Annotated in this window: 52 protein-coding genes (2 of these 52 running past the window's edge); 27 read left to right on the forward strand and 25 right to left on the reverse strand. The window is 67.8% G+C overall.

The annotated features are described in order from the left end of the window. Both ACWPKK_RS04475 and typA read right to left on the reverse strand, forming a co-directional pair. Nucleotides 1-113, reverse strand: partial view of an ABC transporter permease gene (locus tag ACWPKK_RS04475; RefSeq protein ID WP_452001330.1) — the 5' end (the start) only. The gene continues 1,561 nt to the left of window position 1, outside the view; only the first 113 of its 1,674 coding nucleotides appear in the window; the start codon lies at nt 111-113; the stop codon falls past the left edge of the window. A 189-nt stretch (nt 114-302) separates the two neighbouring features. After that, a complete protein-coding gene (typA, locus tag ACWPKK_RS04480) occupies nt 303-2,129 on the reverse strand; it encodes a translational GTPase TypA (RefSeq protein ID WP_452001332.1) in 1,827 nt (608 codons plus the stop codon). A gap of 248 nt (nt 2,130-2,377) precedes the next feature. On the opposite strand from typA, the gene ACWPKK_RS04485 reads away from it, so the two are divergent. Next, nucleotides 2,378-4,384, forward strand: a complete 2,007-nt coding sequence (locus tag ACWPKK_RS04485; protein WP_452001333.1) for an autotransporter assembly complex protein TamA — start codon at nt 2,378-2,380, stop codon at nt 4,382-4,384. Nucleotides 4,385-4,569: 185 nt separating this feature from the next. Further along, complete coding sequence (locus ACWPKK_RS04490) at nt 4,570-8,925, forward strand: translocation/assembly module TamB domain-containing protein (protein ID WP_452001335.1); 4,356 nt, start codon at nt 4,570-4,572, stop codon at nt 8,923-8,925. 15 nt (nt 8,926-8,940) lie between these two features. On the opposite strand, the gene ACWPKK_RS04495 is transcribed toward ACWPKK_RS04490, so the two are convergent. The 3 genes from ACWPKK_RS04495 to ACWPKK_RS04505 all read right to left on the reverse strand — a co-directional run bounded on the left by ACWPKK_RS04495 (nt 8,941) and on the right by ACWPKK_RS04505 (nt 12,293). Further along, nucleotides 8,941-9,357 carry a winged helix-turn-helix domain-containing protein gene (locus ACWPKK_RS04495; protein WP_452001337.1) on the reverse strand — a complete coding sequence of 139 codons (417 nt, stop codon included), beginning with the start codon at nt 9,355-9,357 and terminating at the stop codon, nt 8,941-8,943. A gap of 16 nt (nt 9,358-9,373) precedes the next feature. Then, a complete protein-coding gene (locus tag ACWPKK_RS04500) occupies nt 9,374-10,501 on the reverse strand; it encodes a PLP-dependent cysteine synthase family protein (RefSeq protein ID WP_452001339.1) in 1,128 nt (375 codons plus the stop codon). Between the two features lie 103 nt (nt 10,502-10,604). Then, nucleotides 10,605-12,293, reverse strand: coding sequence for a methyl-accepting chemotaxis protein (locus ACWPKK_RS04505; protein WP_452001341.1), 1,689 nt, complete (start codon nt 12,291-12,293; stop codon nt 10,605-10,607). Between the two features lie 228 nt (nt 12,294-12,521). On the opposite strand from ACWPKK_RS04505, the gene ACWPKK_RS04510 reads away from it, so the two are divergent. Further along, nucleotides 12,522-13,253, forward strand: coding sequence for a DUF6065 family protein (locus ACWPKK_RS04510; RefSeq protein WP_452001342.1), 732 nt, complete (start codon nt 12,522-12,524; stop codon nt 13,251-13,253). On the opposite strand, the gene gmk is transcribed toward ACWPKK_RS04510, so the two are convergent. Beyond that, nucleotides 13,254-13,901 carry a guanylate kinase gene (gmk, locus tag ACWPKK_RS04515; protein WP_452001344.1) on the reverse strand — a complete coding sequence of 216 codons (648 nt, stop codon included), beginning with the start codon at nt 13,899-13,901 and terminating at the stop codon, nt 13,254-13,256. Nucleotides 13,902-13,923: 22 nt separating this feature from the next. After that, entirely contained in the window at nt 13,924-14,790 is an 867-nt protein-coding gene (locus ACWPKK_RS04520) for a YicC/YloC family endoribonuclease (protein WP_324871842.1), read from the reverse strand. Between the two features lie 142 nt (nt 14,791-14,932). Here ACWPKK_RS04520 and ACWPKK_RS04525 point away from each other — a divergent pair, with 142 nt between their 5' ends. Continuing rightward, on the forward strand, nt 14,933-15,742 hold the full coding sequence (locus tag ACWPKK_RS04525) for an SDR family NAD(P)-dependent oxidoreductase (RefSeq protein ID WP_452001345.1): 810 nt from the start codon (nt 14,933-14,935) through the stop codon (nt 15,740-15,742). Between the two features lie 9 nt (nt 15,743-15,751). Here ACWPKK_RS04525 and ACWPKK_RS04530 read toward each other — a convergent pair whose 3' ends face one another. Both ACWPKK_RS04530 and rnd read right to left on the reverse strand, forming a co-directional pair. Beyond that, a complete protein-coding gene (locus ACWPKK_RS04530; RefSeq protein ID WP_452001347.1) occupies nt 15,752-17,038 on the reverse strand; it encodes a hypothetical protein in 1,287 nt (428 codons plus the stop codon). 304 nt (nt 17,039-17,342) lie between these two features. Next, a complete protein-coding gene (rnd, locus tag ACWPKK_RS04535) occupies nt 17,343-18,533 on the reverse strand; it encodes a ribonuclease D (protein ID WP_452001348.1) in 1,191 nt (396 codons plus the stop codon). Between the two features lie 365 nt (nt 18,534-18,898). On the opposite strand from rnd, the gene aspS reads away from it, so the two are divergent. From aspS to gloA, 16 genes are all read left to right on the forward strand, one after another. Then, nucleotides 18,899-20,725: an aspartate--tRNA ligase gene (gene aspS, locus ACWPKK_RS04540; protein WP_310114095.1), complete on the forward strand. Its 1,827-nt coding sequence runs from the start codon at nt 18,899-18,901 to the stop codon at nt 20,723-20,725. Between the two features lie 241 nt (nt 20,726-20,966). After that, nucleotides 20,967-21,749 carry a 30S ribosomal protein S2 gene (gene rpsB, locus ACWPKK_RS04545; RefSeq protein WP_045580009.1) on the forward strand — a complete coding sequence of 261 codons (783 nt, stop codon included), beginning with the start codon at nt 20,967-20,969 and terminating at the stop codon, nt 21,747-21,749. A gap of 133 nt (nt 21,750-21,882) precedes the next feature. After that, a complete protein-coding gene (gene tsf, locus ACWPKK_RS04550) occupies nt 21,883-22,815 on the forward strand; it encodes a translation elongation factor Ts (protein ID WP_324870196.1) in 933 nt (310 codons plus the stop codon). 66 nt (nt 22,816-22,881) lie between these two features. Further along, nucleotides 22,882-23,637 carry a UMP kinase gene (pyrH, locus tag ACWPKK_RS04555; RefSeq protein WP_149223387.1) on the forward strand — a complete coding sequence of 252 codons (756 nt, stop codon included), beginning with the start codon at nt 22,882-22,884 and terminating at the stop codon, nt 23,635-23,637. Between the two features lie 4 nt (nt 23,638-23,641). Beyond that, the gene (gene frr / locus ACWPKK_RS04560; protein WP_414637212.1) at nt 23,642-24,199 is read left to right on the forward strand and encodes a ribosome recycling factor; all 558 of its coding nucleotides are present in this window, start codon (nt 23,642-23,644) and stop codon (nt 24,197-24,199) included. A 6-nt stretch (nt 24,200-24,205) separates the two neighbouring features. Beyond that, nucleotides 24,206-24,946: an isoprenyl transferase gene (locus tag ACWPKK_RS04565; protein ID WP_452001351.1), complete on the forward strand. Its 741-nt coding sequence runs from the start codon at nt 24,206-24,208 to the stop codon at nt 24,944-24,946. Between the two features lie 25 nt (nt 24,947-24,971). Then, nucleotides 24,972-25,778 (forward strand): phosphatidate cytidylyltransferase, encoded by an 807-nt coding sequence (locus ACWPKK_RS04570; RefSeq protein WP_452001353.1) that lies wholly within the window; start codon nt 24,972-24,974, stop codon nt 25,776-25,778. Then, nucleotides 25,769-26,977 (forward strand): 1-deoxy-D-xylulose-5-phosphate reductoisomerase, encoded by a 1,209-nt coding sequence (locus ACWPKK_RS04575; RefSeq protein WP_452001355.1) that lies wholly within the window; start codon nt 25,769-25,771, stop codon nt 26,975-26,977. The genes ACWPKK_RS04570 and ACWPKK_RS04575 overlap by 10 nt, the downstream gene beginning before the upstream one ends. Before the next feature lie 36 nt (nt 26,978-27,013). Further along, nucleotides 27,014-28,147, forward strand: coding sequence for an RIP metalloprotease RseP (rseP, locus tag ACWPKK_RS04580; RefSeq protein WP_452001356.1), 1,134 nt, complete (start codon nt 27,014-27,016; stop codon nt 28,145-28,147). Nucleotides 28,148-28,225: 78 nt separating this feature from the next. Continuing rightward, nucleotides 28,226-30,514 carry an outer membrane protein assembly factor BamA gene (gene bamA, locus ACWPKK_RS04585; RefSeq protein ID WP_414637214.1) on the forward strand — a complete coding sequence of 763 codons (2,289 nt, stop codon included), beginning with the start codon at nt 28,226-28,228 and terminating at the stop codon, nt 30,512-30,514. 1 nt (nt 30,515) lies between these two features. Next, nucleotides 30,516-31,166, forward strand: a complete 651-nt coding sequence (locus ACWPKK_RS04590) for an OmpH family outer membrane protein (RefSeq protein WP_324870190.1) — start codon at nt 30,516-30,518, stop codon at nt 31,164-31,166. A gap of 213 nt (nt 31,167-31,379) precedes the next feature. Continuing rightward, nucleotides 31,380-31,862 (forward strand): 3-hydroxyacyl-ACP dehydratase FabZ, encoded by a 483-nt coding sequence (fabZ, locus tag ACWPKK_RS04595; RefSeq protein ID WP_310114073.1) that lies wholly within the window; start codon nt 31,380-31,382, stop codon nt 31,860-31,862. After that, complete coding sequence (gene lpxA, locus ACWPKK_RS04600) at nt 31,859-32,653, forward strand: acyl-ACP--UDP-N-acetylglucosamine O-acyltransferase (protein ID WP_452001359.1); 795 nt, start codon at nt 31,859-31,861, stop codon at nt 32,651-32,653. Before fabZ ends, lpxA begins: the two co-directional genes overlap by 4 nt. Nucleotides 32,654-32,665: 12 nt before the next feature. Further along, on the forward strand, nt 32,666-33,508 hold the full coding sequence (locus ACWPKK_RS04605; protein WP_452001360.1) for an LpxI family protein: 843 nt from the start codon (nt 32,666-32,668) through the stop codon (nt 33,506-33,508). Then, a complete protein-coding gene (gene lpxB / locus ACWPKK_RS04610; RefSeq protein ID WP_452001362.1) occupies nt 33,505-34,716 on the forward strand; it encodes a lipid-A-disaccharide synthase in 1,212 nt (403 codons plus the stop codon). The genes ACWPKK_RS04605 and lpxB overlap by 4 nt, the downstream gene beginning before the upstream one ends. Nucleotides 34,717-34,740: 24 nt before the next feature. Beyond that, entirely contained in the window at nt 34,741-35,136 is a 396-nt protein-coding gene (gloA, locus tag ACWPKK_RS04615; RefSeq protein WP_111066033.1) for a lactoylglutathione lyase, read from the forward strand. A 12-nt stretch (nt 35,137-35,148) separates the two neighbouring features. Here gloA and ftrA read toward each other — a convergent pair whose 3' ends face one another. After that, nucleotides 35,149-36,171 carry a transcriptional regulator FtrA gene (gene ftrA / locus ACWPKK_RS04620; RefSeq protein ID WP_452001364.1) on the reverse strand — a complete coding sequence of 341 codons (1,023 nt, stop codon included), beginning with the start codon at nt 36,169-36,171 and terminating at the stop codon, nt 35,149-35,151. 109 nt (nt 36,172-36,280) lie between these two features. Here ftrA and ACWPKK_RS04625 point away from each other — a divergent pair, with 109 nt between their 5' ends. Beyond that, nucleotides 36,281-36,679, forward strand: coding sequence for a rhodanese-like domain-containing protein (locus ACWPKK_RS04625; RefSeq protein WP_452001365.1), 399 nt, complete (start codon nt 36,281-36,283; stop codon nt 36,677-36,679). Nucleotides 36,680-36,688: 9 nt separating this feature from the next. Here the strand turns inward: ACWPKK_RS04625 and ACWPKK_RS04630 are convergent, their stop codons facing one another. The 3 genes from ACWPKK_RS04630 to gltX form a co-directional block, all read right to left on the reverse strand. Next, complete coding sequence (locus ACWPKK_RS04630) at nt 36,689-36,862, reverse strand: hypothetical protein (protein ID WP_324870184.1); 174 nt, start codon at nt 36,860-36,862, stop codon at nt 36,689-36,691. 22 nt (nt 36,863-36,884) lie between these two features. Further along, nucleotides 36,885-38,198 (reverse strand): citrate synthase, encoded by a 1,314-nt coding sequence (gene gltA / locus ACWPKK_RS04635; protein WP_324870183.1) that lies wholly within the window; start codon nt 38,196-38,198, stop codon nt 36,885-36,887. 100 nt (nt 38,199-38,298) lie between these two features. Continuing rightward, the gene (gltX, locus tag ACWPKK_RS04640; RefSeq protein ID WP_452001368.1) at nt 38,299-39,705 is read right to left on the reverse strand and encodes a glutamate--tRNA ligase; all 1,407 of its coding nucleotides are present in this window, start codon (nt 39,703-39,705) and stop codon (nt 38,299-38,301) included. Between the two features lie 156 nt (nt 39,706-39,861). On the opposite strand from gltX, the gene ACWPKK_RS04645 reads away from it, so the two are divergent. Beyond that, nucleotides 39,862-42,015, forward strand: coding sequence for a ComEC/Rec2 family competence protein (locus ACWPKK_RS04645; RefSeq protein ID WP_452001369.1), 2,154 nt, complete (start codon nt 39,862-39,864; stop codon nt 42,013-42,015). Nucleotides 42,016-42,170: 155 nt separating this feature from the next. Here the strand turns inward: ACWPKK_RS04645 and lexA are convergent, their stop codons facing one another. The 8 genes from lexA to ACWPKK_RS04685 form a co-directional block, all read right to left on the reverse strand. After that, nucleotides 42,171-42,893, reverse strand: a complete 723-nt coding sequence (gene lexA, locus ACWPKK_RS04650; RefSeq protein WP_452001371.1) for a transcriptional repressor LexA — start codon at nt 42,891-42,893, stop codon at nt 42,171-42,173. Nucleotides 42,894-43,091: 198 nt separating this feature from the next. Continuing rightward, on the reverse strand, nt 43,092-44,321 hold the full coding sequence (locus tag ACWPKK_RS04655) for a molybdopterin molybdotransferase MoeA (protein ID WP_452001373.1): 1,230 nt from the start codon (nt 44,319-44,321) through the stop codon (nt 43,092-43,094). A 4-nt stretch (nt 44,322-44,325) separates the two neighbouring features. Next, nucleotides 44,326-44,826 (reverse strand): cyclic pyranopterin monophosphate synthase MoaC, encoded by a 501-nt coding sequence (moaC, locus tag ACWPKK_RS04660; protein ID WP_452001374.1) that lies wholly within the window; start codon nt 44,824-44,826, stop codon nt 44,326-44,328. Beyond that, the gene (locus tag ACWPKK_RS04665) at nt 44,823-45,296 is read right to left on the reverse strand and encodes a GNAT family N-acetyltransferase (protein ID WP_452001376.1); all 474 of its coding nucleotides are present in this window, start codon (nt 45,294-45,296) and stop codon (nt 44,823-44,825) included. Before ACWPKK_RS04665 ends, moaC begins: the two co-directional genes overlap by 4 nt. Nucleotides 45,297-45,300: 4 nt before the next feature. After that, nucleotides 45,301-46,104 (reverse strand): indole-3-glycerol phosphate synthase TrpC, encoded by an 804-nt coding sequence (gene trpC / locus ACWPKK_RS04670; RefSeq protein ID WP_452001378.1) that lies wholly within the window; start codon nt 46,102-46,104, stop codon nt 45,301-45,303. Further along, entirely contained in the window at nt 46,104-47,138 is a 1,035-nt protein-coding gene (gene trpD / locus ACWPKK_RS04675; RefSeq protein ID WP_452001380.1) for an anthranilate phosphoribosyltransferase, read from the reverse strand. Before trpD ends, trpC begins: the two co-directional genes overlap by 1 nt. Next, complete coding sequence (locus tag ACWPKK_RS04680) at nt 47,135-47,743, reverse strand: anthranilate synthase component II (RefSeq protein ID WP_452001382.1); 609 nt, start codon at nt 47,741-47,743, stop codon at nt 47,135-47,137. Before ACWPKK_RS04680 ends, trpD begins: the two co-directional genes overlap by 4 nt. Nucleotides 47,744-47,862: 119 nt before the next feature. Continuing rightward, nucleotides 47,863-48,318 carry an STY0301 family protein gene (locus ACWPKK_RS04685; protein WP_452001384.1) on the reverse strand — a complete coding sequence of 152 codons (456 nt, stop codon included), beginning with the start codon at nt 48,316-48,318 and terminating at the stop codon, nt 47,863-47,865. 136 nt (nt 48,319-48,454) lie between these two features. On the opposite strand from ACWPKK_RS04685, the gene ACWPKK_RS04690 reads away from it, so the two are divergent. The 3 genes from ACWPKK_RS04690 (at nt 48,455) to ACWPKK_RS04700 (ending at nt 50,201) form a co-directional block, all read left to right on the forward strand. Beyond that, a complete protein-coding gene (locus ACWPKK_RS04690; protein ID WP_452001385.1) occupies nt 48,455-49,618 on the forward strand; it encodes a divergent polysaccharide deacetylase family protein in 1,164 nt (387 codons plus the stop codon). Between the two features lie 27 nt (nt 49,619-49,645). Then, a complete protein-coding gene (locus ACWPKK_RS04695) occupies nt 49,646-49,852 on the forward strand; it encodes a heavy-metal-associated domain-containing protein (protein ID WP_452001386.1) in 207 nt (68 codons plus the stop codon). Nucleotides 49,853-49,970: 118 nt separating this feature from the next. Beyond that, nucleotides 49,971-50,201: an FmdB family zinc ribbon protein gene (locus tag ACWPKK_RS04700; RefSeq protein WP_452001388.1), complete on the forward strand. Its 231-nt coding sequence runs from the start codon at nt 49,971-49,973 to the stop codon at nt 50,199-50,201. A 150-nt stretch (nt 50,202-50,351) separates the two neighbouring features. Here the strand turns inward: ACWPKK_RS04700 and ACWPKK_RS04705 are convergent, their stop codons facing one another. Both ACWPKK_RS04705 and ACWPKK_RS04710 read right to left on the reverse strand, forming a co-directional pair. After that, on the reverse strand, nt 50,352-50,927 hold the full coding sequence (locus ACWPKK_RS04705) for a hypothetical protein (protein WP_452001389.1): 576 nt from the start codon (nt 50,925-50,927) through the stop codon (nt 50,352-50,354). 88 nt (nt 50,928-51,015) lie between these two features. After that, the gene (locus ACWPKK_RS04710; protein WP_452001390.1) at nt 51,016-53,628 is read right to left on the reverse strand and encodes a glycosyltransferase family 2 protein; all 2,613 of its coding nucleotides are present in this window, start codon (nt 53,626-53,628) and stop codon (nt 51,016-51,018) included. Nucleotides 53,629-53,882: 254 nt separating this feature from the next. Here ACWPKK_RS04710 and ACWPKK_RS04715 point away from each other — a divergent pair, with 254 nt between their 5' ends. Together ACWPKK_RS04715 and ACWPKK_RS04720 are read left to right on the forward strand one after the other, a co-directional pair. After that, complete coding sequence (locus ACWPKK_RS04715; protein ID WP_452001391.1) at nt 53,883-54,293, forward strand: HIT domain-containing protein; 411 nt, start codon at nt 53,883-53,885, stop codon at nt 54,291-54,293. A gap of 57 nt (nt 54,294-54,350) precedes the next feature. Continuing rightward, nucleotides 54,351-54,548: a hypothetical protein gene (locus ACWPKK_RS04720; RefSeq protein WP_452001392.1), complete on the forward strand. Its 198-nt coding sequence runs from the start codon at nt 54,351-54,353 to the stop codon at nt 54,546-54,548. A 177-nt stretch (nt 54,549-54,725) separates the two neighbouring features. Here ACWPKK_RS04720 and ACWPKK_RS04725 read toward each other — a convergent pair whose 3' ends face one another. Beyond that, nucleotides 54,726-55,679 (reverse strand): ACT domain-containing protein, encoded by a 954-nt coding sequence (locus ACWPKK_RS04725; protein ID WP_452001393.1) that lies wholly within the window; start codon nt 55,677-55,679, stop codon nt 54,726-54,728. A 1-nt stretch (nt 55,680) separates the two neighbouring features. Next, nucleotides 55,681-56,648 carry the final stretch of a transcription-repair coupling factor gene (gene mfd, locus ACWPKK_RS04730; RefSeq protein ID WP_452001394.1) on the reverse strand. It continues 2,674 nt past the right edge of the window, so only the last 968 of its 3,642 coding nucleotides appear in the window; its start codon lies beyond the right edge, outside the window; the stop codon is at nt 55,681-55,683.

Consider the following 56,648-nt stretch of genomic DNA (forward strand, 5'->3'; position numbering starts at 1 on the left):
ATCAGCAAGGCGAGGATCAGGGCGAACAGCCCGGTCGGACCGACCCGCGACCACAGTCGGCGAGGAGAGAAGGACGGAGAGCCGGAAGACTTCGCGTCGGTCGCCATCGCCATGCGGGGGTGTCCTCGCTGTCGGAAAAGATAGTCGGGGCGATTAAGATATTGCCCCCACCCTAACCCTCCCCCGCTTCGCAGGGGAGGGAACTCCGCCGCTATGCGACAGACTCCCTCCCCCGCCCAGCGGGGGAGGGCCGGGGTGGGGGCAACCGATAAAGAACTCTACCCTAAAAACACCAGCCCCTATCAGCTCGCCTCGGCGGCGCGCTGGTGACGCTTGCGCTCGTTCGGGTCGAGGTAGCGCTTGCGCAGGCGGATGGACTTGGGCGTGACTTCCACCAGCTCGTCGTCGGAGATGTAGGACAGCGCCTTTTCCAGGGTCATCTGGATCGGCGGGGTCAGGCGAACGGCCTCGTCCTTGCTGGTGGTGCGGATGTTCGTCAGCTGCTTGCCCTTGATGACATTGACCTCGAGGTCGTTGCCGCGGGTGTGCTCGCCGATGATCATGCCCTGATAGACCGGAACGCCCGGATCGATCAGCATCGGGCCGCGATCCTCCAGGTTCCACAGCGCGTACGCCACCGCGGTGCCATCGCTGTTGGAGATCAGGACGCCGGTGCGGCGGGCCGCGATGGCGCCCTTGAACGGAGCGTAGCCGTGGAACAGGCGGTTCATGATGCCGGTGCCACGGGTGTCGGTCAGGAACTCGCCCTGGTAGCCGATCAGGCCGCGCGACGGGGCGTGGAAGACGATGCGGGTCTTGTTGCCGCCGCTGGGACGCATCTCGATGAGGTCGGCCTTGCGCTCCGACATCTTCTGGACGACGGTGCCCGAGAACTCCTCGTCGACGTCGACGACGACTTCCTCGATCGGCTCCAGGCGCTGGCCGTTCAGCGGGTCGGTCTTGAACAGCACGCGCGGACGGCTGATCGCCAGCTCATACCCCTCGCGGCGCATGGTCTCGATCAGGATGCCCAGCTGCAGTTCGCCGCGGCCGGCCACCTCGAAGGCGTCGCCGCCCTCGGTATCGGAGATGCGCAGCGCCACGTTGCCTTCCGCCTCGCGGAACAGGCGGTCGCGGATCATGCGGCTGGTGACCTTGTCGCCCTCGCGGCCGGCCAGCGGGCTGTCGTTGACCGAGAAGGTCATCGCCAGGGTCGGCGGGTCGATCGGCTGGGCGTGGATCGCCTCGGCCACTTCCGGGGCGCAGATGGTGTCGGCCACGGTGGTGTTGGTCAGGCCGGCCAGCGCGACGATGTCGCCGGCATGCGCCTCGTCCACCGGAACGCGCTCCAGGCCGCGGAAGGCCAGCACCTTGCTGATGCGGGCGTTCTCGACCAGCTTGCCGTCGCGGCTCAGCGACTTGACGGCCATGTTGACCTTGACCGAACCGGTCAGGATGCGGCCGGTCAGGATGCGGCCCAGATAGGGGTTCGCTTCCAGCGTGGTCGCCAGCATGCTGAAGGGCAGGTCTTCCTCGACCTTCGGGGCAGGGACGTGGTCGCGGATCAGCTCGAACAGCGGGGTCAGCGTCTCGCGGGCGCCGTTCTCCAGGTCCGTGGTCGCCCAGCCGTTGCGGCCCGAGGCGAACAGGGTCGGGAAGTCCAGCTGATCGTTCGAGGCGTCGAGCGAGGCGAACAGGTCGAACACCTCGTCATGCACCTCGTGCGGACGGCCGTCGGGACGGTCCACCTTGTTGATGACGACGATCGGGCGCAGGCCCAGCTTCAGCGCCTTGCCCAGCACGAACTTGGTCTGCGGCAGCGGGCCTTCGGCCGCGTCGCAGAGCAGGACGACGCCGTCGACCATGGAGAGGATGCGCTCCACCTCGCCGCCGAAATCGGCGTGGCCCGGGGTGTCGACGATGTTGATGCGCAGGTCGTTCCACAGGACCGACGTGCACTTGGCCAGGATGGTGATGCCGCGCTCGCGCTCCAGGTCGTTGGAGTCCATGGCGCGTTCGGCCACCTGCTGGTTCTCGCGGAACGAGCCGGCCTGCTTGAGAAGTTGGTCGACCAGCGTGGTCTTGCCGTGGTCGACGTGGGCGATGATGGCGACGTTACGGAGATTCATGGAGCCTTCGGTCTCGCAATGGCACCCCCGACACGCAGCAGCGTCATGCCACAAACAACAAAAAGGCCCGACGAAGATTAATCCGTGGGCGCTGTCGGGGAAACTGTTGCGGCGCAATATATGGATCTGCGGCTAAAACGCAAGTCCCGTGCCCTTTGGTCTAACGCGAATTTCCGGGATGGAGCCATGCGTGCTCGCAGCCTACATTGTGGGCGATGATCCGCTTCGCTTCTGCTTCCCGCCGCAGGATGGCCGCCGCAACCAGGTTTGCAGCCACGCCCTTCAAGGCCCCCATCGCCGTTCCGCTGGTTGCCGCCCTGCTGCTGCTGGGGCCGTCCGGCGCCGGCCGCGCCCAGGATTCGCCGGCCGACGGCATTCCCGGTGCCGTCCCCGCCAATCCTCCCGCCAATCCTCCAGACGGCGCCCAGCCCGATGCTCCGGCGGAGGAAGAGGTGCGGCCGGCCGGCATCCGCTATGACGTCGAGATCACCGGTGTCGAGGATGACGGCCTGCGCGGCACGCTGAACGACGCCTCGACGCTGGTGGAGTTGAAGGGGGATACGCCGCCTTCGCTGATCGGGCTGGAGCGGCGGGCGGACAGCGACCGCGACCGGCTGCAGACGGCGCTGCGCTCCGCCGGCTACTACGACGCTCGGCTGGACATCCGCATCGAGGATCCGGCGGCCACCGGCAACTTGCCTGCGGGTGGGGAAGCTCCGCCGGTCAAGGTGACGGTCGCAGTGACGCCGGGTCCGCTCTACCACTTCAAGACGGTGACGGTGCGCGGCGCCGCCAACTCAACAGGCGGCTCCACCTTGCCCGGGGAAGTCGCGACCGACGACCTCGGCCTCGCCGCCGGGGCGCCGGCGGTGGCGCAGCGGGTGCTGGATGCCGAATCGGAACTGATCGGCCGGCTGGCAAAGCGCGGCTATGCCTTCGCCAAGGCGTCCGACCGCGAGGTGGTGGTCGATCATTCCGACCGCACGATGGACGTCACCTATACCGTCGATGCCGGCCCGCTGACCCGGTACGGCGCCACCCGCATCGAAGGGCTGGAGAAGGTCGACGAGGATCTGGTGCGCGGGCGGCTGGCCTGGAAGGAGGGGCAGGTCTACGACCCCGGCGCCACCGACCGGGCACGCCAGGACATCGCAGCATTGCAGGTCTTCGACACCGTCCGCGTGCGGATGGCGGACGAGCCGGGGCCGGACGGCGTGACGCCGGTGATCGTCTCGGTGGGCGAGCGCAAGCGCCGCTTCATCGGCGGCGGCGTCACCTTCTCGACCGAGGACGGGCTGGGCACCAACGCCTATTGGGGCCACCGCAACCTGTTCGGCGGGGCGGAGCAGCTGCGCCTCGGCGTCGATGTCGGGCGAGTCGCCGGATCCTCCGGCGGCACCTCCAGCAAGGGCAACGACCTGCCTGACCTGCGCTTCAGCGTCAATTTCCGCAAGCCCGACTTCCTGGCGGTGAAGCAGTCGCTGGTGGTCAATTTCGCCGTGGTCAACGACCAGCCGCCGGCCTACAGCCGTGTCGCGTCGGAACTGACGGTCAAGCTCGAACGGCCGCTGACCGACCAGCTGACCATCAGCTACGGCGTGACCGGCGAACGCGGCCGGGTGAAGACGGAGGACACCACCTACCAGACCGCCTTCATCGGCGTGCCGCTGGGCGCTGCCTGGAACGGCACCGACAACCTGCTGAACCCGACCTCCGGCCAGCGGGCCTCGCTGCAGGTGACGCCGTGGTTCCCGGTGGGCGGCGACACCAAGTCGCCCTTCACCTCGATCCTGCTGAACGGCTCCACCTATTACGATCTCGGCAATGACGGGCGCTATGTCGCCGCGGCGCGGATCGGGCTGGGCAGCATCCTGGGCACCTCGCTGACCGACATCCCGCCGGACCACCGCTTCTATGCCGGCGGCGGCGGGTCGGTGCGCGGCTACGGCTTCCAGAAGGCGGGGCCGCGCGACCGTTATGACGATCCCGTCGGCGGACGGTCGCTGTTCGAGATCGGGGCGGAGTTGCGCATCAAGGTGACGGAGAGCATCGGCGTCGTGCCCTTCGTCGATGCCGGCACGGTCTATGATTCGGCCTATCCCGACTTCAGCGAACCGCTGCGCGTCGGCGCCGGCCTCGGCCTGCGCTACTACACCGACTTCGGTCCGTTGCGCGTCGATGTCGGCGTTCCCTTCAATCCCGCGAGCGGCGACTCGCGCTGGCAGCTGTATCTCAGCCTGGGGCAGGCGTTCTAAATCTCCCTCTCCCGGGGCTCTCAGCGGATCTTCGATCCGCCTGACGCCGTCAGCACAAACAAAGTTTGTGCGAGAGGCGGGAGAGGGCATGAAGCGGATGGCGCAATTTCGTCCCAATCCTTGGGGACGATGAGCGCTTATTGCGGTTGAGACAAAGGTGGTCCTCCGCAGGAGGTCTGCCGGGGGTGGTCGTGCTGGTGAAAGGGCGTGGTGTGACGGCGGTTCGCATTTTTCTGGTCGGTCTGACGATCCTGGCCGGCCTGCTGGCCGGTCCGCAGCCCGCAAGGGCCTTCTCACTGTTCGGCGATTCGGCGAGGGAATGGCTGACGGAGAAGATCGAAGGCGCGGTCGAATCGCCGGACATGCATCTGAAGCTCGGCACCATCGAGGGCAGCATCCCCACCGACTTCACCATCACGACCGTCACGCTGGCCGACAGCCAGGGCGTCTGGCTGACCATCGACCGGCTCCGTGTGGTGATGTCGCCGTCCGCCCTGTTCCTGCGCAGCGCCAAGATCGATTCGCTGGAAGCGGCCTCCGTCGTCGTCACCCGCGCGCCCATCAGCACCCAGCCCGCCGCACCGTCCGATCCCAACGCCCCGCTGCTGCCCAGCCTGCCGGTCGACATCGACCTCGACAAGCTGGTGGTGGAGCGGCTGGAGTTGGGACCGGCCCTGCTCGGCGAGCCGGCGGTGCTGCGCATCACCGGGGCGGCGGAACTGGCGCACAGCGGCGGGGCGCTGGACACCACCCTGTCGGTGGCGCGCATCGACGACAAGCCCGGCAAAGCCGATATCGCCGCCGCCTACAAGCCGGACGAGAACACGCTGGCCCTCTCGGTCGATGCGTCGGAACCGGCCGGCGGCGTCATGGCCCGCGCCCTGTCCACCCCCGGCGTGCCACCGGTGCAGGTGACGCTGAAGGGCGACGGCACGCTGGACGACTGGGCCGGCAAGCTGGCCGCCGTGTCCGGCGAGGCCGCAGCCCCCGTCGGCACATTGAACGCCGACGCCACCATCAAGAAGGTGCCGGAGGGCCATGCCCTGACGCTGGCGGCCGGCGGCAACTTCGCCCCCCTGATCGCCGGGCTGGCGGGGGAAACGGTGACCCCGCTGATCGGTCCCACCCCGACGCTGAACGCCAGCGTGCTGCGGGCGCCGAGCGGTGCCATCACCGTCCGTCCGCTGGCGCTGACCGTCGCCGCCGCGACCGCCACGGTGAACGGCGACATCGCGTCCGACTACAACAGCCTGAACCTGCGCTGGACCCTGCAGGCCGGCCCGGAGTCCACCCTGCATCCGCTGGTCCCGCTGTCCTGGAGCGAGGGCGTGGTGGAGGGCTCGGCCGAGGGCGCACTGAACGCGCTGAACGTCGCGGTGAACGCCACGCTACGCGACCTCGCCGCCGATGATCCGGCTCTGTCCCGCCTGACCGGGCCGGAGACGTCGCTCGCCGCCCGCGCGCGGATCGACGTCGGCAGCGGACAGGTCGGCCTGGAAACGCTGGCGCTGAATGCCGCCGCCGCGCGGGCGGAGGCGAAGGGGACCATCGGCGGCTGGGGCCAGACCGCCGACCTGACGCTGTCCGCCGGCGCCGACGACCTCGCCCCGCTGTCGGACCTCGCCGGCCGTCCACTGGCGGGGGCGGTCGCTCTCTCCGGTCCGGTGCGGCGCGGTGCCGACGGCGTGCTCACCACCGAATTGACCGGCAGCCTCGACCGTCTCGCCACCGGCACGCCGGCCGACGCGGTGCTGGGCGACAAGGCGACGCTGGCGCTGGCGGCGCGGATGGAGCCGGACGGCGCCATGCGCCTGACCGACCTGACGATCGACGGCCGCAACGGCAAGCTGACCGGCAATGCCGCGCTGGCGAACAACCAGGTCGATGCCCGCACCACCCTGACGGTGGCGAAGCTGGAGCCGCTGGGCGGCGCGCTCGGCACCCCAATGGAGGGATCGGCGACGCTGGAGGCCACCGCCCGCGGTCCGCTCGACGCCATCGAGGCGCAGGCGAAGCTGAACGCCCGCGACCTCGTGGTCCAGGGCCGCCGTCTGGGCGCCACCGACGTGCAGGCCACGGCATCCGGCCTGCCGGCGACGCCGAACGGCACGGTGTCGGCCCGCACCAACCTGGACAAGACGCCGCTGGCGCTCGACGGGCGCTATGCGCTGCGCGAGCAGACGCTGCGGCTGGATGCGCTGACCATCGCCAACGGGGCGAACCGCATCACCGGTCAGGCCCAGGTGGCGCTCGACACCCTGCTCGTCACCGGACGGCTGGAAGGTGCGCTGCCCAACCTGAACGGCCTGTCGGAACTGGCCGGCATGCCGCTCGGCGGCGGGGCGACCTTCGCGCTGGCGCTTGACGGCAAGGGCGGCAAGCAGGCGGCCAACCTGACTGCCGACGCCACCAACCTGCGGGTGGAGGGCCAAGGGGAGAATTCTGGCGGACCGCTGCTGACCGCCCGCCGCCTGACCGCACGGGCCGATGTCGCCGACGCGCTCGGCACTCCCAGCGGCAAGGCGCGGGTGGAGATGACCGACGGAAACGCCGCCGGAAACGACCTGCGCAGCGTCATCGCCTCGGTCGACGGCTCGCTGGCCAAGGCCTCCTTCCAGGCCAACGCCGCGGGTGCGGGGGCCCAGCCGGTCGCCCTTGATCTCGCCGGCAATCTGACGCGGGAGGGGGAGGCGACCCGCATCCGGCTCGACCGCCTGCAGGCGCGCTATGCCGGGGAGGAGCTGCGGATGACCGCCCCCGCCACCATCCTGCTGGCCGAACGGCGGTACGAGGTTAAGGAACTGCGGCTGTCGTCGGGCAATGCCCGTCTGGCCGCCGACCTTGGCCTGAACGGCGACCGGCTGAGCGGCGAGTTGACGATCGACCGGCTGCCGCTCGCCCTGGCGAAGCTCGCCAGCCCGACGCTGCGGCTGGACGGCGTCGCCAACGCGCGCGCCTCGCTGGGCGGAACGCTGCGCAGCCCGCGGGCCGACGCCACCCTGCGCGTCAGCGGGCTGAAGGCGCAGCAGACGACGCAGGCCGGCCTGCCGGGCATCGACGCCAATGTGGACGCGCAGTGGCGCGACCGCCGGCTGTCGATGACCGGCCGCATCGCCATGCCGAAGAATGCCGGCACCCTGACCGCCAACGCCGCCGTGCCGCTGGTGATGGACCCCGACAGCTATGCCGTCAGCCTGCCTCCGAACGGCGCGCTGGAGGCGGCGGTCAACGGCACGCTGGACCTGTCGTTGGCGAACGACCTTCTGGCGTCGTCGGGCGACCGGGCGCGCGGGTCGCTGCAGCTCGACGTGCGGGCCGGCGGCACGGTGGAGAAGCCGTCGCTCGGCGGCTCCGTCGTGCTGGCGAACGGGCGCTACGAGAACCGGGCGTCGGGTGCCGTCATCACCAACATCCAGGCGCGTCTGGTCGGCGACGGCGACGTCTTCACCATCCAGGGCTTCCAGGGCCGGACCCGCAACGGCGGCGCCATCAGCGCCAGCGGCGTCATCCGCCCGGCGGCTCCGGCCGACCGGCAGCTCGACATCGCGCTGAAGGCCGACAACGCCCGCTTGGTCGAGATCGACATCGCGACGGCGGAGATCGGGGCGAACCTGACGCTGACAGGCGGCTTCGCCAATGCGCGGCTGGCCGGACCGGTCGATATCCGCCGTGCCGAGATTCAAATCCCCGACCGCATGCCGGCCAGCGTCGTCGATCTGAAGGTGTCGGAGGTCGGCAAGGGCCGCGCCCGCGGCACCACCCAGGTCTCGACATCCGGCGGCACCCGGCGCATCCCGCAGCCGGAGGAGGCGCCGCCCGCGGCAACGCCCTTCGTGCTGGCGCTGGACATGACGGTGAACGCGCCCAACCAGATCTTTGTGCGCGGTCGCGGGCTAGATGCGGAACTCGGCGGCAACCTGCGGGTCGGCGGAACCGCGGCGGCGCCCGAGCTGACCGGCCGCTTCACCATCCTGAAGGGCAGCCTGAACCTGCTCGCCCGCAATTTCGAGTTCAAGCGCGGCATCTTCGACTTCGACGGCGGTCTCGATCCCCGGCTCGACCTGCTGGCCGAAGCGACGGCCAACGGCATCACCGCGCAGGTGGTGGTCAGCGGCACCCCCCGCCAGCCCAAGATCGAACTGACCTCGCCCCAGGGGCTGCCCCAGGACGAGGTGCTGGCCGGCGTGCTGTTCGGCAAGTCGGTCGGCGACCTGAGCGCGGCGGAGGCGGTGCAGCTTGCCCAGTCGGCGGCGGCGCTGGCCGGCGTCGGCGGCGGGGGCGGCGGCATCCTGGACCGCGTGCGCCGCAGCATCGGCGTCGACCGGCTGGACTTCACCCAGGGCGAGAATGGCAAGGGCGGTGCGGTGCAGGCGGGACGCTATGTCAGCGACCGCGTCTATGTCGGCGTCGAGCAGGGCATCGGCGCCAACCAGAGCCGGGCGAAGGTCGAAGTCGACATCACCAAGAACCTGAAGGGAACCGCCTCGGTCGGCGCCAATTCCGACACGCAGTTCGGGCTGGTCTATGAGAAGGACTACTGAGGGAGGGGGCGGCCGTCACTCCGCCCCGCATCCCGGCTTCAGTCCCGGATCGTTGGCGAAGCTGCCATCATCGGCCTGCTTGTCCGCTCCGTAATCCGGGTTGATCCCGGCCGCCAGTGCCGCCAGCCGGTGGGCGGTCGCCACGCGGGCTTCGCGTTCGACGGCGCGGTAATGGTCGATGACCTCTGCGCCAAACGCAGTCAGCACGGTCCCGCCGCCATGCTTCCCGCCCACCGCCGCGCTGACCACCGGTTCGCGGAAGATGCGGTTGAGGTCGTCCACCAGCAGCCAGGCCCGGCGGTAGGACATGCCCAGCGCCCGCCCGGCGGCGGAGATCGAGCCGGTCTCACGGATCCGTTCCAGCAGCGCGATCTTGCCGGGGCCGATCGAACCGCCGCTGTCGAAATCGATGCGGATCCGCATGCGCGTCATCGCCGCGATCCTCCCGTCACCGCTCGGCGGCCTCTAGCCCGTCGCCGCTCCAGGCGCCGGTGCGGAAGAAGCCGTCGATCCGCTCGCACCACGGGGCGATGTCCAGCCCGGCCGAGGCCAGCCAGTCGCGGTTGAAGTAGGTGCCCATATAGCGGTCGCCGGGGTCGCAGATCAGGGTGGCGACGCTGCCCTGCCGGCCGTCCCGCATCATTCCCGCGATCAGGTCGATGGACCCCACCAGATTGGTGCCGGTGGAACCGCCGCAGGCGCGGCCGAGCCGGTCGCGCAGCACCCACACCGCGGCGATGCTGGCGGCGTCGGGCACGCGGATCATGCGGTCGATCACCGTCGGCTGGAAGGACGGCTCGACCGTCGGCCGTCCGATGCCTTCGATGCCCGACCCACGGCCGACATCGGCCTGCGGGTTGTCGTCACGGAAGCCCTCGAAGAAGGCCGAATGTTCGGGGTCGGCGACGCAGATGCGGGTCGGCAGCCGGCGGTAGCGGACATAGCGCCCGAAGGTGGCGGAGGTGCCGCCGGTGCCGGCGCCGCAGACGATCCAGTCCGGCACCGGATGGGGCTCCTGCGCCAGCTGTTCGAAGATCGACTGGGCGATGTTGTTGTTGCCGCGCCAGTCGGTGGCGCGCTCGGCATAGGTGAACTGGTCCATGAAATGGCCGTTGCAGGCCTGGGCCAGCCGCTGCGCCTCGGAACAGACCTCCGACGCGCGCTCCACCATGTGGCAGCGGCCGCCGTAGAACTCGATCTGCGCGATCTTGGCCGGGGAGGTGTTGCGCGGCACCACGGCGACGAAGGGCAGGTCGAGCAGCTGGGCGAAATAGGCTTCCGACACGGCGGTGGAGCCCGACGAAGCCTCGATCACCGTTGTGCCCTCGCGCACCCAGCCGTTGCAGATCGCATAGAGGAACAGCGACCGCGCCAGCCGGTGCTTCAGGCTGCCCGTCGGGTGGGTCGATTCATCCTTCAGGTACAGCGTGATCCCCGGCGCCGACGGGATCGGCAGCCGCAGCAGATGGGTGTCGGCGGACCGGTTCACGTCCGCCTCGATGCGCCGCAGCGCCTCGTCGAGCCAGCCGCGCCGGGCGGCGGTGGAATGGGAGGCGGCGGGGGTGGGGGAGGTCATGAGGTCCCGTGTGCAAGCGCTTCGCAGGACTCAATCCATAGCGCGGATTGTTGCGGATTGCATCCGGCGCGCGCCTCCCCCCGGACGCGCGCCTTCCGGCCGATCAGCCCTGACGGATGCGGGCGACGAAGGCCGAGACCTCGTTCAGCATGCGGTCGGCCCGCTCACCCACCGCACGGGCGGCGGCGGCCACCTCGGTGGAGGCCTGACCGGTGGCGGTGGCGTGGCTGCAGACGAGGTTCAGGCTGTCGGACACCGAGCTGACGCCCTGCGCCGCCTCGTTGACGTTCTGGCTGATGTCGCGGGTGGCGGCACCCTGCTCCTCGATGGCGGCGGAGATGCTGGACGCGACGTTGTTCACCGTCTCGATGGCGCCGCCGACCCCGCGCATGGCCTCCACCACCGACGAGGTGGCGTCGGTCATGGCGGCGATCTGCGCCTGCACGTCGTCGGTTGCCTTGGCCGTCTGGTTGGCGAGATTCTTCACTTCGCTGGCGACGACGGCGAAACCCTTGCCGGCCTCGCCGGCGCGCGCCGCCTCGATGGTCGCGTTCAGCGCCAGCAGGTTGGTCTGCTCGGCGATGGAGCGGATCAGGTCCACCACCTCCACCGTGCGCCGGGCGACGCCGTCCAGCTGTTCGATCAGTGCGTAGGTGCGGCGGACGTCCTCCACCGCGCGGGCGGAGCCGGTGGTGGATTCGGCGATCTGCTGGGCGATCTCGCGGATCGACGCGGCAAGTTCCTCGGTCGCGCCGGCCACCGCCTGGACGTTGCCCGAGGTGGTTTCCGCCGCGCGGGCAGCGCCGTCCATCAGGCGGGTGGTCTGCTCCGCCCCGCTGCTCATCGCACCGGAGGTGTGGGTCAGCTGGCCGGCCGATTCGGCGACCGAACGGACCAAACCGCCGACCGTGCTTTCGAACTCGTCGGCGAGGCGGGACATGGTGGCGCGACGGGCCTGTTCGGCCTCCTGCTCCAGGGCCGTGTGGCGGCGGCGCAGTTCCTCCGCCTCGACGGCGCTGAGCCGCAGCGTCTCGACCGAGCGGGCGAGCGCGCCCACCTCGTCGCGGCGTTCCGTTCCGCCGACCTGCGTGGCGAGATCGCCCTTGGCGATGCGGCCGGTCGCGGTGCTGATGCCGTCCAGCCCCTTGGAGATGCGCGACACCAGACGGAAGCCGAACAGCCCGAGCAGGACCGACGCGACCAGCGTGACCACCAGCGTTTCCAGCAGCGTGCGGCGGAAGGCGGCATCCACGTCGTCGATGTAGACGCCGGTGCCGATCATCCAGCCCCAGGGCTCGTAGATCGCGGCGAAGGCGAGCTTCGGCACCGGTTCGCCGCCGCTGGCCTTGGGGAAGTTGTAGATCAGGAAGCCGTCATTGGACTTCGCCGAATCAATCAGCCCGCGGATCACCAGGACACCGTTGCTGTCCTTGAAATCGGCCAGCTTGCGGGTGCCTTCCAGATCGGCGCGCACGCCGTGGAAGACGTTGGTCCCGTCGAACTCGTAACCGAACATGTACTCGCTGCCGAAGAAGCGCAGCGCGCGCAGGGCGGCCTTGGCCTGTGTCTGCGCCTCTTCGCGGCTGAACTCGCCCTTGGCGGCGCGGGCATCGTAGGACTTGATGATCGACAACGAGGTCTGCACCACCGCCTGAATCGAGTTGCGGTATCCCTCCACCATGGTCTCGCGCTTGGACGTCGCGGACCAGATGCCGGCCACCAGGATGGTGACGAGGAACAGCCCCAGAAGGATCAGGAGCTTCGCCTTGATGCTGTGAAGTTTGTCGATCATCGCCTTGTTCCACCCCAAACGCGCGACTCCGCCGCCGGAACGCTCCGGCGCATCGCGACCCGCTTACATGATCAGTCCCTAATGGAATGCGCCACTCATACTGGAGTATCGGGCGTTGACGCAATCCCTAACGGAGGCATAGGGATAATCCCGATGGACACGTAACCGGTTGTGATCTTCGCGATCCGCCGGGTACCTTGGGCCGGAAATCTGGCAGGATGCGGCACTATGACACTGATCGCCTATCCGCTGTCGGGGGCCATGCCCGACATCCGCCCGGCGCGCCCGACGCGCGACTGGATCGACGCACTGCCGGAGCAATACGGCTACCGCTGCCTGCCGCTGAACATCGCCAGCATGCACGGGTGGGAGGTCTGTTGCCCGGTGCGGGTGACGGCGGTCTGGGATGGCGGCACCGGGCTGGATGCCATCGCCGTCACGGCCGAGGAACCGCACCCGCTGCTGCCGGCCAGCCATTTCGGCAGCGGCGTGCTGACCTTCCATGTCGCGGCCCTGTTCCGGACGCCGCCGGGCGTGAACCTGATGGTGACCGGGCCGCTGAACCACCCGAAGCACGGGATCCTCGGCCTGTCGGGCATCATCGAGACCGACTGGTCGCCCTATCCCTTCACCATGAACTGGAAATTCACCGCGCCCGGCGTGCCGGTGACCTGGGAGAAGGGTGAACCCTTCGCCCATCTGATGCCGATCCAGCGCGGGCTGGTGGAAAGCCTGGAACCGGAGGTCCGCGATCTCGACAGCGATCCGGAAACCGCGGCGCAATACCGCGCGTGGGCAGCCTCGCGCAGCCAATTCAACACCGACCTGCAAACCCCCGGCAGCACGGCGGCGCAGGAACGCTGGCAGAAGGGCTATTACCGCGGCAAGCGGCCGGACGGCAGCGACGGCGCGCCCGACCATGAAATCAAGGTGCGGGCGAAGCCGTTTCCTATCAAATAATTACAGAGTGTCCTGGATGCTGCGCACGAATTCCGGCAGGCCGACCTGACGGCGGCGGCGCAGCCGTTCGGCGCGCAGGATCGACAAGACCGCGGCGATGCTTTCGTCCACATCGTGGTTGACGATGACGTAGTCGTATTCCGGCCAGTGGCTGATCTCGTTGGACGCCTTGGCCATGCGGTTGGCGATGACCTCTTCCGAGTCCTGACCGCGGCCGCGCAGGCGGCGCTCCAGTTCACTGACCGTCGGCGGCAGGACGAAGACGCTGACCAGATCGTCGCGGGCGTTCTGCGCCAGCTGCTGCGCGCCCTGCCAGTCGATGGCGAACAGCACGTCGCGGCCGGCGGCCAGCGCATCCTCCACCGCCACGCGCGGCGTGCCATAGCAATTGCCGAAGACGCGGGCATGCTCCAGCAGGTCGCCGGTCTCGGCCATGCGGTCGAAACGCTGCTGGTCGATGAAGTAATAATCCAGCCCCTCGGCCTCGCCGGGACGCATCGCCCGCGTGGTCACCGAGACCGACATGGTGATGCCGGCATCGCGCTCCAGCAGGCCGCGGGCGATGGTCGTCTTGCCGGCGCCCGAGGGGGAGGACAGCACCAGCATCAGGCCGCGCCGGTGGATCAGGGGGGTGTTGGTCGCAGCCATGGCGTTCACTCGGTGGTGGTGATCATTCGATGTTCTGGACCTGCTCGCGAAGCTGCTCGATCGAGGCTTTCAGCGACAGGCCGATGCGGGTCAGTTCGACGTCCGCCGACTTGGAACACAGCGTGTTGGCCTCGCGGTTGAACTCCTGGCACAGGAAGTCGTACCGGCGGCCGATGGCCCCGCCCTCCGCCATCAGGTCGCGCGCCGCCTGGATGTGGGCGCGCAGGCGGTCCAGCTCTTCCCGCACGTCGGCCTTGCCGATCAGGATGGCGGCCTCCTGGGCCAGGCGGTCCTCCGACAGGGCCGGGAAGGAGCCGAGAATGGCGGCGACCTGTGCGCGCAGCTTCTCGCGCAGCGCTTCCGGCTGGGTGGAGGCGCAGGCCGAGGCCGCATCGACCAGACGGGCGATCTCATCCAGATGGCCGTTCAGCACCTCGGCGATGCGGGCACCCTCGGCGAGCCGGTTGTCCACCAGCTGGCCGATCAGCTTGGCGAGGTCGGCCTTCAGCGCCGATTCGACGCGCTCGCGTGATTCGGTCTCGTCCTCTTCCACCGGCTCGATGATGCCGCGGACGGCCAGCAGCGAATCCAGCCGCGGCGGAGCGGCGCCGGCTCCCTCGATCTCGCGGGCGAGTTCCAGCACCTGGGCCAGAAGCTCCCGGTTGATGCGGAGCTGCGACACCGCCTGGGCGCGGTTGACGGTCAGCGTCAGGTTGACGTTGCCGCGGGCAAGCCGCTTCGGCAGCTCGGCGCGGGCCACGGCCTCGATGCTGTCGAAGCCCGACGGAAGGCGGCAACGCAGGTCCAGGCTGCGGCCATTGACGCTCTTGGCTTCGAAGGTCCAGGAATAGCCGTCGCCGTGCCCGTCGACGCGTGCGAAACCGGTCATGCTGGCAATGACGGGGCGATGGGCGGGCAAAGGCGGCCTCACTTGAAAAGCGGTGTCGGTTGGTGTCGTGCTTATAAACTCGACGTCACCCCACAACAAGCTCCGGCGCCGGATTTGGACCGACGAGCAGGGCGGAGATTTCATGAAGCAGCCGCGATCCACCTCCCGTTTCGCCCCCCGGTCCGCCCCCCGGTCCGCCCCCAGGTCCATCGTCATCACCGGCGCGTCGAGCGGAATCGGCGAGGCCCTGGCGCTGCTTTATGCCGCCACTGGCGTCGCCCTGGCACTGACCGGCCGCGACTCCGCAAGGCTGGAGGCGGTGGCGCAGCGCTGCCGCACCGCCGGGGCCCGGGTGGACACGGCGGTGATCGACGTGGCGGACCGGGCGGCGATGGCAGAGTGGTTGGCGCGGGTCGATGCCGCCGAGCCGGTCGACCTGCTGATCGCCAATGCCGGGATGTCGGCCGGCACCGGCGATGGCGGCGAGACGGAGGAACAGGCCCGGCGCATCCTGGCGGTCAACATCGACGGTGTTCTGAACAGCATCCATCCGCTGCTTCCGGCGATGCGGGCGCGGCGGCGCGGGCAAATCGCCGTGATGGCGTCGCTGGCCGGATTCCGCGGCCTTCCCGGCGCGCCGGCCTATTGCGCCAGCAAGGCGATGGTGCGGGTCTATGGCGAGGCGTTGCGCGGCGATTTGGCCGGGGAGGGGATCGGCGTCTCGGTCATCTGCCCCGGCTTCGTCAAGAGCCGCATGACCGCGGTGAACCGTTTCCCCATGCCATTCCTGATGGAGACGGAGGCCGCCGCCCGCGTCATCCGCCGAGGGTTGGAGCGCAATGCGGCGCGCATCGCCTTCCCCTGGCCGATGATGGCCGCGGTGTGGCTGCTGGCGCTGCTGCCGCCGTCCTGGACCGACGGGCTGTTGCGTCAGGCCCCGCGCAAGCCTTGAGCGTGGTTCTCAATCCACCTTGGCGTGGGCGATGGCCTCGCGGACGCTGACGCCCTTGCGCATGATGTTGTCCACCGCCCGGCCCTGGACCAGCTTGATGCCCATCTTGTGGGCGTAGACCAGGCTCGACACGCTGTCGCAACGGGCCAGGATGAACTTGCAGCGGTCCTGTTCGGCGATGCGGTCGCGGAAGAACTTCTCGAACGACGGGTCCATCTCCAGCATGTCGTTCGACCAGAAGATCTTCGCGTAGTCCGCGTTCAGGTATTCAAGATCGAAATTCGTCACCCAGAAAGGATTCAGCCCGTCCACCGCGATCTGGTAACGGCGGTCCTGGGCGAACTCCACCACCTCGTTGAACAGCGGCAGGTTTTCGATCAGGTCGCCCTTGGACACCTCCAGCACCACCTGCCCGCGGAAATCGATCGGCAGGCGTTCGTCGAACTTCACGAAGCCGGTTGAGATGACGGTGGACAGGTTGATGTTGATGCCGATCCGCCGCCCCCGCATGAAGCTGAGCCCATGGTTCAGCGCGCGCAGGACCGACTGGTCGAGGTTGGCGGTGAAATAGTTGAACAGCCACTTGTTGGCTGTGATGTCGTAATCCGGGCAGAGCCGTTCCTGGAGAAGCTTGATGGAGATGTAGAGCTCGTAATACTCCATCTCCGCTTCGCCGCTGCCGATGTTGGCGATGCCCTGGTTGAACAGGAAGGGCGACAAATCGAACATCTGCATCGAGCGTTCGAGCTTGCCCAGTTCCTCCAGCGTGATCGGCGGCTTGGTTTCGGTGACGTGGTTGCCGGTCTCGTTCGCCTGAAGCTCCTCGATGAAGCGGATGACGTTGATGAAGTTCAACGCCAGTTCCATGATCGAGTAGAGCGAGTATTCCTTGTAGGGGTTCGGTCCCGTCAGCGTCGTCTTCGACAGGAAAACCTGTTCGACCGTCTGGCAGACGTCGGTGACGCCGGTCAGCTTCAGCCCCTTGTAGAGGATGATGACGTCGCCGTTGGAGATGTTGAAGGATTGCAGGTAGGACGCCTTGGTCGCCAGTTCCTGGATGATCGAGCGCACCATCATCTGGCTGGTCGGGTCGCGGTCCTTCAGCAGCGACAAATGCATGTGGATCAGCCGCATGCCCTGCAGTTCGTTCTTCGCCGACCGCAGCAGGTTCAGGAGCTTGTCGTTGTCGAAATCCGGCTTCTGGTCCTTGGCGGCGGCGACGGCGGCCTGCTTTTCCGTTGTGGAAAGCCGGACACGGTCCCGTCCAACCGGTGGTCTGCCGCCAAACCTGCTCATACGATGCTCACTCCCACAACAAGCGTCACGCCTGCCAACCACCCGTATCAACGGCCGCTCGTTGTTCGGCAGCCTTCATGTCCGGTCCGGTGCCTTGCGCCCAGCCGGAACCGCGGCCCCCCAGGCGCCGGGAACCCGGCGAATCCTGCGTAGCCGAACGGATTTTAACGGTAACTTTCTTTAAAAAGCCCTTAAGGCCAAAGTCAGGACGCGGGTGGGTCCGGACCGCGGCAAAGAGCCCCGAAGGCGCCCTAAGGGCGCGTTCGGGGCGCGGCAATCATCGAAGCGACGCCATCCGAAAAGGTCAAGTTTCCGAGTCGACCGGCTCGGCCGACGGACGCGGTTCTCCGGCGGGAACGATGCGGACGCGACGGTCTATGACCGCAAGTCCGATCTTTCCGTGCTTCAGGGCGAGGGCATCATTGCCGAACAGCTCGCGCCGCCATCCGTGCATCGCCGGAATGTCCGCGGCGTCGTCGGCGGCCAGAGCCTCCAACTCGGAAGACGAGGCCACCAGCTTCGCCGCGACATTGTTCTCGTCGCACTTCATCTTCAGCAGCACGCGCAGAAGCTCGACGATCGGTTGCAGTCCGGGCGGCGGTTCCTCGCGCGGCTCGACGCGGGGCAGGGCGCTGTCGGGCAGGTCCAACCCCGCCTGCACGGCGGCCAGCACGTCGGCCCCCTGCCGCCCCTCCGCGAAGCCGCGGCCAAGCCCGCGGGTGCGGGCGAGATCGTCGACGGTGGTCGGAGCGTGGGCGGCGATCTCAAGCAGGGCTTCGTCGCGCAGCACGCGGGAGCGCGGCTGGTCGCGGCGCTGCGCCTCGCGCTCGCGCCACGCCGCCAGTTCCTTGAGGATCGCCATGAAGCGCGGCTTGTTGGTCCGCACCTTCAGCCGCAGGTACGAGCTTTCCGGGTCGACCTGATAGGTCGCCGGATCGGTGAGGATCGCCATCTCCTCCTCCAGCCAGTGTGACCGGCCGGAGCGGGCGAGGCGGCGCTTCAGCTTCTCATAGGCCGGGCGCAGGTGGATCACGTCGGACAGGGCGTAGGTCAGCTGCCGCTCGGTCAGCGGGCGGTGGGACCAGTCGGTGAATCGGCTGGACTTGTCGATGCGGGCGCCGGCCAGCTTGGTCACCAGCGTCTCGTAGCCGACGCTCTCGCCGAAGCCGCAGACCATCGCCGCGACCTGCGTGTCGAACAGCGGATGCGGGATCTGGCCGGACAGGTGCCAGAAGATCTCCACGTCCTGGCGGGCGGCATGGAACACCTTCAGCACCGACGGGTCGCTCATCAGCGCGAAAAGCGGCGCAAGGTCGATGCCCTCGGCCAGCGGGTCGATGGCGACCGCGCCGTCGGGTCCGCCGACCTGCACGAGGCACAATTGCGGCCAATAGGTCTTTTCCCGCAGGAACTCGGTGTCGACCGTGATGTACTCGGCCCCGGCCAGCGACTGACAGAAGGCCTGGAGGGCGTCGGTTGTCGTGATGAGCGTCATGGTTGCTTCATACACGACCGAACGGGTGCTTGAAAGTCCGCCGAAGCGCCGGGACGCTGCACGCTGAAAAAGGGATGCGCGGGCTGCAGGGCAGGGGGCGCCGCGGGCGGATTTTCCTCTCGCGCTTATTGCCGCGCGGCGGCGGTGTTAAACTGTGGTCGACTGGACGGCGTGACGGCCGGGAAGGGGATGTTGAACAGGTGAACAGGGCGCCGGAAAGCGTTTCACGGCGTTTCAAACGTTCCATTTCGACCACCGCGGACGCACGCTCCACCCTATCGCGGCTTGACTTTCGCGCGCGTCCGGTGTGGTGTGTCGGACCGCTTTTTCCGCCGGAATCCGACCTTTTCAAGGTGTTTCGACCCATGCACCCCTACCGCACGCACACCTGCGGCCAGCTTCGTGAAGAGAATGCCGGCGAGACCGTCCGCCTGTCGGGCTGGATGAACCGGAAGCGCGACCATGGACAGCTGCTGTTCATCGACCTGCGCGACCATTACGGCCTGACGCAGTGCGTGGTCGATACCTCCAACCCGGCCTTCGAGGTCGCGAACCGGCTGAAGCTGGAATCGGTCATCACCGTCACCGGCAAGGTGGTGAAGCGTACGGCCGAGACCATCAACGACAAGCTGCCCACCGGCCGCATCGAGCTGCAGATCGCCGAACTCACCGTCGAAGGCGAGGCGGAGCAGATTCCGCTGCAGGTCAACCAGGACACGGATGCCGGCGAAGACGTTCGCCTGCGCTACCGCTTCCTCGACCTGCGCCGCGAGCGCATCCACGAGAACATCATGCTGCGGTCGCGTGTGATCGCCTCGGCGCGCCGCCGCATGATCGACCAGGGCTTCACCGAATTCCAGACGCCGATCCTCACCGCGTCCTCGCCTGAGGGTGCGCGCGACTATCTGGTGCCCAGCCGCAACCATCCCGGCAAGTTCTACGCCCTGCCGCAGGCGCCGCAGCAGTTCAAGCAGCTGCTGATGGTCGCCGGCTTCGACCGCTACTTCCAGATCGCCCCCTGCTTCCGCGACGAGGATGCCCGCGCCGACCGCAGCCCGGGCGAGTTCTACCAGCTCGATTTCGAGATGTCCTTCGTCACCCAGGAAGACGTCTTCGCCGCCATCGAGCCGGTACTGCACGGCATCTTCGACGAGTTCGGCGGCTTCCGCCGCGACTCGAAGCCGGCCATCGACGGCCTGCCGTTCCGCCGCATCTCCTTCGCCGAGTCGATGCTGAAGTACGGCAACGACAAGCCGGACCTGCGCAATCCCCTGGTCATCACCGACGTGACCGAGGTGTTCAAGCGCGACGACGTCGAATTCCGCGCCTTCAAGCAGACGCTGGAGAAGGGCGGCGTCGTCCGCGCCATCCGCGCCCCGAAGGTCTCCGACCGTCCGCGCAGCTTCTTCGACAAGCTGAACGACTGGGCTCGCGGCCTCGGCGCTCCCGGCCTCGGCTACATCGTCATGGAAGCCGGCGGCGGCAAGGGTCCGATCGCCAAGTTCGTGCCGGAGGCGGCGCAAGCCCAGCTGCGCGAGCTGGCCGGTCTGGAAGACGGCGACGCCATCTTCTTCGTCTGCGACCAGCCCGGCCCGGCGGCCAAGCTGGCCGGCTTCGCCCGCACCCGCATCGGCGAGGAACTGGACCTGATCGAGAAGAACGCCTTCCGCTTCTGCTGGATCGTCGACTTCCCGATGTACGAGCTGGATGAAGAGACCAACAAGGTCATCTTCAGCCACAACCCGTTCTCCATGCCCCAGGGCGGCCTGAAGGCGCTGGAGACGATGAACCCGCTCGACATCAAGGCCTACCAGTACGACATCGTGTGCAATGGCGTGGAACTGTCGTCGGGCGCCATCCGCAACCATCTGCCGGAAGTGATGTACAAGGCCTTCGAGATCGCCGGCTATCCGCCGGAGGAACTGGAAGCCCGATTCGGCGGCATGCTGAGTGCGTTCAAGCTGGGCGCCCCGCCGCACGGCGGCTCGGCCCCGGGCATCGACCGCATCGTCATGCTGCTGGCCGACGAGCCGAACATCCGCGAAGTCATCGCCTTCCCGCTGAACCAGCGTGCGGAAGACCTTCTGATGCAGGCCCCGGCGCCGGTCGACACCGCCCGTCTGCGCGAGCTTCACCTGAAGCTGGACCTGCCCAAGCCGAAGGTCGCAGCACCGTCCGCGCCGCAGGCCTAAAGGAACTTTCGCCAGTCCTTGGCGGTTTGCTGAAAAGGCCATCCGGACGCAGGTCCGGGTGGCCTTTTTCCTTGTCAACATACGCGCGCGGGGCTATGTAAGCGCCGTCGTCAAAACCTCACGCGGGCTGGCGGACCCTCGGTTTTACCCCGATGGCCCGATCCGGTGTCGTCAGCCATGGTTTCCATGCGCTCTCGACAATGCCCGCGGCGGAGCAACCGGAAAAAGGGATTTTTTCCACATGACCATGCCCACCTTCACCATGCGCCAGCTGCTGGAAGCCGGTGTCCACTTCGGCCACCACACCCGCCGCTGGAACCCGAAGATGAACCAGTACATCTTCGGCGTGCGCAATGGCGTGCACATCATCGATCTCGAGCAGACCGTCCCGATGCTGCACCGCGCCCTGCAGGCCGTGCGTGACGTCGTCGCCGGCGGCGGCCGCGTCCTGTTCGTCGGCACCAAGCGCCAGGCGCAGGAGCGTATCGCCGAGGCTGCCGCCAAGTGCGGCCAGTACTACGTCAACCACCGCTGGCTCGGCGGCATGCTGACCAACTGGAAGACGATCTCCCAGTCGATCAAGCGCCTGCGCGAGATGGAAGAGCGTCTGGGCGGCGACACCTCGGGCCTGACCAAGCGCGAAGTGCTGGAGCTGACCCGCGAGCGCGACAAGCTGGAGCGTGCGCTGGGCGGCATCAAGGAGATGGGCGGCCTGCCGGACGTCATCTTCATCATCGACACCAACAAGGAGTCGATCGCGGTCAAGGAAGCCAACAAGCTGGGCATCCCGGTCATCGCGGTTCTCGACAGCAACTCCGATCCGGACGGCGTGGCCTTCCCGATCCCCGGCAACGACGACGCGCTGCGCGCCATCGAGATGTACTGCGACCTGACGGTCGGCGCCGTGCTTGACGGCCTGCAGGCCGAGATGAGCGCCGCCGGCATCGACGTCGGCGCCGCCGAGGACGCCCCGGCCGAGCAGCTGCCGGAGGAAGAGACCGCCGAGACCGCCGCGCAGGCCTGACCCTGACGGTTGAAGGGCAGCCGGGCCTTATGACCTATGGCCCGGCTGCCTTTTTTATGGGTTGCCACCCGTTTTGACTTTGTGACTCAATCCGATCCGCCTGCCGGATCGCTTGGAAGGAAGAGGGCGCAACATGGCCGAGATTACCGCCTCGCTCGTCAAGGAACTGCGCGAGAAGACCGGCGCGGGCATGATGGACTGCAAGAAGGCGCTGAACGAGACGCAGGGCGACCTCGAGGGCGCCGTCGACTGGCTGCGCAAGAAGGGCCTCGCCGCCGCCGCCAAGAAGTCGGGCCGCGTCGCCGCCGAGGGTCTGGTCGCCGTCGCCACCGCCGGCACCAAGGGTGCCGTCGTCGAGGTGAACGCCGAGACCGACTTCGTCGCCCGCAACGACAAGTTCCAGGCTTTCGCCGCCAAGGCCGCCGAGCTGGCCCTGACCAGCGCCGGCGACGTCGAGGCCCTCAAGGCCGCGGCCTATCCGGGCACCTCGCACACCGCCCAGGATGAGCTGACCAGCCTGATCGCCACCGTCGGCGAGAACATGAACCTGCGCCGCGCCGTCACGCTGTCGGTCTCGGCCGGCGTCGTCGTCAGCTACGTCCACTCGGCCATCGCGCCGGGCCTGGGCAAGATCGGCGTTCTGGTCGCCCTGGAGTCGACCGGCGATGCCGGCAAGCTGGCCGACCTCGGCAAGCAGATCGCCATGCACATCGCCGCCGCCCGTCCGGACGCGCTGGACATCGCCGACGTCGACAGCTCGTCGCTGGAGCGTGAGCGCAACGTGCTGGCCGAGCAGGCCCGCGCTTCGGGCAAGCCGGAGAACATCATCGAGAAGATGGTCGAAGGCCGCGTCCGCAAGTACTACGAGGAAGTCTGCCTGCTGGAGCAGACCTACGTGATCGACGGCGAGACCAAGGTCCGCAAGGTGGTGGAGAACGCCGCCAAGGACATCGGCGCTCCGGTCAAGGTCACGGCCTTCACCCGCTTCGCGCTGGGCGAGGGCATCGAGAAGGCCCAGACGGACTTCGCCGCCGAGGTCGCTGCCGCCGCCGGCGGTCAGGGCTGAGACCGGTAAGGTCGAGCGCTTAGGTCCGCACGCCGCATTCCGAAACAGCAAGGGAGCGTTCCCCCCATGGTCGAAACCACCGGGACCACCGCACCGACAGAGGGCGTCCGCTACAAGCGCGTCCTCCTCAAGGTGTCGGGCGAGGCGCTGATGGGTCAGCGCGACTATGGTCTGGACCCGGAGATGGTGAACCGCATCGCCAGCGAGGTGAAGGCGGTCATCGCACTCGGCGTCCAGGTCAGTCTGGTCATCGGCGGGGGGAACATCTTCCGGGGTGTCAAGGGTGCGGCGAGCGGCATGGAGCGCGCCTCGGCCGACTACATCGGCATGCTCGCCACCGTGATGAACGCGCTCTCGATGCAGAGCGCGCTCGAACGGATGGGCGTCAGCACCCGCGTGCAGTCGGCCATCCCCATGTCGACGGTCTGCGAGCCATATATCCGGCGCCGCGCCGTCCGCCACATGGAAAAGGGCCGGGTGGTGATCTTCGCCGCAGGGACCGGCAATCCCTTCTTCACGACCGACACCGCCGCGGCGTTGCGCGCCTCGGAAATGGGCTGCGACGGTCTGCTGAAGGGCACGCAGGTCGACGGCGTCTACACCGCCGATCCGAAGAAGGATCCGTCGGCCCAGCATTACGAACGCCTCACCTACATGGATGTCCTGACCAAGGAACTGCAGGTGATGGACGCTTCGGCGATCGCGCTGTCGCGCGAGAACCACATTCCCATTTTGGTTTTCTCGATCCATACGCCCGGCGCCTTCGCCGAAGTGATGCAGGGCCGTGGCAAGCACACCATCATAACGGAAGAAAGGGAGTAGGCCCGTGGCTGCGCCCGACCTATCGGATCTGAAGCGCCGCATGGAAGGCGCGCTCGACTCATTTCGCAAGGAACTGGGCGGTCTGCGCACTGGCCGCGCCTCGTCCAACCTGCTGGAACCGGTGATGGTGGAGGCCTACGGCAGCCGCATGCACCTGCGCGAGGTGGCGACCGTCTCCGTTCCGGAGCCGCGCCTGATCTCCGTGCAGGTGTGGGACCGCGGCATGACCAAGGCTGTCGAGAAGGCCATCCGCGACAGCGGGCTGGGCCTGAACCCGCAGGCCGAGGGGCAGGTCATCCGTGTGCCGCTGCCCGACTTGACGCAGGAGCGCCGCGCCGAACTGGCGAAGGTCGCCCACAAATACGCCGAGCAGTGCCGTATCGCCATCCGCAACATCCGCCGCGACGGCATGGACGGCCTGAAGAAGGCCGAGAAGGCCAGCGAGATTACCCAGGACGAGCACAAGGTCCAGTCGGACAAGGTGCAGGTGCTGACCGACCAGCACATCAAGCTGGTCGACGACACGCTTGCGCAAAAAGAAAAGGAAATCATGCAGGTCTGATCCGGAATGCGCGAAGCGGACGACAACCGGTCCAACACGGCCCCTGGGCACGTCGCCATCATCATGGATGGCAACGGGCGCTGGGCCAAGGCGCGCGGCCTGCCGCGCACCGCCGGTCACAAGAAGGGCGTGGACGCCGTCCGCCGCACCGTGGAAGCGGCGCGCGAACTTGGCATCGGCACTCTGACGATCTTCAGCTTCTCTTCGGAGAACTGGCGCCGGCCGGAAGAGGAGATCAGCGACCTGATGGGTCTGCTGCGCTTCTATCTGCGCAGCGAGGTCGCCGAACTCCATCGGGCGGGCATCCGCCTGCGGGTGATCGGCGACCGCAACCGGTTGTCGGAGGACATCAATCGTCTGATCGACAATGCCGAGGGACTGACCCGCGACAACCGGGTCATGACGCTGGTCGTCGCCCTCAGCTACGGCTCGCGGCTGGAGATCGTCCACGCCGCTCGCCGGCTGGCGGAGGAGGTGGCGGCGGGGCGCCTGTCGCCCGACGCCATCGACGAGGACGCGCTGTCGGCCCGGCTCTACACCGCCGACATTCCCGACCCCGACCTGATCATCCGCACCAGCGGCGAGAAGCGGATCAGCAATTTCCTGCTGTGGCAGGCGGCTTATGCCGAGCTGGTCTTTGTGGACACCCTCTGGCCCGATTTTACCAAGCGCGATCTGGAGGCGGCGATTGAAGAGTTCCACCGACGGGAACGCCGCTTCGGCGCCACCACCGCCGGGTCCCGCTGAGTCATCGGTCTCGGCCACTCCGCCGGTGAAGCCTTCCAGGGCGGGGGACCTGAAGGTCCGCGCCCTGTCGGCGCTTGTCATGGCGCCTGTCGTGCTGGGCGCCGTCTGGCTCGGCGGCTGGGTGTTCCATGCACTCATCGCCTTCGGATCGGTGGTCGCCGTATCCGAATGGACCAACATCGTCCCCAGCGCCCGCCGCCTGCCCGCACGGTTGATGGCGGCGATCGGCATTGCCGTCGCGCTGATGGCCCAGATCGCTGCCGGTCCGGCCATGGGCCTGGGCGTCGCGGCGGCCTTCTCCGTTCTGACCGCCATCGTCGGGGGCGGCCGTGACCGCGGTCTGCTCGGGTTTGGCGTGTTCTACGTCGCCGCCGGCATGGCCGGGCTGATCTGGCTGCGCGATCTGCCGAACGTCGGGCTCTCGCTGTTCCTCTTCGTCCTGTTCGCCATCTGGGCGACTGACATCGGCGCCTATGCCGCCGGCCGCAGTATCGGCGGGCCGAAACTGGCGCCCCGCATCAGCCCGAAGAAGACCTGGGCCGGCCTGATCGGCGGCATGCTGTCTTCCGCCCTGTTCGGCTGGCTGGTGGCCGTTGCCTTCGGCGCGGCGCGTCCGGACATCGCCATTCTGGTCGGCGCCGCAGTCGCGGTGGTGGGGCAGGCCGGCGACCTGTTCGAATCGGCGGTCAAGCGGCGTTACAACGTGAAGGACAGCGGCCAGCTCATTCCCGGGCATGGCGGCATCCTCGACCGCATCGACGGGCTTCTGGCCGCGGCCCCGGTGTTGGCCTTGTTCCACGCGGCCGTTGGAACGGTTCTCTCATGGTGGTGAAGGCGGAGGCGGTGCCGGGTGCGCCGCGCAGCGTGACGATCCTCGGTTCCACCGGTTCGGTCGGCACGCAGACCGTGGACCTCGTCACCCGCGATCCGGAGCGCTTCCCGGTTGAGGCGCTGACCGCCAACCGCAACGTCGCCTTGCTGGCCAAGCAGGCCCGCGATCTCAAGGCCCGTCTTGCCGTCGTCGCGGATCCCGCGGCCTATGCCGAGTTGAAGGACCTCTTGTCCGGCACCGGCATCGAGGTTGCCGCCGGTGCCGAGGCGGTGGCCGCCGCCGCCGAGCGGCCCGCCGATTGGGTGATGGCCGCCATCGTCGGCGCCGCCGGCCTGGAGCCGACGCTCGCCGCCGTGCGCCGCGGCGCCATCGTCGCCTTCGCCAACAAGGAGGTTCTGGTCTGCGCCGGCTCCTTGATGATGGAGGAGGTGAAGGCGCATGGCGCCACGCTGCTGCCGGTCGACAGCGAGCATTCCGCCATCTATCAGGTCTTCGATTTCGAGCGGACCGACAGCGTCGCCCGCCTGATCCTCACTGCATCCGGCGGCCCGTTCCGCACCAGGGACCGCGCCTTCATGGCGGCGGCGACGCGGGAGCAGGCGGTGGCACATCCGACCTGGGACATGGGCGCCAAGATCTCGGTCGACAGCGCCACGATGATGAACAAGGGGCTGGAGCTGATCGAAGCCCATTTCCTGTTCGGCATCCCGGAGGAACGGATCGACGTCCTGGTCCATCCGCAGTCGGTCATCCATTCACTGGTCGAGTATGTCGACGGCTCCGTGCTGGCGCAGCTCGGCACGCCGGACATGCGCACGCCCATCGCCTATGCGCTGGGCTGGCCCGCCCGCATTGCCACACCGGCGGAACGGCTGGATCTGGTCAAGGCCGCGACCCTGACCTTCGAGGCTCCGGATCCCGTTCGATTCCCGGCACTTCGGCTGGCCCGGGCCGCCTTGCAAAGCGGTGGGGGCGCTCCTACTATACTCAGTGCCGCCAACGAGGTGGCTGTTCAGGCGTTTCTCGACCGCCGGATCGGCTTCCTCGACATCGAACGGATCGTCGAGGAGACGTTGACGGCGTTGCCCCACCGCCCGCTGCGCGATCTCGCCGCCGTGCGGGAGGCCGACGCGGACGCCAGGCGGGTTGCCGCCGGCCGCATTCAGGCCATCGGTGCGACGGCGGTTGGCAGCCGATGATCCGCGTTCGAGGCGCTGGAAGGCGCAAGGGTTGAAATGGACGTAATCGGCGGTTTCTGGACCTCGGTGCTGGCTTTCCTGCTGGTCCTCACCGTGCTCGTCTTCGTGCACGAGCTTGGCCACTATTTGATCGCACGGCGCAACGGCGTGCGGATCGAGACCTTCTCCATCGGCTTCGGGCCGGAGCTGTTTGGTTTCACCGATCAAGCCGGTACGCGCTGGAAGTTCAGCGCGCTGCCGCTCGGCGGATACGTCAAGATGTTCGGCGACGCCGACCCGGCCAGCACGCCCGGTGCCCACCTCACGGGCATGTCGGAGGAGGAGCGGGCGGTGTCCTTCCACCACAAGCGGGTGGGGCAGCGCGCGGCCATCGTCGCCGCCGGGCCGATCGCCAACTTCCTGTTTTCCATCGTCGTGCTGGCCGTGCTGTTCATTACGGCGGGGCAGTCCTTCACTCCGCCCGATGTCGGCGGCATCCAGCCCGGCAGCGCCGCCGAGCGTGCTGGCATCCAGCCTGGCGACCTGATCCTGTCGGTCGATGGCACCGGGGTTCAGCGCTTCGAGGAAATCCGGCAGATCGTTTCCATCCGGCCGGGTCAGCCTCTGGCGATCGAACTGAAGCGCGACGGCCGGGTGGTGACGGTCACCGCCACGCCGGATTCGCAGTCCGTCACCGACCGACTCGGCAACAGCCATCAGATCGGCCTGCTCGGGATCAGCCGCGGCAGCGTCGGAATGATGCGCCACGATCCGCTGACAGCGGTCTGGCAGGCGGGACGAGAAGTCGCAGGCATGATCACCGGCACCTTCACCGCGCTGGGCCAGATGGTCCAGGGATCGCGCGGGACGGAAGAGCTGGGGGGGCCGCTGCGCATCGCCCAGATGTCGGGCGAGGTGGCGCAATCCGGCTGGTATCCGCTGATCTGGTTCATGACCTTCCTGTCGGTGAACCTCGGGCTGATCAACCTCTTCCCGGTGCCGATGCTGGACGGCGGCCACCTGCTGTTCTACGCCTTCGAAAAGCTGCGCGGGCGGCCGCTCGGAGCGAGAGCGCAAGAATACGGTTTCCGAATTGGATTGGCCTTGGTATTAACGCTCATGGTCTTCGCCACGTGGAACGACCTGGTTCAACTGCGCGTGGTCGATTTCTTCCGGGGACTGGTCTCCTAAAGCCAGCCCCTTGCCAGGGAGCGTGATTTGCCGGTGTCGAGCAAAGTTCTGGTGGCGGGCCTGCTGGCCGGCTGCGCCATGACGACGGTGTCTGTCGCCCACGCCCAAACCGCCGCCTCGCCCGGACGGGCGCCTGCGGGTTCCGGGTCCATGGTCGCCCAGGTGTTCAGCGGCGGTACGGTGCGCGATATCCGGGTCGAAGGCACCCAGCGAATCGAACCGTCCACGGTCCGCTCCTACCTGACGATTCAGCCCGGCGACCAGTTCGATCCCGATCGGATCGACCAGTCGCTGAAGGCTTTGTTCAACACCGGCCTGTTCGCAGACGTGGTGCTGAAGCGCGAGGGCGATGCGCTGGTGGTGACGGTGGCCGAAAACCCCATCATCAACCGCATCGCGTTCGAGGGGAACCGGCGCATCGACAAGGAGACGCTGGAGAAGGAAATCCAGCTGCGTCCCCGCGTCGTCTACACGCGCACCCGCGTTCAGACCGACGTTCAGCGCATTCAGGAAATCTACCGCCGCCAGGGCCGATTCGCCGCGACGGTGGAGCCGAAGATCATCCAGCTCGACCAGAACCGCGTCGATCTGGTCTATGAGATCAATGAAGGCGTGCGCACCGGCGTACGCGGCATCACCTTCATCGGAAACGAGCATTTTTCCGACGGGAGTCTGCGCGAGGCGGTTCAGACCAAGGAATCCGCCTGGTGGCGCTTCCTGTCGTCCGACGACAACTATGATCCGGACCGTCTGAACTACGACCGCGACCTGCTGCGCCGCTTCTACCTGAAGGAAGGCTACGCCGACTTCCGCGTGGTCTCGGCCGTGGCGGAACTCACACCCGACAAGTCGGACTTCTTCATCACCTTCACGATCGAGGAAGGCGAGCGCTACAAGTTCGGCAAGGTGGACATCAACACCTCGCTGAAGCAGCTCGACCCGACGGTCCTGCAGAACAGCGTGACCACCACCGAAGGCGACTGGTACAACGCCCAGAAGGTGGAAGACACGATCACGAAGCTGACGAACGCCGTCGGCGACCTGCAATATGCCTTCGTGGATGTCCGGCCGCGGATTTCGCGCAACCGCGAGAACCGTACCATCGACATCATCTATGAGATCAACGAGGGGCCGCGCACCTTCGTCGACCGCATCGACATCACCGGCAACGTCCGCACGCTGGACAAGGTGGTGCGCCGCGAGATGCTGCTGTCCGAAGGCGACCCCTTCAACGCGTCCAAGCTGAAGCGGTCCGAGCAGCGCATCAAGGATCTGGGCTTCTTCGAGCGTGTGAACATCACCACCGCCGAGAGCAGCGTGCCCGACCGCACTGTCGTGAACGTCGATGTGGCCGAGCAGTCGACCGGTGAAATCTCGATCGGTGCCGGTTTCTCGACCTCCGACGGTCCGTTGGGCGACTTCTCGATCCGCGAGCGCAACCTGCTCGGCCGCGGCCAGGATCTGCGCCTGGGCGCCACGCTGTCGGGCCGTCGCCAGCTGTACGACATCTCCTTCACGGAGCCGTACTTCATGGACCGGGACCTGTCGGCCGGCGTCGACATCTTCCGGACGCGCTACAACTACCAGGACGAAAGCTCGTTCAACGAGAAGAACACCGGCTTTGCCCTGCGCCTGGGCTATCCGCTGACCGAGCGCATGCGCCAGCGCGTCTATTACCAGCTGCAGGACACGCAGATCGAGGAAGTGCCGGCCACCGCGTCGAAGTACATCCAGGAGCAGCGCGGCAACCGCCTGACCTCGCTGATCGGCCAGGAGCTGACCTACGACGTCCGCAACAGCAAGCTGACGCCGACCGAGGGCTATTTCATCCGGCTGACCAACGACATCGCCGGTCTCGGCGGTTCGGTGCGCTTCCTGCGCAACAAGCTTGCCGCCGGCTATTACATCCCTCTCGGCGAGGACCAGTGGGTGCTGAGCACCACGGGCGAGATCGGCTATATCCACGGTCTCGGCCAGAAGGTGCAACTGGGCGACCGCTTCTTCATCGGCGGCGACACGCTGCGTGGCTTCAACACCGCCGGCATCGGTCCGCGCGACGTGTCCACCGGCGATGCGCTGGGCGGCACGCGCTATGCCCGCGCGTCGGTGGAAATGAGCTTCCCCTTCGGCCTGCCGGAAGAGTTCGGCCTGCTCGGCCATGCCTTCACCGATGTCGGTACGCTCGGCAAGGTCGACATCAGTGATCCGAACGTGAAGGATGACGAGACCATCCGCGTCTCCATCGGCACCGGCGTGTCGTGGAAGTCGCCGTTCGGGCCCATCCGGCTCGATGTCGCACTGCCGATCCGCAAGGAAGGCTACGACAAGAAAGAGCTCATCCGCTTCAGCTTCGGAACCAGGTTCTAAGATGCAATTCACCCAGTCGAAGGCGCCGTTCCGCGTCGCCGTCCTGTCGGCCGTCACGGTCGCCGGCCTCCTGTTCGCCGCCACGTCGGCCCAGGCCCAAACCCAGCCGAAGGCCGAAGCCCCCAAGGCGGCCACGGCCACGGCCACGGCCACGCCTCCGGCTCCCGGTGCGGAACTGAAGGCTCCGGTCATCGCGGTGATCGACGTCCAGAAGATCATGCAGGAATCCACCGCGTCGAAGGGCATCACCAAGTCCTTCGAATCGCTGCGCGATTCCTACCAGAAGGAAATTTCCGCGCTGGAAGACAAGCTCCGCAAGACCGAAGACGAACTGCGCAAGCAGCAGACCGTCCTGTCGCCGGAAGCGCTCGCCACCAAGCGCCGCGATTTCGAAAAGCAGGTCGCCGACGTCCAGAAGACGGTCCAGAACCGCAAGCGGGCACTGGAGACGAGCCTGAACGAAGCAATGGCCGTCGTTCACAAGACGATGGTCGATGTGGTCGCCGAAATCTCGCGCGAGCGCGGCGCGAACCTCGTTCTGGCCCGCCAGCAATTCGTTCTGGTCGACACCCAGCTCGACGTCACCGACACGGTGATGGAGCGGGTGAACAAGAAGCTCCCGCAGGTTGCGCTGAACGTTCCCAAGCAGTAATGCCTTTCTGAGCAGGGCCGTCGCCGTCCCGACTGGGAAGGTGACGGCCCTGTTGCGTTTCCGGGTTCGGCGGTTGCGGTCGCCGCGGAAATGGGGCAAGAAGGCGGAGCAAACAAAAGGCGCCAGCGTTTCCTGTTGGGGCGGCGGCGCCCGTTCTCCGGGAACGGGGAATGGTGAACCCTATCGGTTGGTGGAAAGGCGGGCGGCCGGACAATGGACGTGACGGCGGACAACAACGCGCAAAGCAAAAAGATCGACGACATCGACATCACGCGGATCATGAAGATGATCCCGCATCGCTACCCGATCCTGATGATCGACCGGGTGATCGATGTGACGCTGGGCGAAGGCGCCACCGGCGTGAAGAACGTCACGATCAACGAGCCCTTCTTCCAGGGCCATTTCCCGTCGCGTCCGGTGATGCCCGGGGTGCTGATCATCGAGGCGATGGCGCAGACCTCCGCCGTGCTGGTGGTCGCCACGCTCGGACCGGATGCCGAAGGCAAGCTGGTCTATTTCATGACCGTGGACGAGGCGCGCTTCCGTCGTCCGGTCACCCCCGGCGACACCATCCACATCCACGTGACCAAGCAGCGCCAGCGCGCCAACGTGTGGAAGTTCAAGGGCGAGGCCAAGGTCAACGGCGTCCTCGTCGCCGAAGCCATCTATTCCGCCATGATCCTGGACGAAAAATGACCGTCACCATCCATCCGTCCGCCATCGTCGATCCCGCGGCCAAGCTGGGCGAGAGGGTAGACATCGGTCCCTTCTGCGTCGTCGGCCCCGACGTCACGCTGGGCGACGGCGTTCGGCTGGTTTCGCATGTGGCTGTCGACGGGCGCACCAGCATCGGCGCCGAAACCGTCATCTATCCCTTCGCGTCCATCGGCCATCGCCCGCAGGACCTGAAGTTCCATGGTGAACCGTCCGAACTCGTCATCGGTGCCCGCAACCAGATCCGCGAGCATGTGACGATGAATCCCGGCACCGAGGGCGGCGGCATGATAACGCGCGTCGGCGACGATGGGCTGTTCATGATGGGCTCGCATGTGGCGCATGACTGCATCGTCGGCGACCATGTGATCATGGCGAACAACGCCACCCTGGGCGGCCATGTGACGTTGGGCGACTACGTCATCATCGGCGGGCTTTCGGCGGTGCGCCAGTTCGTGCGCATCGGCTCGCACGCCATGATCGGCGGCATGTCGGGCGTCGAGAACGACGTGATTCCCTTCGGTCTGGTGATGGGCGACCGTGCCCGCCTCGCCGGCCTGAACCTCGTCGGGCTTGAACGGCGCGGCTTCAAGAAGGACGACATCCACGCCCTGCGCGCGGCCTACCGCATGCTGTTCGGACCGGAGGGGACCTTTGCCGAGCGGGTGGAGGAGGTCGGTCGCGACTTCGGCGAGCGTGCGCTGATCTCCGACGTGCTGTCCTTCATCCGTGCCAAGGAAGCGCGCTCCCTCTGCCAACCGCGCGAGAGCTGAGGCCGCCGGCCGATGGCCGATACCCTTCAGGCTGCCGGTCCCAAGCTGGCGATCCTGGCCGGTGGCGGAACGCTGCCGGCCCGCATCGCCAGCGCGGTGCGCGGGCAGGGGCGGGAGGTCTTCGTCGTCGCCTTCGACGGCCATACCGACCCCGAAACCGTCGCGGGGCTCCCGCATTTGTGGAGCCGCTTCGGCGCCGCCGGCAGCATCCTGCGCCGTCTCCATGAGGAAGGCGTGGGAGAGGTCGTGCTCGCAGGACCGGTGAAGCGACCGTCCTTCACGGAACTGATGCCGGATTGGCGCACCGCCCGCTTCCTTGCCCGCGTCGGAACGAGGGCGCTCGGTGACGATGGGCTGCTGCGCGCCGTGGTCCGCGAGGTGGAGGAGGATGGCTTCCGCGTCGTCGGCCTGCATGACCTGTTGAAGGATCTGCTGACCACGCCCGGCCGGGTCGGTCGTCTCGCCCCGGATGCCGAGGCTGAACGCGACATCGCCCGCGCGGTGGAGGTCGCCCGTGCGTTGGGTGCGCTCGATGTCGGGCAGGGGGCGGTGGTCCAGCAGGGCATCGTGCTTGCAGTCGAGGCGATCGAAGGCACAGATGCCATGCTCGACCGCTGTGCCGGTCTGTCGCGGCCCGGACCCGGCGGCGTTCTGGTCAAGGTGAAGAAGCCGAAGCAGGACCGTCGCATCGACCTGCCGACGATGGGCGTCACGACGGTCGAGAAGGCCGCCGCGGCCGGGCTGCGCGGTATCGCGGTGGAGGCCGGCGGTAGCCTGTTGGTTGATCGTGCAGCGGTGGCGGCGACGGCCGACCGGCTCGGTCTGTTCGTCACCGGCATCGAGATTCCGCAATGAGCGTTACGTCCGTGGCCGATGACGGCCCGATTCTGTTCCTGATCGCCGGCGAGCCGTCGGGCGACGCGCTGGGTGCGCGGCTGATGGCGGCGGCGAAGCGGCTGACCGGCGGCAAGGTTCGCTTCGTGGGCATCGGCGGCGAGAAGATGACGGCGGAGGGGCTGGTCAGCCTGTTTCCCATGGGCGAACTGACCCTGTTCGGCATCTTCGAACTGCTGCCGCATTTGCCGAACCTGATCCGCCGCATCGACCAGACGGTTGCCGAGATCGTCCGGCTGCGCCCCGACGCCGTGGTGGGCATCGATTCGCCAGGCTTCACCGTGCGCGTGGCGAAGAAGGTGCGTGCCGCGGAGCCCGCCATCCCGCTGATCCACTATGTGGCGCCCACGGTGTGGGCCTGGAAGCCCAAGCGAGCGGCCAAATATGCCGCCATCTACGACCATCTCCTCGCGGTTCTACCGTTCGAGCCCCCGTACTTCGAGAAGGAGGGGCTTGCCTGCACCTTCGTCGGCCATTCGGTCGTCGAGGGTGGTGCGGGGAAAGGCGATGGTGCGGCGTTCCGTGAGCAGCATGGCATCGCGGCGGACGAGCGGATCGTCATCGTGCTTCCGGGCAGCCGCAAGGGAGAGGTATCGCGCCTGCTGCCCGACTTTCGCGCGGCGCTGGACCTGTTGCGTCCAAGCCATCCCGATCTGGTGGCGGTCGTGCCGACCGTGGCGACGGTGCGTGACCGCGTCGCCGCCGCCATCGCCGACTGGCCGGTCCGTACCCTGCTGGTGGAAGGGGACGCCGAGAAGTACGATGCCTTCGCGGCGGCGGAGGCGGCTCTTGCCGCATCGGGCACCGTCGCGTTGGAACTGGCGCTCGCGCGGCTTCCAACTGTAATCGCCTACCGGCTGAATCCGGTCACCGTCGCTCTTTATCGCCGGCTGATCAGGGTGAAGTACGTCAATCTCGTCAACCTGATGCTCGATCGGATGCTGGTCCCGGAATTGCTGCAGCAGGACTGCCGGCCCGATAGACTGGCGGCCGAGTTGGGGCGTTTGCTCGACGATCCGGCGGCGCGCCAGGCGCAGGTCGACGGTGTCGCCGAGGTGGCTCGCTGGCTGGGGCAGGGGGATACCCCGCCCAGCGAACGCGCCGCCCGCACCATCCTGGACGTCGTCCAAGAACGCCGCTCCAAGACAGCTGAACAACCGCCCAGTTAAACGCCAAGCGGGAGAATAGAGACCATGAGCGAATTCCGTCTGCTGCATACGATGCTGCGCGTGCTGGATCTGGAGAAGTCACTGGACTTCTACACCCGTCTGCTCGGCATGAAGCTGCTGCGCCGCAATGACTATGAGGGCGGTCGCTTCACCTTGGCCTTCGTTGGCTATGGCGAGGAGTCCGATACCGCCGTCCTGGAACTGACCCATAACTGGGACCAGAAGGAGCCGTACGAGATTGGCACCGCCTATGGCCACATCGCGCTCGGCGTTCCCGATATCTACGGCACCTGCGAGAAGCTTGCCGCCGAAGGCGTCAAGATCCCGCGTCCGCCCGGCCCGATGAAGCACGGTACCACCGTCATCGCCTTCATTGAGGATCCCGACGGGTACAAGGTTGAACTGATCGAGACGAAGTGACCGGTCGGCCGGTCATCGGTTCAGGACAGGGGCGTGGTCGGCAACGGCCGCGCCCCCGTCGCTTGTGCCGGGAACCGGAGCGGGATCGCGGCGGAAGTGCGCCCGGTACGTGGCCGGACTGATCCCCAGACGCTGGCGGAAATGATGCCGCAAGGTGGCCGCGGAGCCGAAGCCGGCGAGGGTCGCGACCTCTTCCACCGGCAGGGTTCCGCGTTCCAGCAGATCACGGGCGCGGTTCAGCCGCTCCGTCGTCAGCCATTCGCCGGGCGTGGTGCCGGTCAGCGCCTGGAACCGTCGCAGGAAGGTGCGCAGGCTCATGCCGGCGCGCGAGGCCATGCTTGACAGGCTGTGGTCCTCCGCAAGAGTTTCCCGCAGATGGTCGAGCAGCGGTCCCAGACGGACTCCCTCACGGGCGATGGGCACCGGTGCCTCGATGAACTGAGCCTGCCCTCCCTCGCGGTGAGGCTGGACCACCAGACGGCGGGCGACGCTGTTGGCGGCTTCGGGTCCGAAATCGCGGCGCACCAGATGAAGGCAAAGGTCGATGCCGGCCGCGCTGCCGGCAGAGGTCAGGATGTTGCCCTCGTCCACGTAGAGAACGTCAGGCACCACACGGATGTCGGGATAAAGCTCCCCAAGCGTTGTGGCATAGCGCCAGTGGGTGGTCGCGCGGCGACCCGTCAGCAGACCGGCGGCGGCCAGAACGAAGGCACCGGAGCAAATCGAGAGAATGCGTGCTCCGCGCACATCGGCCCGGCGCAGTGCCTCCGTTAGTTGGACAGGTACCGGTTCGCGAGCGCCGCGCCAGCCGGGAATGACGATGATGTCGGCTTGGTCCAGCAGATCGAGCCCACCATCGGCCTCGATGCGGATCCCGCCCACTGCCCGCAATGGGCCGGAATCGAGGGCGGCGACGGCGAAGCGATACCAGCCGGGGCCAAGCTCAGGGCGTGGAAGACCGAACACCTCGACGGCCACGCCGAACTCGAAGGTGCACAGACCGTCATAGGCGAGGGCTACGGCAAGCGGTGGCATGGCATTTGGCATGATCTGAACGATAGCTGGCAGTCACGCCACTTTCCAGCGGAAGTGGCGATTGGGAAGATGCGGGCGAATCCCGACCAAGCACGATCAGGAGAGCACCATGGCCAGTCTCGTCACCGAAATTCCAGCCGCATCGGCGGAAGATGCCGCCGCCCATTTCGCCCGCAAGCTGTCGTTTGAGACCGATTGCTGGGATGTGCATGAATCGCTGAAGTCTGGGACGCCCGACTTCGTCCTGCTCGACGTGCGCGGTCCGGCGGCCTTCTCCCGGGGGCATGTGCCGGGGGCGCTGAACCTGCCGCATGGCAAGATCACCGAACGGCGGATGATGGAGTGGCCGGAGGGCACGCTGTTCGTCGTCTATTGCGCCGGCCCGCACTGCAACGGTGCGGATCGCGCGGCCCTGCGGTTGGCGCGGATCGGGCGGCCGGTCAAACTGATGATCGGCGGCGTGACGGGCTGGATCGACGAGGACTTCGCGCTTGAAAGCGGGAGTTGAGCGATTGCCTTAGACGAACACGATCCCGGCGACCAGGGCCACGATCAGCAGATAGACGATCATCCGGCGCACCCGCCAGCCAAGCGGTGCCCGGTTGTCGTTGGCCGGCGAGCGCAGGCGCACGCGCCGGGCCGGAACGATGTACGCAGTCGGGTCCTGGGCGGCTCCGTTGGAGCCGCCCATTCCCACATGTGCTGTTGGCCGGTTAGCCACGCTCGGCCAGCGGCACGAACGGCCGCTTGGTGTCGCCGGTGTAGAGCTGACGCGGGCGGCCGATCTTCTGCACCGGGTCCTCGATCATCTCCTTCCACTGGCTGATCCAGCCGACGGTGCGGGCCAGCGCGAACAGCACGGTGAACATGCTGGTCGGGAAGCCCATCGCCTTCAGGATGATGCCCGAATAGAAATCGACGTTCGGATAGAGCTTCTTCTCGATGAAGTACTCGTCCGACAGGGCGATCTTCTCCAGCTCCATGGCGATGTCCAGCAGCGGCTCGTCCTTGATGCCGAGCTCGCCGAGAACCTCGTGGCAGGTCTGGCGCATGACCTGGGCGCGCGGGTCGTAGTTCTTGTAGACCCGGTGGCCGAAGCCCATCAGGCGGAAGTTGTCGTTCTTGTCCTTGGCGCGGCGGACGAACTCGGGGATGCGATCGACCGAGCCGATCTCCTCCAGCATCTTCAGCACGGCTTCGTTCGCACCACCATGGGCCGGACCCCACAGCGAGGCGATGCCGGCGGCGATGCAGGCGAACGGGTTGGCGCCCGACGAACCGGCCAGACGGACGGTGGAGGTCGAAGCGTTCTGCTCGTGGTCGGCATGCAGGATGAAGATCTTGTCCATCGCCTTGGACAGGATCGGGTTGACCTTGTACGGCTCGCAGGGCGTGCCGAAGGTCATGTAGAGGAAGTTCTCCGCGTAGGACAGGTCGTTGCGCGGATACATGAAAGGCTGGCCGGTCGAATACTTGTAGGCCATCGCCGCGATCGTCGGCATCTTGGCGATCAGGCGGTGCGCGGCGATCTTGCGCTCCCGCGGATCGTTGATGTCCAGCGAGTCGTGGTAGAAGGCCGACAGGGCGCCGACGACGCCGCACATGATCGCCATCGGGTGGGCGTCACGGCGGAAGCCGCTGTAGAACTTGGTCAGCTGCTCGTGCACCATCGAGTGGCGGCGCAGGATATTTTCGAAATCCGTGCGCTCTGCCGCGGTCGGCAGGTGGTTGTTGAGCAGAAGGAAGCAGACTTCCGGGAAGGTGGAGTTCTCGGCCAGCTCGTCGATGGCGTAGCCGCGGTGCAGCAGGACACCCTCGTCGCCGTCGATGTAGGTGATGCCCGACTCGCAGCTGCCCGTGGAGGTGAAGCCCGGATCGTAGGTGAAATAGCCGGTCGCGGCGTAGAGCTTGCGGATGTCGATCACGCTCGGCCCGACGCTGCCGTGCAGAATCGGCATCGTGACCTGCTTGCCCGTCTTATTGTCGATGAGGGTAACGGTGTCCTTGCCGTCCTCAGTCTGGGTCATCTCGGCACGTCCTTATCGTTGAGGGTCGGGCTTAACGCCCTTTTTTCGTCGGCGCAGCATAGTTCCATGGCAGCCTGATGGCAACGCACGGAAATGACCATTATGCTGCACCCGCTGCATCGCGGATGCGAGAAAGCGTCGCTTCCCGACCCAGCAGTTCGGCCACCTCGAAGATCGGCGGCGACACCGTCGAACCGGTCAGCGCGGCGCGCAGCGGCTGTGCCACCTTGCCCAGCTTTTCACCCCGTGCCTCGGCGAAGGCACGGACCTGCGCCTCCAGCGCCGCAGCGGTGAAATCCGGTTCGCCGGCAAAGGCTTCGGCCAGTTCCTTCAACAGGCTGCGGCCCTTTTCGTCCAGCAGCGCGGATGCTTTTTCGTCATAGCCGAGCGGCTGCGCGGCCACGTAGAAGCGGGCGCTCTGCGCCAGATCGACGACCGTGCGGGCCCGCTGCTTCAGGCCGTTCATCGCCCGCGTCAGAAGGTCGCGATCTGCGTCGGTCAGGCTGCGGCCTAGTTCGGCCTCCAGTCGCGGAGCGATCAGCCCGACCAGCCGGGAATCCTCGGCCAGACGCATATAGTGGGCGTTCAGGTTCTCCAGCTTCGCGAAGTCGAAGCGCGAGGGCGAGCGGCCGATGCTCTCCAGGTTGAACCACTCGATCGCCTGTTCGGTCGAGATGATCTCGTCGTCACCGTGCGACCAGCCGAGCCGCAGCAGGTAGTTGCGAACGGCTTCCGGCAGATAGCCCATGTCGCGGTAGGCATCCACGCCCAGCGCGCCGTGACGCTTGGACAGCTTGGCGCCGTCCGGCCCGTGGATCAGCGGGATATGGCCGAAGCGCGGCAGGTCCCAGCCCATGGCGTTGAAGATCTGGATCTGCCGGAAGGTGTTGGTCAGATGATCGTCGCCGCGGATGACGTGGGTGACGTTCATGTCGTGGTCGTCCACCACAACCGCCAGCAGATAGGTCGGCGTGCCGTCGGCGCGCAGCAGGATCAGGTCGTCCAACTGGGCGTTCTGCACCGTGACCTCGCCCTGGACCAGGTCGTTCAGGACGGTCTGACCTTCCTGCGGCGCCTTCAGGCGGATCACCGGGGCGACGCCAGCAGGCGCGTCGGACTCGGGGCGGTCGCGCCAGCGGCCGTCATAGCGCATCGGCTGGCCGGCGGCCTTCTGGGCGGCGCGCATCTCTTCCAGTTCTTCCGGGCTGCAGTAGCAGCGATAGGCCTTGCCAGCGGCAAGCATCTGGTGCGCCACCTCGGCATGGCGGTCCTTGCGCTCGAACTGGCTGACCGCGTCGCCATCCCAGTCCAGACCCAGCCACTGCAGACCGTCCAGGATGGCGTCGACCGCCGCTTGGCTCGAACGTTGCCGGTCGGTGTCTTCGATCCGCAGCAGGAACTTGCCGCCGGTGTTGCGGGCGTACAGCCAGTTGAACAGGGCGGTGCGGCCACCGCCGATGTGCAGAAAGCCGGTCGGCGACGGAGCGAAGCGGGTGACGACGGTCATCGGTCTCTCAATTTCCGGTTCGGCGCTGGTAAGATGCGCCGGTGGTTCGACACCGAGGTTTAACACAGCCACCGGGTTGGGAGGCAATGCGATGCGCGCATGGACGGTCGTTGAGGAGTACGCGGGCGGCATCCCTGCGCCGGAAAGCCGTCAGCGGTGACGGTCGCCGGCTGGCCCGAGGAGGAGACGGAGGGTCCGGTCGGGGCCGGTGGGCGGTGGCGACGCCTGTGGTTCCGCATCGGGAGGCGACTCGCGGCCCTGGCGGAGGCGGAGGGGGACCGCTGGGTTCTGTGGCTTCCCGTCGCCTTCGGGGCGGGCGTGTCGCTGTATTTCGGGCTGATGCGGGAGCCGGACTGGTGGATCGGGCCTGCGGCTTGCGGCGGGTGTGCCGCGCTGCTGCTGGTCCTGCGGCGCTGGTTCGCGCTGTTCGGCGCGGCGATGGCGCTGCTGATGGTGGCGGCGGGGTTCCTGGTGGCGCAGGGGCACAGCGCATGGGTGGCGGCGCCGGTGCTGACGCGCGTCGTCACCGGTGCGACCATTACCGGCCGCGTGATGGCGGTGGAACGGCGACCAGGTGCCACCCGCATCACGGTGCGGGAACCGACGGTCAGCCGGCTACCGCCTGAGCAGACGCCGGCCGCGTTGCGTATCCGCCTGCCGGACCGCCATGCGGCGCCCGATCCGGGATCGGTGGTGCGGCTGCGTGCCACGCTGCTGCCGCCCCAGGCGCCGGCCGAGCCGGGCGCCTTCGACTTTCAGCGGCGGGCCTGGTTCATGGGGCTGGGTGGGACCGGTTTCGCCACCGGTGCGGTGGAACTGGTCGAGGCCCCGCCGGTCACGGGCTGGCAAGTGGTGACGGTGGCCTTTGAGCGGGTGCGCGGCGCGATCGCCGAGCGGGTGGCTGCCACCATCGACGATCCGGTGGAGGCGAGGGTCACCACGGCTTTGCTGAATGGGGAGCAGTTCGGCATCCCGGACGGGACGCTGGAGGATTTCCGCAACAGCGGGCTGGCGCATCTGCTGTCGATCTCCGGCCTGCATGTGGGCATTGCCGCCGGCATTCTGTTCTATGTGGTCAGGGCCTTGCTGGCGCTGGTGCCCGCCATCGCCTTGCGTTGGCCGATCAAGAAGATCGCCGCGCTGTTCGGCATCCTGTCGGCCTTGGCCTATACGCTGCTGGTCGGGGCGCCGCTGCCGACCGTACGGTCGGTGTTGATGACCGGCATGGTGATGGGCGCGATCATGCTGGACCGCCACCCGCTGAGCATGCGGCTGGTCGCCTTCGCCGGGCTGGTGACCATCGCCATGGATCCGGAGGGGATGCTCGGCCCCAGCTTCCAGATGTCCTTCGCGGCGGTGGTGGCGCTGATCGCCGCCTTCGAGCGCGGCAGTTCGCGGCTGGCGAAATGGCGCAGCGAGGCGGGATGGTTTCTGCGTGGTCTGCTCTATGTCGGCGGGATACTGCTGACCAGCGTGGTGGCAACGCTGGCGACGCTGCCCTTTGCGCTCTTCCATTTTCAGCAGATCGCCTTTTACGGCGTGCTGTCCAACCTGATCGCCATTCCGATCACCTCGTTCTGGGTCATGCCGTGGAGCTTGATCGCCTACGCCCTGATGCCCTTCGGGCTGGAGGCGCCGGCGCTGATCGCGATGAACTGGGGCGACCGGGCGGTGATCTGGACCGCGGAGTTCTTCGGCCGTCTCCCCGGGGCCTCCCTGACCATGCCGGCGATGCCGGTGGAGGGGTTCGTGGCGTTGGTGCTGGGCGGCATCTGGCTGTGCGTCTGGACCCGGTGGTGGCGCTGGCTGGGGCTGCTGCCGGTCCTGGCAGGGCTGGCTTCGCCGGCGTTCGTGACGCGGCCGGACGTGCTGGTCGCGGGGGACGGGAGCGTGATGGCGGTGAGGATGCCGGATGGTCGCCTCAGCGCCTCGGGCAAGACCGGGGGCCGCGTGATCGAGACATGGCGGGAGCGCGATGGCGAGCGCTCGGGAGCCGATCCTTGGCCGGCGGCGGGGGGGTGGAGCGAGGGAGAGCGGTCGCTGAGCTGCGATGCGCTGGGGTGTCTGTACCGGGTCAAGGGAAGGACTGTCGCCCTTCCGCGGTTGCCGGATGCGCTGGACGAGGATTGCGGGGCGGCCGATGCGGTGGTGACGACGGCGGTGGCGCGGGGATGCCGGGCCGGGGTCGCGATCGACCGTTGGGCGCTGCGGCACGAGGGGGCGCATGCGCTGAGGGTGACCGCGGCGGGAATAGAGGTGGAGACGGTGCGGGGGCTGCGGGGAGAGCGGCCCTGGACCGGGGGGAGGTGAGGGGCGTGGGGAGTGCTGTTGCCCCCACCCTAACCCTCCCCCGCTTTGCGGGAGAGGGAACTCCGCTGATCTGCCGCTCACTCCCTCTCCCGCGATCGGACCAGCCTTCGGCCGGCCGAGAGCGGGGGAGGGTCGGGGAGGGGGGCGAAAGGGCCTCAGTACTTCCGCACCAGACCGACCAGCTTGCCCTGCACGCGGACGCGGTCGGCGCCGAAGATGCGGGTTTCGTAGGCGGCGTTGGCGGGTTCCAGGGCGATGGTGTTGCCCTTGCGGCGCAGGCGCTTCAGCGTCACCTCGCCTTCGTCGACCAAGGCCACGACGATGGTGCCGTTCTCCGCCGCATCGCAGCGCTGGATGATGACGGTGTCGTGGTCGAGGATGCCGGCCTCCACCATCGAATCGCCGGAGACTTCCAGCGCGTAATGATCGCCGGCGGTCAGCATCGAGGCGGGGATGTCGACGAAGGCGCTGTTGTCGCGCAGAGCCTCGATCGGCGTGCCGGCGGCGATGCGGCCATAGAGCGGAAGCTGCACCGTCTCGTTCGCCGCTGCCGGGGTGGGCGCGGGCGGAGCGGTGTCGCGGCCGGCGAAGGCGAAGTCGCCCTTGATGACGTTGGGCTGGAATTTCGGCTTGGGCGCGGTGCGGGAGCGGGCGGCGTCCAGGCCTTCCGGCAGGCGGAGAACCTCCAGCGCGCGGGCGCGGTGGGGCAGGCGGCGGATGAAGCCGCGCTCTTCGAGGCCGGTGATGAGGCGGTGGATGCCCGACTTGGACTTCAGCCCCAGGGCGTCCTTCATCTCGTCGAACGACGGCGAGACACCGCCCTGGCCGAGCCGTTCGTGGATGAACAGCAGCAATTCGTGCTGCTTGCGCGTGAGCATGGATGCCTCCCGGCCGTCGCCAGACTGAAGATGGAACAAAAACTAAACGTTGCTCCATGTTCTAGTTTGGTTCCTGCCGTCCGTCAAGCCCCCCATCGGCTTCTTTTAGAACTTGAGTGGAACATTCGGAACGCCGTGAAACAGTTTTCCGGGTGATGTTCAACTGTTCAACCCGCCGTCCAAACGCTGTGTTCAAGTCTAGATGCTGAGCGCTCCATCGGTCAAAGGGAGCACGGTCACCATGGCGCCGGCCGGCTCCGGGTCGGCGTTGGGCGGGCGTGGGATCAGGCAGTCGGCCTGGGCGTAGAGCGTGGTGATGGCGCTGTCCTGCCGGGCGAAGGGCGTGGCGGTGAGGACGCCGTCCGGTCCGGAAGCCAGGGTGGCGCGCAGATACTCCTCGCGGCGGTCGTTGGCCTTCAGCGCGACGGTCAGCCGGGCGCGCAGCGGCGGCCGGTCGTCCTCTGGCGGCAGCCCCTGCAGCAGGCGCAGAACCGGGCGCAGAAACAGGACGGCGGTGACGCCCGTCGATACAGGATTTCCGGGCAGGCCGAGCAGCGGCACCCCGCCGGCCCGGCCGAACATCAGCGCCTTGCCCGGCCGCATCGCCACGGTCTGAACCTCCAGCGCCACCCCCCGGTCGGCGAGAACGTCCCGCACGAGGTCGTAGTCGCCATGGGCGGCACCGCCGGTGGTGACCAGCAGGTCGCAGCCGACGGCACCTTTCGCCATGGCGGCGACGCTGTCGGGCGTGTCCTTCGCGACGCCAAGATTGTGGGCGAGCCCGCCCTGGGCGGTGACGAGCGCGCAGAGGCCGAGCGCGTTGGTGCTGACGATCTGGCTCGGCCCCAACGGATCGCCCGGCAGGGCGATCTCGTCGCCGGTGGCGAGGACGGCGATGCGCGGCCGGCGATGGACCGACAGCCAGGGCACGTTGCCGCCGGCTGCCAGCGCGATGTCGCGCGCGGTCAAACGACGGCCCTTCGGCAGGAGTTCCTCGCCAAGGGCGAAATCGAAGCCGGCCTGACGGACGAAGCGCCCGGCGGGGACGGCGCGGCCGATGCGAACCGTCGCGTTGTCGGCGCTGCAATCCTCCTGCATCACCACGGCGTCGGCGCCATCTGGCAGAGGGGCGCCGGTGAAGATGCGCACCGCTTCGCCCGGACCGACGCTGCCGCCGAAGGCATGGCCGGCGGAGGATTCGCCGATGCGGCGCAGGGTGACGGGGGTTTCCGCCGTGGCTGCGGCGATGTCGGCGGAGCGGACCGCCCAGCCATCCATGGCGGCGGCGTGGAAGGGGGGCTGGGTCAGCCGGGCGACCACCGGTTCGGCCAGCACGCGGCCGAGCGCGTCGGGCAGGGCGACCACCTCCGCCGGCAGAGGGGCGAAGGCCGACAGGATGCGGGCGCGCGCCTCTGCGACGGAGATCATGGCGTCAGGCCCCAGCCGACGGCGTGGTAGCGGCAGTGCCCCATTCGCCGCTCTTGCCGCCGGCCTTGTGCAGCAGGCGGACGTCGGTGACGGTCATGCCGCGGTCAACCGCCTTGCACATGTCGTAGACGGTCAGGGCGGCAATGGTGACGGCGGTCAGCGCCTCCATCTCCACGCCGGTCTGGCCCTTCAGCTTGCAGGTGGCGGTGACGTCCACCGCATTGCGCGCCGGGTCGCAGGAGAGGTCGACCTTGACGGAGGTCAGCATCAGCGGATGGCACAGCGGGATCAGGTCCGGCGTGCGCTTGGCCCCCATGATGCCGGCCAGCCGGGCGACCGACAGAACGTCGCCCTTCTTCACCCCGCCCTGCATGATGAGCGCCAGGGTTTCCGGCTGCATCAGCACGGTGGCGACAGCGGTGGCGGTGCGTTCGGTGTCCGCCTTGTCGGAGACATCGACCATCACCGCCTTGCCCTCGGCGTCGAAATGGGTGAAGCCGCTCATGCGACGGTCTCCCGCAGGGGTTTCTCCATGAAGACGCTGACGCCGTTCTCTTCGTAACAGGCGTAGGGGCCGCGGTCGGTGAAGCCGGCCTTGCGGTAGAGCCCCAGCGCCTCGTGCTGGTGGATGCCGGATTCGAGCAGCAAGGCGGTCAGCCCTTCCGCCCGCGCCTGCTCCTCCAACCGGGCGAGCAGCCGGTCGCCGATGCGATGGCCACGGGCGGCGGGATCAACGAACATGCGCTTGACCTCGCCATAGCCCGAGGGATCGACGCGCAGCGCGGCACAGCCGACCGGAACGCCGTCCTTGCGGGCGACGAAGAAGCGCAAGTCCGGCGCCTCCAGCTCCGCGATGTCGAGGAGGTGGCAGGTGTCGGCCGGATAGAGCTCCAGCAGATAGCGGTCCAGCGCGGCGACCAGCGCGATGACCTGATCCTGGCGCGGGCTTTCCGCGGCGATGGTGATGTCCGGCATGGGCTTAGACCGGAGCCAGCAGGGCGCGGGTGGCCGTGGTCACGTCGGCCTGCCGCATCAGCGATTCGCCGACGAGGAAGCAGCGCGCCCCGACCTTCGCCATGCGCGCCAGATCGGCGGGGGTGTAGAGCCCGCTTTCCGCCACCAGCATGCGGTCGGCCGGCACGTTGGCCGCCAACTCCTCCGTCGTCGCGATATCGACGGCGAGCGTCTTGAGGTTGCGGTTGTTGACGCCCAGCAACGGCGTCTTCAGCAGCAGCGCGCGGTCCAACTCGGCGCGGTCATGCACCTCCACCAGCACGTCCAGCCCCTGGGCGATGGCGGCGTCCTCGATCTCCGCCGCCTGGGCGTCGGACAGCGAGGCCATGATGATGAGGATGCAGTCGGCACCCAGCGCGCGGGCCTCGACGATCTGGTAGGGATCGACCATGAAGTCCTTGCGCAGCACCGGCAGATCGACGGCGGCGCGGGCGGCGACCAGATACTCGTCCCTGCCCTGGAAATAGGGCTCGTCGGTCAGCACCGAGAGGCAGCTGGCCCCGCCGTCGCGATAGGCGCGGGCCAGGGCCGGCGGGTCGAAGTCGGCGCGGATCAGGCCCTTGGACGGGCTGGCCTTCTTGATCTCGGCGATCAGGCCGTAGCGCCCGGCCTCCACCGCGGCGCCAAGCGCCCGGATGAAGCCGCGCGGCGGGTTGGTTGCGTTTGCGGCCTTGGCCGCGGCCTCCACCTCCGACAGCGGGCGGGCGGCCTTGCGGGAGGCGACCAGCGCGCGCTTGTCGTCGTTGATGCGGGTCAGAACGTCGCTCATCAGGCCACCGCCTCGTTGGTGATGGCGACCAGCCGGCGCAGGCGGTCGCGGGCGCCGCCGCTGTCGATGGCGTCGGCGGCCATGGCGACACCCTCCTTCAGCGTCGCGGCCTTGCCGGCCACCAGCAGGGCGGCGGCGGCGTTCAGCAGCACGATGTCGCGATAGGGGCTGCGCACCCCGTCGAACAGGGCGTGGATCGCCTCGGCGTTGACCTGGGCGTCGCCGCCCTTCAGGTCCTCGATCCGGGCGCGGGGCAGGCCGGCATCCTCCGGCGTCACCTCGAACACCGTCACCTCGCCGTCCTTCAACTGGGCGACGGTGGTGGGGCCGGTGGTGGTGATCTCGTCCAGCCCGTCGGAGCCATGGACGACCCAGGCACTTTCCGAACCGAGCCGTTGCAGCACATGGGCCAGCGGCTCCACCCACTGCCTGGAGAAGACGCCCAGCACCTGCCGCCGGGCGGTCGCCGGGTTGGCAAGCGGGCCCAGCAGGTTGAAGACGGTGCGGGTGCCGAGTTCGACGCGGGTCGGGCCGACGTTGCGCATGGCGAGGTGGTGGCGCGGCGCCATCAGGAAGGCGATGCCGGCATCCCACAGCGCCTTGCGCACCAGCGCGAAGTCGCAGTCCAGGTTGACGCCCAGCGAGCCGAGCACGTCGGCGGCACCGGATTTCGACGAGATGGCGCGGTTGCCGTGCTTGGCCACCGGCACGCCGCAGGACGACACCACCAGCGCCGCGGCGGTGGAGATGTTGTAGGTGCCGGCCCCGTCGCCGCCGGTGCCGCAGGTGTCGATGGTGCCGGGAGGCGCATCGACCGGAATCGCCTTGGCGCGCATGACGCGGGCGGCGCCGGCGATCTCGTCCACCGTTTCGCCGCGCACGCGCAGCGCCATCAGGAAGCCACCCATCTGCGACGGGGTGGCGTTGCCGGACATGATGATGTCGAAGGCGAAGCCGGCCTCGGCCTCGGTCAGGGCGGCGCCGGTGGCGACCTTGCCCAGGATGGCCTTCATATCGGACAGATCGCCGCTCATGCCGCGTTCTCCAGGGACGCGGCTTCCGGCCGGGGACGGGTCAGATCCAGGAAGTTCCGCAGGATCTTGTGGCCGTGCTCGCTCTCGATGCTCTCGGGGTGGAACTGCACGCCGTGGATCGGAAGCTCGCGGTGGGCCAGCGCCATGATCAGGCCGTCGGCGGTCTCGCCGGTCACCTCCAGGCAGGCGGGCAGCGTGTCGCGCTCGACGATCAGCGAGTGGTAGCGGGTGGCTCGGAACGGGCTGGGCAGGCCGGCCAGGACGCCGCGGCCCTCATGCCGCATGCTGTCGACCTTGCCGTGCATGGGAACCGGCGCGCGGATCACCCGGCCACCGAAGGCCTGGCCGATCGACTGGTGGCCGAGGCAGACGCCCATCAGCGGCAGGCGGGCCTTGGCGGCGGCGTCGATCAGGGGAAGGCAGATGCCAGCGCGGTCGGGATCGCAGGGGCCGGGAGACAGCACGATCCCGTCGGGGCGCAGAGCCATCGCCTCATCGACCGTCAGCGCGTCGTTGCGGCGGACCTGCACGTCGGCGCCAAGCTCGCCCAGGTAATGGACGAGGTTGTAGGTAAAGCTGTCGTAGTTATCGATGAGCAGCAGCATGCGCCTTCCGCCTTCCACCTTCGCCCGGGTCGTCGAGGCCGTTCCGCCCCTGTTCCAACGATGGACACCCTAGCCGCTGAGGGGGCGGATTTCCAGCCTCCGCGCAGAACTCCGCGGCATCAGCGGCAGTCAAGCTGCGGCAGGGTCTTCGGATCGTCCGACACGGTGCCGCGGATATCGGTTTCCAGCGTCAGGGTGCAGCGGCGGATCTGGCGCGGCAGGTCGGCGGCGAGCGTCGCCTGGGTGTTGCGGTAGCGGCAGACCAGGAAGACGTTTTCGCGGCGCGAACCTGAGAACTCCCAGACCTGGACGATGCTGCGCCCCCGCCGCACCTCGCGGTCGGGGGCGAGCGTCGCGGGCGCGGCCGAGGTCATCTGGCTGGCGCGGTCGCCCTCGACGATGGAAATGCCGGCGAAGCTGTGGCTGTCGCGGCCCGGGTAGGGCGACCAGCCGCCGGGGGCTTCGGGCTGCGCCTGGACCGTCAGGCTGGTTGGGCAATCCAACCCGTTGGCGGCCGGCGCCGGTGTCGCGGCGACGGTCGAAATCAGAACGGCGATGACAAAGATGGGACGCATGTGGAGGACTCTTCGGGCGGACTCTTGAGGACGGGCTCGGCCGGACAGGACGCTGGCGGCGTGACGGCAATTTGCACCGATTGGGCGATTGCGGTCACGACGGCAGGGTGCCACTGTGCGGCGCCCCGGTCGCAGGATGGACGTCGTCACCATGGCCCGCAAGGCGCCTTCGAAAGCCCGCAAGTCTCCGCTTCCCCCCTTCCTGTCCAACCCTTTCGTCCTGGCGCTGGCGGCCGTCGCCGCGGTGTTCGCCGTGGCAATGGGGGTGGCGACGCTGACCGGCGGCGGCTCCGGTGGAAGGGCCGGCGGCGAGGCGGCCAAGCCGGCGCCGGTGCAGCAGGCGACCCAGCAGGCGGGTGTGCCCCAGGCGGTGCAGCCTCCGTCGGTACCCCCGGCCAAGGTCGAGCCACCTGCCGCAGCCTCGCAGCCGGCCGCGCAGGCGGGCACGGAAAGCACGGGCCAAGCGGCGGCGGAGAAGCCGGCACCCGCGGAGTCCCGACCGCCGGCCACGGCGGTGGCGATGCTGCCGCCGCCCGCTCCGCCCAGCCAGCCGCCGGTGCAGGCCCCTTCGGGCAACGCCGCGCTGTGGCGCAAGAACGCCCTGCCGGCGGAGGTGCCCCAGGGCAAGCCGATCATCGCCATCGTCATCGACGACATGGGGCTGGACCGGAAGCGCTCGACCCGGATGGCGGGGCTGCGCGGACCGCTGACCTTGTCCTGGCTGCCCTATGCCCGCGACCTGCAGGTCCAGGCCAAGGCGGCGCGGGCCAACGGGCACGAACTGATGCTGCACATGCCGATGGAACCCAGCGTGAAGGCCGATCCGGGACCGAATGCCCTTATGGTCTCGCTCGACCGGGGGGAGATCGTGAAGCGGGCGCGTGCGGCGCTGGACAGCTTCGACGGCTATGTCGGGGTCAACAACCATATGGGAAGCCGATTCACAGCCGACCGGGCCGCGCTGGCGCCCGTGCTGGGTGAACTGCATCGCCGCGGCCTCCTGTGGCTGGACAGCCGGACCACGCCCAACAGCGCAGGCATCGGGCTGGCGCAGGAGCTGAAGATGCCCTGGGTCGGCCGCGACATCTTCCTCGACAACCAGGAAACGGTGGCGGCGGTGAAGGCCCAGTTGGCGAAGACGGAACAGGTGGCGAAGCGGCAGGGCTATGCCGTCGCCATCGGACACCCGCATGATGCGACAATCGATGCCCTGGCGTCCTGGCTGCCGGAGGTGCAAAAGCGTGGCTTCGTTCTTGTCCCGGTCAGCGCGGTGGTGCGGACGCACCATGCCGGCGGCTGACCCGACCGTGAGGGGAGCTCCGTGACGATGGCCGATGCATACAAGGTGGATGGGATGACCTGCGGCGGCTGCGCCCGCTCCGTGTCCAACGCGATCACCAAGGCGGCGCCCGGAGCGGTCGTGACGGTGGACCTTGCGGCCGGCACCGTTCTGGTGGACGGCGGCATCCCGGTGGAGGTGGTGCGGCAGGCGGTGGAGGCCGCAGGCTTCGATTTCGGCGGTGCCGCGGCCTGACGCCGACCCGGTGCGCCGAGTCTGGTACGTCGCGTCTGGTGCGGCGCAACAAAACCGTTTTCAGATTGTGGATATTGCGGGATACTCGGGCCGACGCGATTCGTGCCCGGAGGTCCCGATGCCGCTTTATTCCTACCGCTGCAAAGCCTGCGACCATGGCTTCGAGACCCTGGTGCGCTCCGGAGAAACGCCGGCCTGTCCGTCCTGCGGCAGCGTCGACCTGAGCCGCCAGCTGTCGAACGTGGCACCGGAGGGCAAGTCTGGCGCCATCGTCCAGTCGGCCCGCCGGATGGTGGCGAAGGAAGGGCACTTCAGCAACTACGCTCGGGCGGAGCGGCCGAAGGGGTGAGGATGGGGGGCATAGGCCCCTCCCAAACATTGCAGTTGCGTCTTACGCGTGTGGGCTTGGTTGGCGATGGCCGGATGGCGGACCGTAGGCACGCTGAGAGCGGGGGGGCTGGGTCAGGGCATCGAAGCCGATATTCTCCGAAGCAAGCCCTCACACATCCACCACCATATGCGGCCGGAACGCCCCCTCCAGCGTCAGCAGCAGGTGCAGGTAGACAGCCACCTTTCGCGCACGATCGGTGTTGCGGGACAGGCAGTCGCGCAGTTGTTCGGCCAGCCGGGCGGTTTCCGCGTCCAGTTCTGGTGCGGCGGTGGTGATGGCTTCGACGATATGCTCGGGACCGACGGGAAGCGGGGCAGCCGGGTCCTTCAGCAACGCTTCGGCCAGCGCCTCTTCATCATGATGGACCGGAGGCGGTGTCGCCGGCGCTGGCGGGGCGCGCCGGGACAGATGGCTGCGCAGATTGTCTTTCAGCAGCGACCGCTGACGATCGTCCAGCCCGTCGAACTGATCGACCTCGTCGAACAGAAGATCGTACAGGCGCCGGCGCTGCGGATTGGGCGGGCTATGGTCACGCCGTTCCTGCTCGCGATCATGCCGTTCCTGGCGAGAGTTGCGGCGGCTGTTGCGGTCGGTGGCGCTGCCGCTCCGCTCGACGCCCGCGGTGCTGCGGACGCTGAATTCCGGCGGACCGATGCCGCGGCTGGATGTGAGATTGCCGGACATGAGCCGCCTCCCGGGACATGTATTCCCTGGCGATCGAGTCTGGCAGAGCCGGCGCTTTCGTCAACGCGAAAGCGCCGGCTTTTTTGCGTCAGTCGCCGGCCCCAGCCCCGACCGCGTCGTCGGTGGCGCCCGGCTTGCTCTTGCCGAAGCCGATGGTGGGGAAGACGTTGATCAGCGCGGTGATGAAAGCCGCCAGATAGGGCAGCGACTGCACCACCAGCAGGCCCGACCACATGAAGGCGTCGCGGTTCTCGTGGCCGAAGACCATGACGATTGCCAGCGCCGCACCCCACAAGGACACCAGCAGCACCAGTTCCTCACGCGCCATCAGGAAGGCCTGCATCAGCGCCGGCTGGTTCTCGCACTTGGGCGTGCGGACGAAGGGGCGGCCGGAAGTGAAGATGCCCAGCCACATGGCGCGGCCCACCGTGTGGGTCAGGGCCATGCCGGCCACCGCCGCGCCGACCTTGTCCCAGAAGCCGCACCTCACCCGCGCCTCGTAGAGCCAGAGCGACGCGCCGACCTTGAAGGCGAAGACGCTAAGCGTCGGGATCATGAAGACGTTGGGCGGGAACTCGAAATATTTCGGGAAGGCCATCAGGCCGATCGACCACAGGATGCCGGCGATGCCGAAGATCATGTGGGCGGCGTCGGCGAACCAAGGCAGCCAGCCGGTGATGAAATGATACTTCTGGCCGGCGGTCAGCTCCTTGGCGCCCGGCGACAGCTGCCGCCAGTGATGCTTCAGGATCTGCACCGCGCCGTAGGCCCAGCGGAAGCGCTGGGTCTTGTAGGCGGAGAAGCTGTCGGGAACCAGGCCCTTGCCGTAGCTCTCCGGCATGTAGACGGCCTCATAGCCATGCTCGAACAGGCGCAGGCCGAGGTCGGCGTCCTCGGTGATGCACCACTCGCCCCAGCGGCCGACCTTTTCCAGGGCCGACTTGCGGATGATGGTCATGGTGCCGTGCTGGATGATCGCGTTGCGCTCGTTCCGCTGGATCATGCCGATGTGGAAGAAGCCGGCATATTCCCAGTTGGTCATGCGCTGGAACAGGTCGTGTTCCCACTCGCGATAGTCCTGCGGCGACTGGACGAAGCCGACCTCCGGCCGGTTGAAGTGCGGAATGGTCGCCTTCAGCCAGTCGGGATGGACCTGATAGTCGCTGTCGATGACGGCGATGTGCTCGGCATCGGGCGCCGTTTGCGCCAGACCGAAGTTCAGCGCGCCGGCCTTGAAGCCGGGCCAGTTGTCGAGGTGGAAGAAGCGGAACTTCGGTCCCAGCTTCTTGCAATACTCCTCGATCGGGCGCCAGACCGCCGGGTCCTTGGTGTTGTTGTCGAGCAGCAGGACTTCATAATTCGGGTAGTCCAGCCGGGCCAGCGCGTCCAGCGTCTCCATGACCATGTGCGGCGGTTCGTTGTAGCAGGGCACATGGATCGACACCTTCGCCGCGTTCGGCAGCGGGGCGGCGGAGCAGGGGACGAACTTGCGCTTGAACTTGTGCTGCCAGACGACCTCCGTCAGTTCCATGCCGTCGATCAGCATGACCGCGAACAGCACCAGCTGGCAGAAGATCAGCAGGCCCCAGGCGATCTCGGTGGTGAGCGCAAGGCCGGCGGCCGAGGCCGCGCTGACGGTGAAGACCAGGACGGAAGCGACCGCCTGGATCAGCGCACCGTAGAAGATCTGCCCGCCGATCTTCAGGTCGCTGCGGCGCCACAGGAAGAACACCAGCGGCAGGAAGCCCAGCGCGACGGCGGTGGCGCACTTGACCTCCCAGTTGCGGATCTCCTGCACCCCGCCGATCATCGGGAATTTCGGGTTGCGCTGGTAGTCCCACAGGCCCCAACTGGTGCCGGCCGTGCCCTCGATCTCCCGCTTCCAGGGCTGGTCGAAGGCCTCCATGATGAAGTAGTCGAGCTTGTTCTGCGCGGCGACGTTCAGGAAGTTGCGGATGAACTTGGCCTGATTGACCTGGCTGGCTTCGGCGCCCCGGCGCCACGGGCCGTCGGCCGGCCAGCCGATCTCACCGATCAGGATGTGCTTGTTGGGAAACTTCTGCTTCAGTTCGTTGTAGCGGAACATGGCGTAGTCCACCGACTGGTCGACCGGAACGCCTTCCCAATAGGGCAGCAGGTGGACGGCGAGGAAGTCCACCGCTTCGGCCAGTTCCGGGTTCTTCAGCCAGACGTGCCACGGCTCGGCGATGGAGACCGGAACATTGACCTTCTTCTTCACCCGCTTGACGTACTCGATGGCCTGCGGAACGGTCAGGTCGGCGCGCAGGATCGCCTCGTTGCCGACCAGCACGCGGCGCACGTTGCTGTTGGCGCGCGCCAGCTTGATCAGGCCGGCAAGTTCGGGCTCGTCGATCTCGGGCTTGCCGGCGGTCCAGGCGCCGGCGGTGACCGGCAGCCCGTGCTTGGCGGCGATGGCGGCCACCATTTCGGAGCCGTCGGTGGTGGAATAGGTGCGGACGGCCTTCACCGCGCCTTGCAGCGCGGCCATGTCCTTTTCGATGTCCTCTGCGGTTGCCTTGTCGCCCTTCGACGGGCTTTTGTCGGCGTGGAAGGGGGTATAGGCGACGCCGGTGATGGCGCCGGCCCAGGACCGTTCGTCCACCGGGCGGTTCCACAGCGCCCAGAGGGCGACGTTGCCGAGGATCACCAGAATCAGAACCGCGAAGGCTGATTTGCGCATGTGGGTCGTTCCCGCTCGCCGCACCAGAAAACATGGATACGGCCCGGAAAATGGCGCAAGGCGACTGGTGCCGCCCCGACCATGACCCGGACCGAACTCAAACATCGTCCAACGAATGCCGCTGCGCCGTATGGCCGGCGCGCACGGCCTTCTATACAAGCTTCGCGGTTGCCCCGCCACTGCCGGCTATAACAGAGCAGCGTCCGGATTATTCCCGGGTGCCGCCTCTGCCGAACGCCAGGAAGGAGTGAAGCATGTTTTCCCTTAACGAACGGCTACAGGCCGACACCCGTCACGTGACCGATCTTGGGCTTTGCCGGGTGTTGCTGATGAACAACGCCTTGTGGCCCTGGCTGATCCTGGTGCCGATGCGCGGGAACGCGGTCGAGATCCACCGGCTTGACGAGGCGGACCAGACGGCCCTGATGCGGGAAATCGTGCTCGCCTCACGCGTGGTGGAGCGGCTGTTCGCGCCGGACAAGATGAATGTCGGGGCGCTGGGCAACATGGTGCCGCAGTTGCACGTCCATGTGATCGGCCGCAAGCGCGGCGATCCGGCTTGGCCCGGCCCGGTCTGGGGCTCCGGCCATGCCCGGCCCTACGAACCGACGGAGGCCGCGGCGCTGGTCGACCGGCTGGCGGAGGGATTGCGGAAAGACGCGTGAACTTTGCCGTGTCGGAGGTGTTGGTGTGGTCAACCAACTTTACGGGAGACCGCTGCCATGGCCGACCAGGACCGCTCGAAAACCGTGACCTCCGACGCGCCGTCGGACGCCGCCCAGCGAATCGAGGACAAGCTGGTCGACAAGACCGGCAAGGCCTCCGGCGATCCCGACAAGCCCGTTCAGAAGAAATGGGAGGAGATGGGCGAGCGCGAGGAGATCATCGAACAGAGCCAGCGCGAGGGGGGCGGGGGCTGAGGAGCGAACTGTTGCCCCCTCCCTAACCCTCCCCCGCCCTCGGCCGGCCAAAGGCCGGTCCGATCGCGGGAGAGGGAACTCCGCTGCCCTGCGTTCAGGTGCACTGACAAGGCTCCTGCCCCCTCTCCCACCGAAGGTGGGGGAGGGATGGGGAGGGGGCAAGCGGCGCCGGCGACCCTACCGCTTTACCGTGCAACTCAGCGCCAGCACGTCTGCCGCCTTGTCCAGGTCGTCGGCGCGGACCAGCACATAGTCGGTGTTGTAGGTGGAGATCGCAAAGATCGGCACATGGGCCTGGGCCAGCGGTACGGCGATGCGGGCCAGGATGCCGAACAGCGAGAAATCGACCACCCCCTCCACCCGGAAGGCACGCCAGCCGCGTTCGGCCTTCACGCCGTCGGGAACGCGGTCCTCGCGGCAGAGGATCGACAGTTCCTCGCCCGTACGGGTGGCGCCGACCAGTGGGTCGGTCCAATCCAGCCAGTCTGGCAAGCCGCTGCCGGGCGGCAACTGCGCCACCGCCAGACGGTCGGGCAGAACGGACAGGGTCAGGCCGCTCTGCTCCCGCACCAGGGCCGCGGTCAGCGTCGCCTCGTCCACCTCGAAGGGCTTCAGGATGCGGCGCGCGCGGGCGGCCAGCGATGGCACGCCGGAGCGCATGGCGCGACCCAGCATCTCCGCCGAGGTCGCGCGCAGGCCGGGATCCGATTCGGCCAGATCGACGACGGCCTGCAGCGCGCTGGTCTGAACGATGCGGCTCGGGCTGTTCTCGAACCAGTCGGCCAGCAGGACGGCGGCGCGGTGGCGCTGTTCGTCGTCCATGGTCAGGCGGGGTACGATCTGGGCGATGTGCCAGCGCACCTCCGCCTGCTCGATGGCGACGGCGTCGGTCAGCAGATGGTCGACATATGGATCGAGCCAGCCGGGATTGCCGCGCGACACCCGTTCCAGCGCGTCGGCGGCGCGCATGCGGACGCTCGCATCTTGGTCGAAAAGGCAGCCGACCAGTTCCGCCAGCTTGCCGCGGTCGGCGGAGACCTCGTCGGCGACGGACGGGGCGTCGCCCACCGTCCGCCGGTCGCCGCGTGCCAACCGGCGGGCGAGCGACGCGTCGCGGGTCACGTCGTCCATCTCAGCGCCGCCCGGTCGGACGGCCGAAGCGCGACGGCGTACCGAAGCGCGACGCCACCTTGGCGCCGGTCGGCTTGGGCGGTGGCGGGGGAGGGGGAGGCGGCGGAGTTTCGCCGCGCGGCACGCCGCCGCCCGACGCCATTTCCGCCAGATCCTTCACCAGCTTCTGCACGCTGCGCACGCGGGCCTGCGGGTCGGGCCATTCGCGGCTGTAGACCAGCTTGTGGTCGGGGCGCAGCTTCATCAGGGTCAGATGCTGGGCGATGTAGGTCAGCAGCTTGGCCGGTTCGGCATAGAAATTGTCGTGGAAGGCCAGGACCAGACCCTTCGGGCCGGCATCGACCCGGTCGATGTTCGCCTGTTTGCACCAGCGCTTGATGGTGACGACGTCCAGCAGGTTCTCCACCTCCTCCGGCAGCTTGCCGAAGCGGTCGATCAGTTCGGCGGCGAAGCCGTCCACTTCCGCCCGGTCGACCAGATCGGCGATGCGGCGGTAGAGCGACAGGCGCACCGTCAGGTCGGGGACGTAGCTTTCCGGGATCAGCACCGGCGTGCCCAGGTTGATCTGCGGCACCCACTCCTGCGCCGCCGCCGCGGCGACGGCACCCTCCTGCATGGATGCCCGGGCATTGGCGACGGCCTCCTCCAGCATCTGCTGGTAAAGCTCGACGCCGACCTCGCGCACCTGACCCGACTGCTCCTCGCCCAGCAGGTTGCCGGCGCCGCGGATGTCCATGTCGTGGCTGGCAAGCTGGAAGCCGGCGCCCAGGCTGTCCAAGGTCTCGATGACGTGCAGGCGCTGCTGGGCGGTGCTGCTCAGCGGCTTGTTGGGGGCGTAGGTCAGATAGGCGTAGCCGCGCTTCTTCGACCGGCCGACACGGCCGCGGATCTGGTAGAGCTGGGCCAGCCCGAACAGGTCGGCGCGGTGGACGATCAGCGTGTTGGCATTGGGGATGTCCAGGCCGCTCT

Source organism: Azospirillum largimobile, from assembly GCF_977007025.2.

Coding starts and splice junctions, on each gene's coding strand:
- ftrA (WP_452001364.1), bottom strand. CDS start 36,171: ATGCCACCGCTTGCCGTAGCCCTCGCCTATGACGGTCTGTGCACCTTC.
- ACWPKK_RS04685 (WP_452001384.1), bottom strand. CDS start 48,318: ATGCGTCCCATCTTTGTCATCGCCGTTCTGATTTCGACCGTCGCCGCG.
- ACWPKK_RS04665 (WP_452001376.1), bottom strand. CDS start 45,296: ATGCCGGACATCACCATCGCCGCGGAAAGCCCGCGCCAGGATCAGGTC.
- ACWPKK_RS04500 (WP_452001339.1), bottom strand. CDS start 10,501: ATGACCTCCCCCACCCCCGCCGCCTCCCATTCCACCGCCGCCCGGCGC.
- lexA (WP_452001371.1), bottom strand. CDS start 42,893: ATGCTCACGCGCAAGCAGCACGAATTGCTGCTGTTCATCCACGAACGG.
- fabZ (WP_310114073.1), top strand. CDS start 31,380: ATGGACGTGACGGCGGACAACAACGCGCAAAGCAAAAAGATCGACGAC.
- trpC (WP_452001378.1), bottom strand. CDS start 46,104: ATGAGCGACGTTCTGACCCGCATCAACGACGACAAGCGCGCGCTGGTC.
- trpD (WP_452001380.1), bottom strand. CDS start 47,138: ATGAGCGGCGATCTGTCCGATATGAAGGCCATCCTGGGCAAGGTCGCC.
- ACWPKK_RS04505 (WP_452001341.1), bottom strand. CDS start 12,293: ATGATCGACAAACTTCACAGCATCAAGGCGAAGCTCCTGATCCTTCTG.
- rnd (WP_452001348.1), bottom strand. CDS start 18,533: ATGACGCTCATCACGACAACCGACGCCCTCCAGGCCTTCTGTCAGTCG.
- ACWPKK_RS04530 (WP_452001347.1), bottom strand. CDS start 17,038: ATGAGCAGGTTTGGCGGCAGACCACCGGTTGGACGGGACCGTGTCCGG.
- ACWPKK_RS04725 (WP_452001393.1), bottom strand. CDS start 55,679: ATGGACGACGTGACCCGCGACGCGTCGCTCGCCCGCCGGTTGGCACGC.
- ACWPKK_RS04710 (WP_452001390.1), bottom strand. CDS start 53,628: ATGCGCAAATCAGCCTTCGCGGTTCTGATTCTGGTGATCCTCGGCAAC.
- ACWPKK_RS04720 (WP_452001392.1), top strand. CDS start 54,351: ATGGCCGACCAGGACCGCTCGAAAACCGTGACCTCCGACGCGCCGTCG.
- ACWPKK_RS04525 (WP_452001345.1), top strand. CDS start 14,933: ATGAAGCAGCCGCGATCCACCTCCCGTTTCGCCCCCCGGTCCGCCCCC.
- ACWPKK_RS04695 (WP_452001386.1), top strand. CDS start 49,646: ATGGCCGATGCATACAAGGTGGATGGGATGACCTGCGGCGGCTGCGCC.
- gltA (WP_324870183.1), bottom strand. CDS start 38,198: ATGACCCAGACTGAGGACGGCAAGGACACCGTTACCCTCATCGACAAT.
- ACWPKK_RS04705 (WP_452001389.1), bottom strand. CDS start 50,927: ATGTCCGGCAATCTCACATCCAGCCGCGGCATCGGTCCGCCGGAATTC.
- ACWPKK_RS04605 (WP_452001360.1), top strand. CDS start 32,666: ATGGCCGATACCCTTCAGGCTGCCGGTCCCAAGCTGGCGATCCTGGCC.
- aspS (WP_310114095.1), top strand. CDS start 18,899: ATGCACCCCTACCGCACGCACACCTGCGGCCAGCTTCGTGAAGAGAAT.
- gmk (WP_452001344.1), bottom strand. CDS start 13,901: ATGGCTGCGACCAACACCCCCCTGATCCACCGGCGCGGCCTGATGCTG.
- lpxA (WP_452001359.1), top strand. CDS start 31,859: ATGACCGTCACCATCCATCCGTCCGCCATCGTCGATCCCGCGGCCAAG.
- gltX (WP_452001368.1), bottom strand. CDS start 39,705: ATGACCGTCGTCACCCGCTTCGCTCCGTCGCCGACCGGCTTTCTGCAC.
- ACWPKK_RS04625 (WP_452001365.1), top strand. CDS start 36,281: ATGGCCAGTCTCGTCACCGAAATTCCAGCCGCATCGGCGGAAGATGCC.
- ACWPKK_RS04715 (WP_452001391.1), top strand. CDS start 53,883: ATGTTTTCCCTTAACGAACGGCTACAGGCCGACACCCGTCACGTGACC.
- bamA (WP_414637214.1), top strand. CDS start 28,226: ATGACGACGGTGTCTGTCGCCCACGCCCAAACCGCCGCCTCGCCCGGA.
- gloA (WP_111066033.1), top strand. CDS start 34,741: ATGAGCGAATTCCGTCTGCTGCATACGATGCTGCGCGTGCTGGATCTG.
- ACWPKK_RS04590 (WP_324870190.1), top strand. CDS start 30,516: ATGCAATTCACCCAGTCGAAGGCGCCGTTCCGCGTCGCCGTCCTGTCG.
- ACWPKK_RS04575 (WP_452001355.1), top strand. CDS start 25,769: ATGGTGGTGAAGGCGGAGGCGGTGCCGGGTGCGCCGCGCAGCGTGACG.
- ACWPKK_RS04565 (WP_452001351.1), top strand. CDS start 24,206: ATGCGCGAAGCGGACGACAACCGGTCCAACACGGCCCCTGGGCACGTC.
- ACWPKK_RS04495 (WP_452001337.1), bottom strand. CDS start 9,357: ATGACGCGCATGCGGATCCGCATCGATTTCGACAGCGGCGGTTCGATC.
- ACWPKK_RS04630 (WP_324870184.1), bottom strand. CDS start 36,862: ATGGGCGGCTCCAACGGAGCCGCCCAGGACCCGACTGCGTACATCGTT.
- ACWPKK_RS04680 (WP_452001382.1), bottom strand. CDS start 47,743: ATGCTGCTGCTCATCGATAACTACGACAGCTTTACCTACAACCTCGTC.
- ACWPKK_RS04485 (WP_452001333.1), top strand. CDS start 2,378: ATGGCCGCCGCAACCAGGTTTGCAGCCACGCCCTTCAAGGCCCCCATC.
- ACWPKK_RS04655 (WP_452001373.1), bottom strand. CDS start 44,321: ATGATCTCCGTCGCAGAGGCGCGCGCCCGCATCCTGTCGGCCTTCGCC.
- rseP (WP_452001356.1), top strand. CDS start 27,014: ATGGACGTAATCGGCGGTTTCTGGACCTCGGTGCTGGCTTTCCTGCTG.
- ACWPKK_RS04700 (WP_452001388.1), top strand. CDS start 49,971: ATGCCGCTTTATTCCTACCGCTGCAAAGCCTGCGACCATGGCTTCGAG.
- lpxB (WP_452001362.1), top strand. CDS start 33,505: ATGAGCGTTACGTCCGTGGCCGATGACGGCCCGATTCTGTTCCTGATC.
- ACWPKK_RS04510 (WP_452001342.1), top strand. CDS start 12,522: ATGACACTGATCGCCTATCCGCTGTCGGGGGCCATGCCCGACATCCGC.
- typA (WP_452001332.1), bottom strand. CDS start 2,129: ATGAATCTCCGTAACGTCGCCATCATCGCCCACGTCGACCACGGCAAG.
- pyrH (WP_149223387.1), top strand. CDS start 22,882: ATGGTCGAAACCACCGGGACCACCGCACCGACAGAGGGCGTCCGCTAC.
- tsf (WP_324870196.1), top strand. CDS start 21,883: ATGGCCGAGATTACCGCCTCGCTCGTCAAGGAACTGCGCGAGAAGACC.
- ACWPKK_RS04690 (WP_452001385.1), top strand. CDS start 48,455: ATGGACGTCGTCACCATGGCCCGCAAGGCGCCTTCGAAAGCCCGCAAG.
- ACWPKK_RS04520 (WP_324871842.1), bottom strand. CDS start 14,790: ATGACCGGTTTCGCACGCGTCGACGGGCACGGCGACGGCTATTCCTGG.
- moaC (WP_452001374.1), bottom strand. CDS start 44,826: ATGAGCGGCTTCACCCATTTCGACGCCGAGGGCAAGGCGGTGATGGTC.
- rpsB (WP_045580009.1), top strand. CDS start 20,967: ATGACCATGCCCACCTTCACCATGCGCCAGCTGCTGGAAGCCGGTGTC.